Source organism: Meiothermus sp. QL-1, assembly GCF_003351145.1.
Lineage (GTDB): Bacteria > Deinococcota > Deinococci > Deinococcales > Thermaceae > Meiothermus.
In genome coordinates this window covers 1-55859 of record NZ_QQSV01000003.1, presented here as the reverse complement: position 1 = coordinate 55859, position 55859 = coordinate 1, and the positions used below count along the sequence as shown (strand labels likewise).

50 protein-coding genes, 5 tRNA genes and 1 CRISPR repeat array (1 of these 56 running past the window's edge) are annotated in these 55859 nt (G+C 67.6%); of the genes, 34 read left to right on the top strand and 21 right to left on the bottom strand.

Translation table 11 applies throughout. The annotated features are described in order from the left end of the window. Positions 1-1017: the 3' portion of a 4-aminobutyrate--2-oxoglutarate transaminase gene (gabT, locus tag DV704_RS05050; protein ID WP_114798485.1), read on the top strand. The gene continues 297 nt to the left of window position 1, outside the view; 1017 of the gene's 1314 nt are visible here — the last part of the coding sequence; its start codon lies beyond the left edge, outside the window; its stop codon occupies positions 1015-1017. A gap of 42 nt (positions 1018-1059) precedes the next feature. Then, complete coding sequence (locus DV704_RS05045) at positions 1060-2439, top strand: DUF4832 domain-containing protein (protein WP_158539604.1); 1380 nt, start codon at positions 1060-1062, stop codon at positions 2437-2439. Here DV704_RS05045 and DV704_RS05040 read toward each other — a convergent pair. Together DV704_RS05040 and prfA are read right to left on the bottom strand one after the other, a co-directional pair. Then, positions 2436-2903: an NUDIX hydrolase gene (locus tag DV704_RS05040; protein WP_114798659.1), complete on the bottom strand. Its 468-nt coding sequence runs from the start codon at positions 2901-2903 to the stop codon at positions 2436-2438. The two genes, DV704_RS05045 and DV704_RS05040, sit on opposite strands and share 4 nt — an antisense overlap. Positions 2904-2921: 18 nt before the next feature. Further along, the gene (gene prfA / locus DV704_RS05035) at positions 2922-3995 is read right to left on the bottom strand and encodes a peptide chain release factor 1 (RefSeq protein WP_114798483.1); all 1074 of its coding nucleotides are present in this window, start codon (positions 3993-3995) and stop codon (positions 2922-2924) included. A 185-nt stretch (positions 3996-4180) separates the two neighbouring features. Here prfA and DV704_RS05030 point away from each other — a divergent pair, with 185 nt between their 5' ends. Further along, positions 4181-4756, top strand: coding sequence for a hypothetical protein (locus DV704_RS05030; RefSeq protein WP_114798482.1), 576 nt, complete (start codon positions 4181-4183; stop codon positions 4754-4756). Here the strand turns inward: DV704_RS05030 and DV704_RS05025 are convergent. The 6 genes from DV704_RS05025 to DV704_RS05000 form a co-directional block, all read right to left on the bottom strand. Beyond that, positions 4753-6162 carry a DUF4832 domain-containing protein gene (locus DV704_RS05025; protein ID WP_114798481.1) on the bottom strand — a complete coding sequence of 470 codons (1410 nt, stop codon included), beginning with the start codon at positions 6160-6162 and terminating at the stop codon, positions 4753-4755. The two genes, DV704_RS05030 and DV704_RS05025, sit on opposite strands and share 4 nt — an antisense overlap. Positions 6163-6275: 113 nt before the next feature. After that, positions 6276-7562 (bottom strand): N-acetyl-alpha-D-glucosaminyl L-malate synthase BshA, encoded by a 1287-nt coding sequence (bshA, locus tag DV704_RS05020; RefSeq protein ID WP_114798480.1) that lies wholly within the window; start codon positions 7560-7562, stop codon positions 6276-6278. A gap of 164 nt (positions 7563-7726) precedes the next feature. Continuing rightward, positions 7727-9220, bottom strand: a complete 1494-nt coding sequence (locus DV704_RS05015) for a phosphodiester glycosidase family protein (protein WP_114798479.1) — start codon at positions 9218-9220, stop codon at positions 7727-7729. A gap of 386 nt (positions 9221-9606) precedes the next feature. Then, positions 9607-11130 carry a hypothetical protein gene (locus tag DV704_RS05010; RefSeq protein WP_147279586.1) on the bottom strand — a complete coding sequence of 508 codons (1524 nt, stop codon included), beginning with the start codon at positions 11128-11130 and terminating at the stop codon, positions 9607-9609. A gap of 43 nt (positions 11131-11173) precedes the next feature. After that, entirely contained in the window at positions 11174-12646 is a 1473-nt protein-coding gene (locus tag DV704_RS05005; RefSeq protein ID WP_158539603.1) for a S8 family serine peptidase, read from the bottom strand. Positions 12647-12700: 54 nt separating this feature from the next. Continuing rightward, the gene (locus DV704_RS05000; RefSeq protein WP_114798476.1) at positions 12701-13174 is read right to left on the bottom strand and encodes a hypothetical protein; all 474 of its coding nucleotides are present in this window, start codon (positions 13172-13174) and stop codon (positions 12701-12703) included. Between the two features lie 113 nt (positions 13175-13287). Between DV704_RS05000 and DV704_RS04995 the strand changes: the two genes are divergently transcribed. The 8 genes from DV704_RS04995 (at position 13288) to DV704_RS04960 (ending at position 22952) form a co-directional block, all read left to right on the top strand. Next, positions 13288-15852 carry a tetratricopeptide repeat protein gene (locus DV704_RS04995; RefSeq protein ID WP_114798475.1) on the top strand — a complete coding sequence of 855 codons (2565 nt, stop codon included), beginning with the start codon at positions 13288-13290 and terminating at the stop codon, positions 15850-15852. Positions 15853-15906: 54 nt separating this feature from the next. Next, a complete protein-coding gene (locus DV704_RS04990; RefSeq protein WP_114798474.1) occupies positions 15907-17052 on the top strand; it encodes an MFS transporter in 1146 nt (381 codons plus the stop codon). Between the two features lie 64 nt (positions 17053-17116). Further along, positions 17117-18343 carry an FAD-dependent oxidoreductase gene (locus tag DV704_RS04985; RefSeq protein WP_114798473.1) on the top strand — a complete coding sequence of 409 codons (1227 nt, stop codon included), beginning with the start codon at positions 17117-17119 and terminating at the stop codon, positions 18341-18343. 29 nt (positions 18344-18372) lie between these two features. After that, complete coding sequence (locus tag DV704_RS04980; protein ID WP_233498249.1) at positions 18373-18972, top strand: pyroglutamyl-peptidase I; 600 nt, start codon at positions 18373-18375, stop codon at positions 18970-18972. Next, complete coding sequence (locus DV704_RS04975) at positions 18969-20165, top strand: lipid-A-disaccharide synthase-related protein (protein ID WP_114798472.1); 1197 nt, start codon at positions 18969-18971, stop codon at positions 20163-20165. Before DV704_RS04980 ends, DV704_RS04975 begins: the two co-directional genes overlap by 4 nt. Before the next feature lie 7 nt (positions 20166-20172). Continuing rightward, the gene (locus tag DV704_RS04970) at positions 20173-21036 is read left to right on the top strand and encodes a glycosyltransferase (RefSeq protein WP_158539602.1); all 864 of its coding nucleotides are present in this window, start codon (positions 20173-20175) and stop codon (positions 21034-21036) included. 126 nt (positions 21037-21162) lie between these two features. After that, positions 21163-22335: an MFS transporter gene (locus DV704_RS04965; protein ID WP_114798470.1), complete on the top strand. Its 1173-nt coding sequence runs from the start codon at positions 21163-21165 to the stop codon at positions 22333-22335. 41 nt (positions 22336-22376) lie between these two features. Further along, positions 22377-22952 carry a hypothetical protein gene (locus tag DV704_RS04960; RefSeq protein ID WP_233498248.1) on the top strand — a complete coding sequence of 192 codons (576 nt, stop codon included), beginning with the start codon at positions 22377-22379 and terminating at the stop codon, positions 22950-22952. On the opposite strand, the gene DV704_RS04955 is transcribed toward DV704_RS04960, so the two are convergent. Then, entirely contained in the window at positions 22949-23626 is a 678-nt protein-coding gene (locus DV704_RS04955; protein ID WP_114798469.1) for a YkgJ family cysteine cluster protein, read from the bottom strand. The genes DV704_RS04960 and DV704_RS04955 overlap by 4 nt on opposite strands. Positions 23627-23686: 60 nt before the next feature. Here DV704_RS04955 and glgP point away from each other — a divergent pair, with 60 nt between their 5' ends. The 5 genes from glgP to DV704_RS04935 all read left to right on the top strand — a co-directional run bounded on the left by glgP (position 23687) and on the right by DV704_RS04935 (position 28473). Continuing rightward, entirely contained in the window at positions 23687-26203 is a 2517-nt protein-coding gene (gene glgP, locus DV704_RS04950) for an alpha-glucan family phosphorylase (protein ID WP_114798468.1), read from the top strand. A 3-nt stretch (positions 26204-26206) separates the two neighbouring features. Further along, positions 26207-26347, top strand: a complete 141-nt coding sequence (locus DV704_RS12145) for a hypothetical protein (RefSeq protein WP_158539601.1) — start codon at positions 26207-26209, stop codon at positions 26345-26347. A gap of 23 nt (positions 26348-26370) precedes the next feature. Continuing rightward, positions 26371-27351, top strand: coding sequence for an S-methyl-5-thioribose-1-phosphate isomerase (gene mtnA / locus DV704_RS04945; RefSeq protein ID WP_114798467.1), 981 nt, complete (start codon positions 26371-26373; stop codon positions 27349-27351). Beyond that, positions 27348-27965, top strand: a complete 618-nt coding sequence (locus DV704_RS04940) for a ComF family protein (protein WP_114798466.1) — start codon at positions 27348-27350, stop codon at positions 27963-27965. Before mtnA ends, DV704_RS04940 begins: the two co-directional genes overlap by 4 nt. 94 nt (positions 27966-28059) lie before the next feature. Further along, a complete protein-coding gene (locus DV704_RS04935) occupies positions 28060-28473 on the top strand; it encodes a DUF4258 domain-containing protein (protein WP_114798656.1) in 414 nt (137 codons plus the stop codon). Here DV704_RS04935 and ribF read toward each other — a convergent pair whose 3' ends face one another. Together ribF and DV704_RS04925 are read right to left on the bottom strand one after the other, a co-directional pair. After that, on the bottom strand, positions 28474-29361 hold the full coding sequence (gene ribF, locus DV704_RS04930) for a riboflavin biosynthesis protein RibF (protein ID WP_114798465.1): 888 nt from the start codon (positions 29359-29361) through the stop codon (positions 28474-28476). Between the two features lies 1 nt (position 29362). Continuing rightward, positions 29363-29860 carry an NUDIX domain-containing protein gene (locus DV704_RS04925; RefSeq protein WP_114798464.1) on the bottom strand — a complete coding sequence of 166 codons (498 nt, stop codon included), beginning with the start codon at positions 29858-29860 and terminating at the stop codon, positions 29363-29365. A 53-nt stretch (positions 29861-29913) separates the two neighbouring features. Between DV704_RS04925 and DV704_RS04920 the strand changes: the two genes are divergently transcribed. Further along, a complete protein-coding gene (locus DV704_RS04920; protein ID WP_114798463.1) occupies positions 29914-32562 on the top strand; it encodes a phosphoenolpyruvate carboxylase in 2649 nt (882 codons plus the stop codon). Positions 32563-33029: 467 nt separating this feature from the next. Then, positions 33030-33439: direct repeats of the CRISPR family, unit length 35 nt; unit sequence GTTGCAAACAAATAGCCCCGCAAGGGGATTGCAAC. A 101-nt stretch (positions 33440-33540) separates the two neighbouring features. On the opposite strand, the gene DV704_RS04915 is transcribed toward DV704_RS04920, so the two are convergent. Next, positions 33541-34722 (bottom strand): amidase family protein, encoded by a 1182-nt coding sequence (locus tag DV704_RS04915; RefSeq protein ID WP_114798462.1) that lies wholly within the window; start codon positions 34720-34722, stop codon positions 33541-33543. A 13-nt stretch (positions 34723-34735) separates the two neighbouring features. Further along, positions 34736-35668 (bottom strand): L-lactate dehydrogenase, encoded by a 933-nt coding sequence (locus tag DV704_RS04910; protein ID WP_114798461.1) that lies wholly within the window; start codon positions 35666-35668, stop codon positions 34736-34738. A gap of 79 nt (positions 35669-35747) precedes the next feature. On the opposite strand from DV704_RS04910, the gene DV704_RS04905 reads away from it, so the two are divergent. From DV704_RS04905 to DV704_RS04895, 3 genes are read left to right on the top strand one after another with little or no spacing between them, the layout of a single operon-like run. After that, entirely contained in the window at positions 35748-36707 is a 960-nt protein-coding gene (locus tag DV704_RS04905; RefSeq protein ID WP_114798460.1) for an alpha/beta hydrolase-fold protein, read from the top strand. Positions 36708-36720: 13 nt separating this feature from the next. Continuing rightward, positions 36721-37422 (top strand): hypothetical protein, encoded by a 702-nt coding sequence (locus DV704_RS04900; RefSeq protein ID WP_114798459.1) that lies wholly within the window; start codon positions 36721-36723, stop codon positions 37420-37422. Positions 37423-37425: 3 nt separating this feature from the next. Next, on the top strand, positions 37426-37986 hold the full coding sequence (locus DV704_RS04895; protein ID WP_114798458.1) for a bifunctional 2-polyprenyl-6-hydroxyphenol methylase/3-demethylubiquinol 3-O-methyltransferase UbiG: 561 nt from the start codon (positions 37426-37428) through the stop codon (positions 37984-37986). A gap of 15 nt (positions 37987-38001) precedes the next feature. Here DV704_RS04895 and DV704_RS04890 read toward each other — a convergent pair. Continuing rightward, positions 38002-38079 (bottom strand) — tRNA-Arg (locus tag DV704_RS04890). 76 nt (positions 38080-38155) lie between these two features. On the opposite strand from DV704_RS04890, the gene DV704_RS04885 reads away from it, so the two are divergent. Beyond that, positions 38156-39823: a glycerol-3-phosphate acyltransferase gene (locus tag DV704_RS04885; RefSeq protein WP_114798457.1), complete on the top strand. Its 1668-nt coding sequence runs from the start codon at positions 38156-38158 to the stop codon at positions 39821-39823. A gap of 6 nt (positions 39824-39829) precedes the next feature. Continuing rightward, complete coding sequence (mqnB, locus tag DV704_RS04880; protein ID WP_114798456.1) at positions 39830-40486, top strand: futalosine hydrolase; 657 nt, start codon at positions 39830-39832, stop codon at positions 40484-40486. 24 nt (positions 40487-40510) lie between these two features. Here mqnB and DV704_RS04875 read toward each other — a convergent pair whose 3' ends face one another. Then, entirely contained in the window at positions 40511-43087 is a 2577-nt protein-coding gene (locus tag DV704_RS04875; protein WP_233498247.1) for an outer membrane protein assembly factor, read from the bottom strand. A 100-nt stretch (positions 43088-43187) separates the two neighbouring features. On the opposite strand from DV704_RS04875, the gene DV704_RS04870 reads away from it, so the two are divergent. Further along, entirely contained in the window at positions 43188-44147 is a 960-nt protein-coding gene (locus DV704_RS04870; RefSeq protein ID WP_114798454.1) for a hypothetical protein, read from the top strand. Positions 44148-44201: 54 nt separating this feature from the next. Here the strand turns inward: DV704_RS04870 and DV704_RS04865 are convergent, their stop codons facing one another. Together DV704_RS04865 and DV704_RS04860 are read right to left on the bottom strand one after the other, a co-directional pair. Beyond that, the gene (locus tag DV704_RS04865) at positions 44202-44633 is read right to left on the bottom strand and encodes a Rieske 2Fe-2S domain-containing protein (RefSeq protein WP_114798453.1); all 432 of its coding nucleotides are present in this window, start codon (positions 44631-44633) and stop codon (positions 44202-44204) included. A gap of 44 nt (positions 44634-44677) precedes the next feature. Next, complete coding sequence (locus DV704_RS04860) at positions 44678-46636, bottom strand: PhoX family phosphatase (RefSeq protein ID WP_114798452.1); 1959 nt, start codon at positions 46634-46636, stop codon at positions 44678-44680. Positions 46637-46813: 177 nt separating this feature from the next. Between DV704_RS04860 and DV704_RS04855 the strand changes: the two genes are divergently transcribed. Both DV704_RS04855 and DV704_RS04850 read left to right on the top strand, forming a co-directional pair. Beyond that, positions 46814-48319: an alkaline phosphatase gene (locus tag DV704_RS04855; RefSeq protein WP_114798451.1), complete on the top strand. Its 1506-nt coding sequence runs from the start codon at positions 46814-46816 to the stop codon at positions 48317-48319. A 7-nt stretch (positions 48320-48326) separates the two neighbouring features. Next, positions 48327-48761, top strand: a complete 435-nt coding sequence (locus DV704_RS04850; protein WP_114798450.1) for a ubiquinol-cytochrome c reductase iron-sulfur subunit — start codon at positions 48327-48329, stop codon at positions 48759-48761. Here DV704_RS04850 and DV704_RS04845 read toward each other — a convergent pair. After that, positions 48758-49060, bottom strand: coding sequence for a DUF309 domain-containing protein (locus tag DV704_RS04845; RefSeq protein ID WP_114798449.1), 303 nt, complete (start codon positions 49058-49060; stop codon positions 48758-48760). The genes DV704_RS04850 and DV704_RS04845 overlap by 4 nt on opposite strands. Positions 49061-49149: 89 nt before the next feature. Here DV704_RS04845 and trxA point away from each other — a divergent pair, with 89 nt between their 5' ends. From trxA to DV704_RS04825, 4 genes are read left to right on the top strand one after another with little or no spacing between them, the layout of a single operon-like run. Continuing rightward, complete coding sequence (gene trxA, locus DV704_RS04840) at positions 49150-49482, top strand: thioredoxin (RefSeq protein ID WP_114798448.1); 333 nt, start codon at positions 49150-49152, stop codon at positions 49480-49482. A 35-nt stretch (positions 49483-49517) separates the two neighbouring features. Further along, positions 49518-50744: a cytochrome P450 gene (locus DV704_RS04835; protein ID WP_114798447.1), complete on the top strand. Its 1227-nt coding sequence runs from the start codon at positions 49518-49520 to the stop codon at positions 50742-50744. Between the two features lie 30 nt (positions 50745-50774). Beyond that, positions 50775-51767 carry a phosphate acyltransferase PlsX gene (gene plsX / locus DV704_RS04830; RefSeq protein ID WP_114798446.1) on the top strand — a complete coding sequence of 331 codons (993 nt, stop codon included), beginning with the start codon at positions 50775-50777 and terminating at the stop codon, positions 51765-51767. Positions 51768-51769: 2 nt separating this feature from the next. Continuing rightward, entirely contained in the window at positions 51770-52813 is a 1044-nt protein-coding gene (locus DV704_RS04825) for a mechanosensitive ion channel family protein (protein WP_233498246.1), read from the top strand. On the opposite strand, the gene DV704_RS04820 is transcribed toward DV704_RS04825, so the two are convergent. The 3 genes from DV704_RS04820 to DV704_RS04810 are packed head-to-tail and all read right to left on the bottom strand — an operon-like array spanning position 52810 to position 55075. Next, positions 52810-53808 carry an asparaginase gene (locus DV704_RS04820; protein WP_114798445.1) on the bottom strand — a complete coding sequence of 333 codons (999 nt, stop codon included), beginning with the start codon at positions 53806-53808 and terminating at the stop codon, positions 52810-52812. The two genes, DV704_RS04825 and DV704_RS04820, sit on opposite strands and share 4 nt — an antisense overlap. Positions 53809-53818: 10 nt before the next feature. Then, entirely contained in the window at positions 53819-54526 is a 708-nt protein-coding gene (locus tag DV704_RS04815; RefSeq protein ID WP_114798444.1) for a CHAD domain-containing protein, read from the bottom strand. 9 nt (positions 54527-54535) lie between these two features. Next, complete coding sequence (locus DV704_RS04810) at positions 54536-55075, bottom strand: DUF177 domain-containing protein (protein WP_114798443.1); 540 nt, start codon at positions 55073-55075, stop codon at positions 54536-54538. Positions 55076-55229: 154 nt separating this feature from the next. Here DV704_RS04810 and DV704_RS04805 point away from each other — a divergent pair. The 5 genes from DV704_RS04805 to DV704_RS04785 form a co-directional block, all read left to right on the top strand. Beyond that, a tRNA-Thr gene (locus DV704_RS04805) sits at positions 55230-55305 on the top strand. 5 nt (positions 55306-55310) lie between these two features. Then, positions 55311-55396, top strand: a tRNA-Tyr gene (locus tag DV704_RS04800). 53 nt (positions 55397-55449) lie between these two features. Further along, a tRNA-Gly gene (locus DV704_RS04795) sits at positions 55450-55525 on the top strand. A gap of 58 nt (positions 55526-55583) precedes the next feature. Next, a tRNA-Thr gene (locus DV704_RS04790) sits at positions 55584-55659 on the top strand. Positions 55660-55732: 73 nt separating this feature from the next. Further along, the coding region (locus tag DV704_RS04785; RefSeq protein ID WP_233498265.1) for a GTP-binding protein at positions 55733-55859 on the top strand (127 nt) is incomplete at its 3' end.

Below are 55859 nucleotides of genomic sequence, written 5' to 3'. Positions count from 1 at the left end.
ACCGCCCCTATAGAGGGGGAGAAGAAGGTCTTTTTGGTCAACACCGGGGTCGAGGCCACCGAGAACGCCATCAAGATCGCCCGCGCCTATACCAACCGGCCGGGGGTCATCGCCTTCCGGGGCAGCTTCCACGGTCGCACCCTGCTGGGCATGACCCTCACCGGCAGGTCGAGTTACCGGCAGAACTTTGGCCCCTTTGCCCCCGAGGTCTACCACGCCCCTTACCCCAGCGAGTACCACGGCATAGACACTAGGAAGGCCCTCGACGGCCTGCACGAGGTCTTCGAGACCCAGATTCAACCCGAGCGGGTGGCAGCCATCATCATCGAGCCCCAGCTCGGGGAGGGAGGGTTCATACCCGCGCCCAAGCCCTTCCTCAAGGCCTTGCGCAGCCTCACCCAGAAGTACGGTATTGTCTTCATCGACGACGAGGTGCAGACCGGGGTGGGGCGCACCGGGAAGTTCTGGGCCATCGAGCACGCCGGGGTGGAGCCCGACCTTCTCTGCTTTGCCAAGAGCATAGGGGGTGGCCTGCCGATTGGCGGGGTGCTGGGCAAGGCCCAGATTATGGACGCTCCGGCCCTGGGCGGCCTGGGCAGCACCTTTGGCGGCAACCCCCTGGCCTGTGCCGCGGCCCTGGCGGTGCTGGAGATTTTCGAGCAGGAGCGGCTGCTAGAAAAAGCGCAGAGGCTTGGGGAGCTTCTACACCAGGGCTTCCGCAAAATTCAAGCCCGCTTCCCCCAGGTGGTGGGCGATGTGCGCGGCCTGGGGCCCATGATTGCCATGGAACTGGTTAAGGACCCTGAGAGCAAAGCCCCTCACCCCCAGCTCACCCAGCGGCTGCTGGAGATTGCGCGCGAGAAGGGGCTGCTGCTCTTCAAGGCGGGGATGCACAGCAACGTGGTCCGCTGCCTGGTGCCCTTGGTGGTGAGCGAGGCGGAGGTAGAGCAGGGGCTGGCCATCCTGGAGGCCAGCCTCGAGCAGGCCCTGAGCGAGCCGGGCTTGAGGAACCCTTAAGGCTTCCCCAAGTCCATGGGCCAGGTAGGTAGACTGGCGGATGTGCTGGGGCGCCTGGGTCTTTTGCTTTTGGTTTTTCTCGCCGCCTGCAGCGAACCGGAAACGGGGGGGGGCAGCGTACCGGTGCTGCCCCCCATGGAAGGCCGGGTGGTCACCTATACCGCCAGCGACGAGAACTTCCTCAACCCCGAGCGGGGCCTCCACGTGGCCTTCCAGCTCCAGGAGGAAAACGACTACCGCTTGGTGCGCTCCGGGGGTTGGTTTGGCCTACAGGCCAGCGTGGTCTTCGCCTACGTGAGCCTCGACCAGTACCGCTACGGCGACATCCCCCAAAGCTACCTGAACCACCTGCGAGGCCGGCTGGAGAACGCCCGGCAGGGCGGGGTCAAGCTCATTCTGCGCCATTACTACGCCTTCCCGGGCAAGTCCAGCCGGCTTGAGGATGCCCCGCTCGAGCGCATGCTGCGCCACATCGAGCAGCTTAGACCCCTTTGGGCTGAGTACGAGGACATCATCTGGGCCATGCAGGCTGGGTTCATCGGCTATTGGGGGGAGTGGCACAGCTCGAGCCACGGCCTGGACCGGCCCGAAAGCAAGGACCGGCTGGTACGAGCCCTGCTCCAGGCCCTGCCCAAAAGCATCCCCTTGCAGCTTCGCTACCTGGAGGACATCGAGCGGCTCTTCCCCCAGCCCCTGCCCCCCGCCCAGGCCTTCAGCGGCGGCGACCAGGCCAGGGTGGGGCACCACAACGACTGCTTTCTGGCCGGCGAAAACGATGCCGGCACCTATAGCTGGAACCAGTGGGACCGGCAAAAGGCCTACCTGGAAAAAATCACCCGCTTCGTGCCGGTGGCGGGCGAGACCTGCGAGGTCAACCTGGGCCACCCCCGCCAGAGCTGCAGCGTGGCGTTGGCCGAGCTGCGGCGGTTCAACTGGCAGGTGCTGAGCGGCACCTGGCACCAGGAGGTGCTGGACCGCTGGAAGCGGGAGGGCTGCTACGACCAGATCGTCCGCCGGCTGGGCTACCGCTTCCGGCTGGTGCGGGCCATCCTGCCCGAAAGGCTCAGCCGGGGCAGCCGCTTCCGGGTGGGGCTGGAGATCGCCAACGACGGCTTTGCCAACCCCATCCGGCCCCGCCCGGTGCGGCTGGTGCTGCGGCATAGCCAAAGCGGCCAGACGCTTTTTTTCAACATCCCCTCCGACCCCCGCACCTGGGCGCCGGACGCCACCCAGGCGGTGCTGCTGGAGGCCACCCTACCCAGCAGCGCCCCGACCGGGGCGTACGAGGCCTTCCTGCACCTGCCCGACCCCGCGCCAGGCCTGGAGCGGCGCCCCGAGTACGCCATTCGGCTGGCCAACCAGGGGGTCTGGGAGGCCTCCACCGGCTACAACCGCCTTTTGCACACCATCCAGGTGCACTAGACCCGCACCCCCTCCCCCCCCCAGCCTGAGTAGGCGTAGTAGCGACCCCGCTCCCCCCGCAGGTAGTCCATCAGGGGCTCGAGCAGGGGGCGGTGCTCGTCCAGCTTGACCGCCACCTCCTCGGCGGTGAAGAAGCGGGCCTCCACGATGTGACCGTCGGGGTCCTTGGGGTTTAGAAGCCCCTCGTAGTCGGCGCGGAAAGCCACCGCCAGGGTGCGCTCGTGCTTGCGGGCATCCTCCACCTGTACCAAATAGGCCAGGTGCTGGATGGCCTTTACCCGCAGCCCCGTTTCCTCCCGCACCTCGCGCTCGACCGCCGCCAGCAGGGTCTCCCCTGCCTCCACCATGCCCCCGGGCAGGGTGTAGCGCACCCTGCCCCGCCGGCTCCAATCGTTGGCCACCAGCAGAACCCGTCCGTGGCGGTCCATCAGAATGGCCGCAACCACCAGCAAGTCGCGCCGCAGGCCCTGCATAGCCCTAATCTAGGCAGGCCGGTTTCCCGATAGGGCCTCGAGCTGCCGCTCCTGATCGGCCCTGCGCAAGGCCTCGTGCAGCTTGGAAAGGTCACCCGAGAGCACCCCTTCCAGGTCGTGCGTGGTGAAGCCGATGCGGTGGTCGGTGACGCGGGACTGGGGAAAGTTGTAGGTGCGGATCTTCTCGCTGCGCTCGCCCGCGCCGATCTGGGCCAGGCGGCTCTCCCGCCGCTTGGCCGCCTCCTCGGCCCGCTTCATCTCCAAAAGCCGGGAGCGCAGGATGGCCAGGGCCCTTTCCCGGTTCTTGATCTGGCTGCGCGACTCCATGCAAGAGACGATGATTCCGGTGGGCTTGTGCAGAACCTGCACCGCCGAGTCGGTGGTGTTGACCCCCTGCCCTCCTGGCCCCGAGGCCCGCGAGACGGTAATCTCCAGGTCGGCTGGGTCAAGGGCCACATCCACCTCCTCGGCCTCGGGCATCACCGCCACGGTGGCGGTGGAGGTGTGGATGCGGCCCTGGGTTTCGGTGGCCGGCACCCGCTGCACCCGGTGCACCCCGGCCTCGTACTTCAGGTAGCCGTAGGCCCCGGGGCCCTCCACCCCGAAGACCACCTTGGAGACCCCCCCCAGGTCGGTGAGGGAGCTCTCCAGCACCTCCACCCGGTAGCCTCCCCGCCGGGCGTATTCCATGAGCATATCCCGCAGCTCGGCAGCAAACAGCGCGGCCTCTTCCCCGCCGGTACCGGCCCGCACCTCCACGATGGCGTTCTTCTCGTCCAAAGGGTCTTTGGGCAGAAGCAGGAGCTCGAGCTCACCCTCCAAAGCCTGAATGCGCGGTTCCAGGGCCTCGAGGTCGGCTCGGGCCATCTCGGAAAGCTCCGGGTCGGAAAGCAGCTCGCGGGCCTGTTCCCGCTGGGAGAGGGCCTCCTTGTAGGCGCGAATGGTGGCCACCAGATGGCCCATCTCGGCGTAGCGCTTGCTCACGCGCTGGTACTGCGAAGGGTTGGCCAGCACCGCCGGGTCCGCTAGCTGCTGCTCTAGTGCCTGGTACTCCTTTTCCAAAGAATCGAGCTTCTCCAGCATACCCGGTCACTTCTACCAGGATACCGCCTCCCCGCCACGTAACGCCCGGCATAACCCGGCCTGCGCCCACCAGAAGCCCTGTTCTGACACCGCATCTACCCCCCCGACCGTTCTTCACCTAAACGTAATGGCCAGGGTAACTACCTTTTCATGCAGCCCGAGCGGCCTTGTTCTATAAGGCAGGTATGCGAAGCCTTATATGGCTAATCCCAGCCGCGCTGCTGGCTGGCTGCAGCCAGACGGCGGTGCTGGCTGCCTGGTCGGAGGAAGTACGGCCCCCCGCCCTCACCGCCACCCTCGACGCTGGCAACAGCGGGCTGGCCGCTTACTACTGCCGGCGGGCCTTCTGCGCCGGCGACGACGCCCAGAACCAGCCGGTGCGGGCCTTCGTCGCCTTCGAGCTCAAGGACCTTCCCCCCAACCCGCGGGCCACCCTGCGCTTGTACCAGGGAGAGGCCAGCACAACCTACGACCAGCTCGGGCACCTGCTCGTCGAGCGCATCCGGGTGGATAACCTGCAAGACCCCGCGGCCTTCGACGCCCCAGCCCTCTTCCAGCTAGAAAACCGGACCGGAGGGGAGGGGTGGCTCGAGTTCGACCTCACCCCTGCCCTCCGGGCTGCCCGGGCCGAGGGGGCGACCACCCTCCAGCTCCGGCTGCGCTTCCAGCGGCCCACCAACTTCAACCATCGGGGCGACCTGGCCCTCTACAGCCTGGCCCCAGGCTACGCCCCCGAGCTCGTCCTGCGGCCAGGGGACTAGGGCACGCGGATGGTCTGGTTGAGCCGGTTGTAGCCGGTGGAGGCCTCCCAGACCCCCTGGTTGGCCAGCCGGATGGCGTACTCGGGGCGCCGCTCTAGGCTTGGCGCGGGGTCGGGCAGGTGCAGCAGAAGCTCGTAGCTGCCCGCGGGTACCCCCGAAAGGGGCTGGTCTATCTGCAGGGTCTGGGTGGTGCCCGCATACCAGCGGCGCACATCAGCCTCCAGGTTCAGGCTGTAGACCTGCCCCCCCTGGGTGTTCCTCAGCACCAGCCGCACCGGGCGGGGGTTGAAGGGCGCAGCCCAGCCCTCGTTGCGAAGGGTGATGCGCGCCCTGAGCCGCCGGCCCTCGGCCACCTCGGGCACCACCGACTCCACCAGGGCAAGCCGGTAGCCTAGCCGGCTCTCGATGGTGCCGTAGATGCCCCACTGCCGCCAACGGTCGATGTTGCCGAAGTCGTTGGCGATGAAGCTCCAGTTGAAGCGGGCCAGCTCGGCGAGCTGCCCCTGGGGGCTGCGGCGGTCGTAGGGGTCGTAGCCGGCCTCGGGCACGTCCCCGCACATCTCCCCGCCCACCGGCATGTAGCGGGTCATGGACTGGAGGTAGTTGCGGTCGATGTCCCGCTGGGGGTTGTCCCAGGCGTAGGTCCCGGCGTCCGACTGGTTCACCATGAAGCAGTCGTTGTGGTGCCCCAGGCGGGAGGCGATGTGGTTCGGGTCGAAGGCCTGGGCCTCGCTAAAGCCCTGGGGCACGAAGAGGCGCAGGGTGTGGACATAGCGCAGCTGGATTTTGCGGTTCTGCGGCAAAACCTCGGCCAGCCGGTAGACGATGGCCCTGAGGTCGTCGTTGGAGAGGTTGGCATAGTCGTGCCACTCGCCCCAGGGGCCTACAAAACCGGCCTGAAAAGCCGCAATCACGTCGGCATTCTTCCTGAGAAGCGGAGCAAGCTGCTCGATGTGGCGGAAGATGCGGCTCCGGTCCGCGGTGGTGGTGCCGCCCCAGGTGTACCAGAAACGGGGGGTAACCTTCAACCCGGCGTTTCGCACCCGCTCGAAGCGGCGGTCGAGTTCATCGAGGTACCAGCCCGGGATGTCCGAGTGCTGGTAGTTCTGCAAGGAGATGTAGCCCTGGAACAGGGTGTAGCCCTGCGCGCGCATCCCCTCGATATCGATCCCGGCCATACTGGTAGAGCCGATGCTCTGCCCCATCTGCCGCCCGGGCCGGAAGCCCCGCTCGGGGTTTGGGAAGATTTCGTTGCTCGGGGTATAGGTGACCGTCCTACCGCTCAAAGGCGAGGGGCTCGAGCCGGCAGAGGGGCCGGTTTCTTCCTGGGTCTGGGTACCGCAAGCCGCCAACAGCGCCAAAAGAGGTAGAAGCAACCGAAGGGAGACAGCTGCAAACCTGCTCACGCCGAGAGCCTACCTGCGTGACTCAGGTCGTTTCGTTAGTTAGAAGTTAAGTAACCTTAAGACCTGGCAGGAAGCCCTCGCTGGCGGATTAAGCCTTCTTTATCGAATTTTCATCAAAAGCCCCCAGGCCCTACAGACGTAACGCCCGAGGTTAGCTCCAGGGTCCTCTCATAGACCTCCAGGTACTTAGGCAGCACCACCTCGGGGCGGAAGTGGCTCACCGCCCGCTCGCGGGCCAGCTCGCCCATGCTCCGCCGCCGGGTACGGCTGGTGAGGATCTCCAGGCTGGCCTCGAGCATGCCCTGGATATCCCCCACCGGTCGCAAAAAGCCGGTGCGGCCCTCCTCCACCAGCTCCGGCAGCCCCCCTACCCGGCTGGCCACCACCGGCACCCCGCTGGCCATGGCCTCCAGCGCCACCAGGCCAAAGGACTCCTGCTCCGAAGGCAGAAGCAGCAGGTCGGCCACGCTCATGAAGCGCTCGACGTAGGGGGTGAACTCCAGGAACTGCACCCGCCCGGCAATCTCGAGCTCGTGCGCCAGCTCGATGGCCTCCTGACGCAAGGGTCCCTCGCCAATCATCAACATGCGGGCGGGCATCCGCTCGGCTATACCGGCGAAGACCCGCAGGGCATCCAGGGGCCGCTTGACCGAGCGGAAGTTGGAAACATGGAGCACAATCGCCTCCTCGGGCTGGGCGAAGCGGGCCCGATAGGCTGGGTCGCGGTTGGGCTTGAAGCGCTCGGGGTCAACCCAGTTGTAGATCACCTCGATCTCGCGCTCCACCCCCAGCTTGGTCCGGGCGTCCTGGGCTAGGGCCTGAGAGACCGCGGTGACCGCATCAGAGCTGCGCACCGCGTGCTGGGTGGTCTTGGCAAAGGCCGGCTCCAGGCCCACCAAGGTTACGTCGGTGCCGTGCAGGGTGGTGACCACCTTGATGGGGTGGCCCATCTCCCGCACCAGTATGGCGCTGGTGGCGTGGGGGATGGCGTAGTGGGCGTGCACCAGCTCGATTTGATGCCGCTCGATGAGCTCGGCCAGGGAGTTGGCTGCGGTAATGGGGGTAAGCGGCTCGCGGAAAAGGGGATAGTCGGCCGAGAGCACCTGGTGAAAATGCAGCGAACCAGCGCGGAGGGGCTTTTTCAGCAGACCCAGCCAGCGGGCCACACTATCCTTAGAAGCCCGGAAAATGCGGCCCAACCCCCCCACGGGGCTTTGACCGGTGGAGAGCAGGTTGCTCTCTAGGCCCATCTGGCTCAGCCTTTCGTCGGTAAGCCGGAACGGCCGCTCGGTGGCCACCACGTGCACCGTGTGCCCCAGTCCAGCTAGGGCCAGAGCGAGCTCGGTGGCCACCACCCCCGAGCCTCCGGCGCTGGCGTGGCAGAGAATGGCAATCTTCATCGGACCTCCTTTCCCCCACAATGCCCCCATGATGCGGGTAGCTGTTCAGCACAGCTTCAGCCTGGGCATCGTCGGGGATGAGTGTAAGCTACAAGCAGGAGATGAGAAATCCGGTAAGCCTACCTTTAACCTAGCCCGCCCGGCCCGGGTATACGCGGTAAAAATTAGGGCCTGGAGAACAAGGCCAGCCCGCTCACCACCGGGCGCGGCCCCAAAAGGCCCCGGTTCTTCAGCTCGCCCCGCACCCAGAGCTGGGCCGACCCCCCCCCGTCCATGCGGATGGCTCCCCAGAAGCCCCTTTCTTTCAGGGCCCGGGCCAGTCCCTCGGGGCGCATGGGCTCGGTCACGATGAGCCAGAGCCCTCCCTCCACCGTCCAGGCCACCGCGGCCTGGGCCGCCACTGCCTCCACCGGGGCGCGGTCGCGGAAGGGCTCGGCGCTGGGACTAAAGACGTTCACCCCGCCCTGCAAGAGCAGCGGGCCCGCCTCCAGGGCAAAGCGCACGGGGGGCTCGAGCTGCACCCCAAGCCTCAGGGCATCCCCGGTGCGCACCAGGGGGGCCTCGGAGGGGAAGCTCAGGGCCCAAAGGCCCTCGGGCAGCTCGGCCGGGGCGGGCAGGGTGGCCACCACCCGGTCCCCCTGGACCAGGTGGACACCCTCCCCCACCTGGCCCACCCGGCCCGGCAGGGTGTGGGCGGTGTAGCGGGCCCGGGCCAGGTTGAGCCCCACCCGCACCCTTCGCCCGTCGGGAAGCTCCACCCAGGCCGAGAAGCTCGGGCGGCCAGCGAAAACGTTGTTCTCCTCCCAGAAAAGCGCGCTCCGCCCATAGGGCAGGCTGAGGGGCACCCCGTCCCGCACCCAGAGGCCTATGGGGGTGGCGGTGCGCCCGTCGAAGTAGCCCCCGTTCAGAAGGGCCAGCGCCCCGGGGGCCATCTCGGGCAGCAGCCGGCGCTCGCCAGGGCGGCCCACCGGCTCCAGGCGCCAGCGCCCCGGCGCGGCCTCGAGCCAGTACATCCGCACCGGCTCCGGCGTCCAGGCCCACAGCTCGCGGTAGCGGAAGCCCGGCTGCACCTCCTCCTCCCGTTCGGGCTCGAGGTAGTACAGGTCCAGCACATAGCGGCTGGGATTGGACAGCAGGAAGCTGCGATAGCGGTAGAAACGGCCCGGCGGGGCCTCCAGCACCAGGCGGGTCCCCTGCGGCTCGTAACGGGCCCAAAGACCCACCCCCCCCGCCCGCACCGCCTCCAGCCCCGGCAGAAAGTAGGGCAGCTCCAGGGCCAGGCGGCCCGGGTAGGGGCTGAGCTCCGCGGTGGGCAGGGCCGGGGCCTCCCCGGGTAGGTCGAGCACCAGCCGCAGCCGGCGCTCGTCGGCCGAGTAGCGCACCGGGGCCTCGGGCACCATCACCAGCCCCACCGCCCGCACCACCTCTAGAGGCAGCCGGTCCTCGTCGGGAGGAGGTAGGCCCGCCTCCAGCGGCGGGGCCCAGCCCAGGCCCGCCACATAGGTGAAGCGCAGCCCGTCCTTGCGAAAGGTGAGCGCCTCCCCTTCCCGCAGCACCTCGAGGCCAAACCTCTCCGCCGGCAGGTAGCGGACCGGCCCCCCCACCTGGGCACAGGCCACCAGAAGGGCAAAGGCAACCCCTAGCAAAACGCGCTCCATGCGACCATCTCACCCGGCCGCGGGCCTTTTTGGATGAGAGCTTCAGGGCACCACCGCGCAGGCCCGGGCCGGAGTGGGAACCGCCCTGGGGGTACGAGGCTCTCCGGCGGGGCGACCCCTTCCAGCCAGCACCCCTCTGCCTGGACTCACCAAAGGACTGCCCACCGGGGGGGCGGCAGGCGCAGGTCTGGCCCCCCGGACAGGTTTCGGCCTTGCCCCCGTAGCGAACCTCCACCTGGCCACCCCCTCCACCCGCAGGCTCAGCCCCCGAGGGGCACCCGTACCGCAGGCTACAAGACCCAGAAGAAAAAACAGGAGAACCCTCGTTTTCCCCACGCTTCCTTCCAAAACACCCGGCGGGCCCCAAGGGCCCGCTGGGCTCCACTTCAGAGGCTACAGGAAGTGTTTAGCAGGTCAACCTGCCCATAAAGAGTGCTCGCATCGCCGTAATTGGTGCCGTTCCCGACAGGAGGGAATCCAAAGCGTACCGCGCCGCTGGAGGGGCAGTAGACCGTGCCCGATGCGTCCAGGGCCAGGAAGTAGTACTGCATAGAAGGGCTCACCGCCGGGACCAAGATGCGGTAGCGCCCGTCTCCATCGGCGATGGCGATGTTGAAGGCCAGAATGTTGTCCCGGTCCAGCACCGCCAGCACCAGGGCGTTGGGTTCGGTCTGGCCATAGAGGTGGTACATGTCGTCGGCCAGGATGGCCCCGCCCCCGTAGTTCAGGTCGCTGTCGCCCAGGGTGCTCAGGGGCTGGTTGGGGTTGATGGCGGCCTCCAGGTGGAAGGTGGGGAAGAGGGGGAAGCCCAGCTTGGTGAGGTCGAAAAGCCCCACGTCGGTCATCAAGGAAAGCACGTTCTGGACGTTCTGGCCCTTCTTCTTGGCGGTCTGCACCAGGTAGCGCCCCACGCCCTCCCCACTCGCCGTGGTGTAGTCCAGGGTGCCCAGACCCAAAAGGTCGGCGGTGGCGTTCTCCAGGTTGTTGGGGTTGCTCACCTCTATGGTGAGCCCCAGGGCGTACTGGTACATGAACTGCTGGGCCCCATCGGGGTTGTAGCCTCCCACAGCGCCGCTGGCCTGCAGGCCCGGGATGTCCCACTGGAAGGTGGCCTGCACCTTGGGCCGCGCGGTGTTGGCCGCATCCCCGCAGTTGTCCACCGGGTTGATCACCCCGTCGTTGTCGCTGTCGGTTTTGAACTGGTTCTGGGTACCGGCGTCGGTCTTGAGGGCCGAGCCCGCCTGGACCTGGCTCTGGGCCGAGGCATTGTTCCCGGTGTCCTCGCTTGCGCTAAAGAGCCCTACCTTCTGCGCCGCAGCCAGGCGGGCGCCGCCGGCCTGGGCAGAAAAGTTGAAGAGGGCCAGCTTGTTGTCGGTGGAATTCGCGCTGGTCTTGCTGCCCTTCTGCCCGCCGCTGGCCGTGGCAGGGGTGGGGTCCACCTCCAAGGGGCTTTCGCAGATGGTCGAGCCCCCCTCCTCATCCGCCACCACCAGCAGCACGGTCTGGCCGGCGGGCACCTCCCCCTCGAAGTTGCCCTGGGCGTCCACCTCCATCTGGGCCACGGTCTTGCCGTCCTTGTCCACAGCCAGGACCTTTTTCTCGTCGGTGTTGAAGAGGGCTTTCTTGTCCGCCTGGGCGGCCAGGGCCTCCGAGAGCACCAAGGCGTTCAGGCCGCGGATGGGGTCCTCTGCCAGCCCAAGCCGCTGCCGCAAAAGCTGGTTAACCCCCTGCACCCCCAGGGCCTGCAGCATCTGCAAACCCTGGGGGGCCTGCTGCAGGCTGTACTTGGTACCCCCGTTCAGCGAACCCTGGACGCGGACCCCCCCGCCCCCGCCGCCGCTGCAGGCCGCCAGGAGGAGCCCACCCAACAAAACCAACCCAACCTTCTGTGCCTTCTCCACGGTTTTCACCTCCGCCTCCACCCTATCCCCCACCCCCTTACAAAACCCTTAACTACGGCCGCAGGGCCTCCGCTGCATCCAGCAGGCGCATTGAGCAGGCGTGGGGGGCACAGCTTTGGGGGGGTAGGGCCTGGGCCCGCTGGCGCAGGTGGTGGGCCAACGCCTCGGGCTCCATCCCAGACCGCTGGGTCCGGAGCAGGGCTGCCACCCCGCTCACCAGCGGGGCGGCAAACGAGGTGCCCTGGGCATAGGTGTACCCGTACCTGCCTCCAGAAAAGCCCAGGCTCAGGAGCCCGTCGGGCTGGCCGTCCTGGTCCTCGTCCCGGCCCAGCACCCCCCCGGGGGCATAGAGGTCCACCCGGGGGCCGTAGTTGGAGTAGGGGGCGCGCCGGTTTAGGGCATCTGTAGCCCCCACCGCGATAACCCCGGGGCAGGAGGCGGGCTCGAAGCCCTCGGCCGGCCGGTTCTGGTTGCCAGCCGCCGCCACCAGCACCACCCCCTGGCGCAGGACCCGCTGGGTGGCCTCGTACCAGGGTGAGCCCGGTGGGCAGGTTCCCTCGCCGCCAAAGGAGAGGTTGATCACCCGCGCCGGGTAGGGGTTGGGCGGCACGCCGGGCACCGGCAGCCCAGCAAGCCAGAGCAGGGCCTCGATGGCGTCGGCCTCCTCCCCCTCCACCCCGCCGAAGGCCCGGGCCATGAGCCCCATCGCCCCCCAGTGCACCCCGGCTATGCCCCGCCGGTTGTTGCTCTGGGCCAGCATCAGGCCCATGACCTGGGTGCCGTGGAAGCCGGTGACCTCCCCCTTGTGCAGGGGCTCGGTGGGGTCGGGGTCGCGCCCGTCGCAGTCGCCCGCTGCCTGGGGGTCGCTCACAAAGTCGTAGCCTTCGATCCGCCCCAGGTCGGGGTGGGGAAGTATCCCCGAGTCCACCGCCCCCACCCAAAGGGGCTTGTCCTGGCCGGTCTCGATGGCCCAGGCCGCCTGCATTCTGATGGTGTGCAGGTACCACTGCTGGGGATAGAGGGGGTCGTTGGGTTCGCGGAAGAGGCGTAGCCTCCGGTTGGGCCTGAGGTTTGGAGGAGCTGCTCCCTCGCGCAGGCGGTAGAGGGCGAAGCCCGGAAGGGCCAGGGGGCGGAGCAGCTCGAGCTGGGGCGGCACGGGTTCCCCCTGCCGGAGGAGGTAGGTGGGGCCGCTGGGGGTGGAGCAGGCCTGCACCACCCGCAGGGCAAAGCCCAAGCGCAGCTCCTTATGCCCGGCGCGCACCCGAAGGGCGGGGCTGTACTCGCCCTGGGGCACCGTGGGGGCAAGCCGCAAGGACAGGTCGAGGGCCACGGGATAGGCCAGCTCCACCCACGCCCGGTCCAGGCTGAGGCCCTCCGGGGGGCCCTCCACGACCAGCTCCGCGCGGAGGGAGACCCCCGGCGGTGGGCGCAGGAAGAGCCGCAGGCCGGCCGTGCCCCCCGCATCGGCCACGAGCCTGGGGGGCTCGAGCCAGCCCTCGAGCCCCCTCTCCTGGGCACACCCCACAAGGCCAAGGATCAGCCCCCACCAAAGGCGCGCCCACCCCATTCCGACCCCGCCTCAGGGATAGATGCGCAGCCCTGCCCTCAGGTTCATGGAAAACGTGGTCTGGTTCCCGCCGAACCCCACGGCGGGCCGAACGGAAAAGAGCAGGGAGAGGTCGCGATCCCGACCCAGCTCGTACTCAATCCCCACCAGGGCCCCTACCCTGAAATTGGTCTGGTTCCCACCGAAATTGGCCTCAATGCCCAACCCTGCTTCGGGGATCAGGCCAGATGTACCAAAGCTGAAGAGCGCGCCCGCCTCCAGGTTGAAGCTGGCCGTGCCCTGTTGTACTTCAATCCCCGCGCCCCCTTGCACCCCAAAGGGCCCGGCCAGCCTCTTGACCCCCCCGTTGACCCTCAGGTCCATGTTGAACTGCGTGGGGGTGGTGAACACCAGCCCCAGGTTGGAGGTCACCGCCTCCACGAAGGGCCGCCCCTGCGCCAGGGCCGAGAGCGCCAGCAAAAATCCCATCCAAACAAGCTTCTTCATAGCTACCTCCAAGACGAGGGGCACGTTAGCAAAAAGGGGCTTACAAAAACCTTAACCGAGGACGCTGCAAAATAACCGGGGGCCTCGAGTCCAGCGGCTACAATGAGTCCGGCATGGCCCTAAGCTGGAGCTCCCCGGCCTTTTTGGTGCGCGAGCGGCTGCTGACCCTGCTCCCGACCGAGGTGGGCTACGCTATCTGGCTGCAGGCCCCCGCGGGATTCGGCAAGAGCGTCCTGGCCGGGCAGCTCGCAGCCCGGCTAGGTTGGCGCACGCTTTGGGCCTCGAGCCTGCTGGGCGAACCCAAAGCGCTGGTGGCCCGGGCCCTGGACCTGCCCCTCGAAGTCCCCTGGGGCCCAATCGTCGAGGCCCTGGCCCAGGAGCCCACCCTTTTGGTGCTGGAGGACCTGCAGGGCCACGAGGCCCTCTCCCCCCTGCTGCGCACCCTGCCCGCTTTGGTGCTTCTAGCCAGCCGGGAACCCCTCCCCTACCCCGAACTCCCCAAGCTCCGGGCCGAGGGACGGCTGGTGCAGCTTGGGGCCGTGGAGCTGGCCTTCACCCCGGAGGAGGCCCGGCTCCTCTTCGCCGGCCGGCCCGGCTGGGCAGAGGCCCACCAGATGACCGGGGGCTGGCCGCTGCCCCTCTACCTTTCGGCCTTTACCCAGGAACCGCCAGACCCCCAGGCCCTCCTGCGGGGCTTGCGCGACAGCCTGTCGCCCCTGGCCTTTCGGGAAGGGCTTCTTCTGAGCGCGATCCCTTACCTGCCCGAGGCGCTGGCCACCGAGGCTACCTTTGAGCTCTTCCACAAGGGCCTGGCGCGCCGCACCCCTCAGGGCTACCAGCTCCACGAGCTGCTGAAGCGCATGGCCCAGCAAACCCTGCGCAAGGAGGTGCAGACCGTGGTGGAGGGCGAGCAGCACCGGCTTCCCCCCACCCTCCGGGCCGAGGCCCTCTGGCAGGCCGGGCTGCACCAGGCCTTGCTGGCCCTTCTGGAGGAGCCCCACGAGCTAGACCTGATCGATAAGCTGCCGGCCTGGCGGGGGCTGCTGGAACAAGGCGGACCCCGGGCCCGGCTGCGCCTGGGCGAGGCGCTGCTCCAGAGCGGGGACCGGAGCGGCTTTGCCCTGCTCGAGCCCCTCTGCGAGCACCCCGACCCCCCCCTGGCCCTTACTGCGCTGGGTCACCTGGCCTTCTACAGCGCCGACCTTTCGCTGGGAAAGGACCTAAAGCGAGCCCTGGGCTACCTGGAGCGGGGCCTGGCGCTGGTCCCCCAGGTCAGCCCCGAGCTGGCCGGCCGGTTCCTGAACGACGCGGCCCGGGTGTACTACGAGCTGGGCCGGCTGGAAGAGGCGGAGCAGCTCCTGGTGCGGGCCCTGGAACTCCTGCCCCCTGCCAGCCGCTTCCGCGTAGCCCCCCAGGACAACCTCTCCCTGCTTCGCTTCGAGCTGAAGGGCGACCTAGTCCAGCGCATCCGCAGCCTGGAGGCAGGCCTAGAACATCTGAAAGGGGGGCTGGCCTACAACCTTCCGGGCCACCTGCGCGACCTGGGGCGGCTTTACCTGCTTGTGGGCCAGCGCGAACGGGCCCTGGACTACCTCGGCCGGGCCGCCGAGGCCCCGGGCGACCCCCTGGCCAGCCTGGAGGCCCAGATGCTCCGGGCTTTCCTGCGAGGGGAGGGGGAGGCCCTGGAGCAGCTGGTGGCCAGGGCCGAGCAGTGGGAAAGCGCCTACCTGGTCGAACGGGGCCGGGCCCTCCTGGCCCTGCTACACAAAGACCTCCGCTGGGTGGAAGGACACCAAGGCTTCCTAGTCAGCCTGGTCCGGGCTGAGCTCACCCGCGACCCGGTCCACCTGCCGCCCTATCCCCAGAACCGGGAGGAGCGCCTGCACTGGCACGCTGTGCGCTACCGCATCACCCGTGAGGCCGCTGAACTGGAAGCCCTGCTCAACCTAACCCTCCAGCCCGAGCGCATCCTGCCCGGCCTGCTAAGGCTGGAGGAGCTCCCCCGCGACCGGCCCGAGCTGGCCCGGGGCTACCCGCTAGGGGAGGTGCTGGCCTCCGGCTGGCTGGAGGCAATCCGGCTACGCCAGGCCGAGATTCCCACCCTCAAAATCCGGGTCCTAGGGCGCTTCACCGTGCACGGACCGCTAGGGGAGGTGGGCCTAGAGGGGCGGCGGCGGGAGGTGCTGGCCCTGCTCCTCCTGGGCTACACCCGCAGCGAGATTGCCTTCCAGCTCTGGCCCGACCTGGACGAGGAGGCCGCGCGCAACAATCTTTCGGTCTGGCTCAACCGGCTGCGCAAGGCCCTGGAGCCCTGGGGGCTCCCCACCTACCTGCAGGGCGAAGGGCTGGTGCGGGTGGAGAGCGACCTGGCCCAGCTCGAGGCCGCCTTGGAGGCCAAGGATGCCCCGCGGGTGCTCGAGCTCTACCACGAACCCCTGATGCCCGGGGTCTACCTGAACGCGCTGGAGGAGCGCCGCCACGAGCTGCGCACCCGGGTGCGCCACCTCTTCCTGCAGCAAAAAGACCCCGCCTACCCCAAGCGGCTGCTGGAGCTGGACCCTCTGGACGAGGCGGCGCTGGGGCGCCTTCTGGAGCTGCTCGAGGCCAGGGGCGAGCGCGAGCAGGCTCTGGCCCTGAAGAAAACCTGGAGCAAGCGCTTGCGCGAGGAGCTGGGCTAGAAGATCCGGCCCTCGGATATAGCGCCCAAAGCCTGCAGGGCTTATGCTCTTGGGGTGCTGCCTTTGCTGCTCTCCTGGCTGCACGCCACCAACGACCTCTTCGGCGCCTTCCTGACCCCCCTTCTGCCCAAGCTCCAGGCCGCTTTTGGCGTAAGCTACGGGGCAGTCTCGCTGCTGGTAGCCCTGCAATCCCTCACCGGCAGCCTGCTGCAACCCCTGGCCGGCCTGATCGCCGACCGCTACGACCGTCGGGTGCTGGCCGCCCTGGGCCCCCTGCTGATGGCCCTGGGCGGGGGCCTCCTGGGCTTCTTCCCCAACCTCTGGGTGGCGGGGGCGATGCTGGCCCTCTCGGGCCTGGGCTCGGCGCTTTTTCACTCGGCCGGGGCCGCGCTGGTAGGGCAGTACGCCGATCCAGCCCGCCGCGGCTTCTGGATGAGCTTTTTCGGAACCGGGGGGTATCTGGGCCTGGCGCTGGGCCCCATCGTGGCCCTGGGCACGGTCAACCAAGGGGGGCTGGAGGCGCTGGCCTGGTTCATCCCCCTGGCCTTGGTGCCGGCCCTCCTGCTGCTCAAGCAGGCCCCTCCTGCCCGGCTCCAGACCCGCCCCTCCTCCTTCCGCGACCTAAAGCGGGTTTTCCGGGGACAGGTGGCCCGGCTCTGGGCGGTATCCACCCTGCGCAGCCTGGTCTTCATGAGCTTCTCCACCACCATCCCCTTCTGGTTCCACACCCGCGGCATCCCCGACAGCCAGGTAGCCCTGGCCCTCTCGGCCTACAGCCTTTCCGCCACTGTGGGGGCCTTTTTGGGGGGCACGCTCTCCGACCACCTGGGCCGGCGCAACGTGCTGGTGGGCACCATGCTCCTGGCCATCCCGCTCTACCTGGCCCTGCTTCTGCTCCCACCAGAAAACGCCGCCTATATAGCCCTTTTGTCCCTTACCGGGGCGCTGATGAACGCCGGGGTCCCGGTGGCGGTGGCCCTGGCCCAGGAACACGAGCCCGCCCAGATGGCCACCGTCTCGGGGCTCCTGATGGGCTTCACCTGGGGTTTTGCCGGGCTTTTTTACGCGGTGGTGGGGCCCATGGTGGAGCGCTTTGGTGTGATAGAAAGCCTGAGCGTCCTGGGGCTTTTGCTGATTCCTGCCCTCAGCCTATCGCTGGCTGTGCGGGAGGTAGGCAGCGCCCGAAGCGCCCCTAGGTGACAAACCGCGCAGGGCGGTATTGGGATACGGACAACAGCAAAAACCAGATTGGAGGTGAGCCGGCATGAAGCGGCGGGAGTTCATCAGGTTCCTGTCTGGGATGGCTGCCCTGGGCCTGGCACTACCCCGGAGCAGGGCCCAAGCCCAGGCCCGGGTGGTGGTGGTGGGGGCCGGCTGGGGCGGCTTGGGCGCGGTGCGGGCCCTGGGGGGCAGGGTCCACCTGACCGTGGTGGAACCGAACCCCAGGTTCATGTCCTGCCCCCTGAGCATCCACTACATCGTGGGGAGTGAGCCCGTGGAAACCTTCCAGCGGGGCTACGACCTCTTCGCCCGACTCGGGGTGAACTGGGTGCGCGAGCGGGTGAGCGCCATCGACCGCGAACGCCGGGTGGTGGTGGCCGGCGGCGAGCGCATCCCCTACGACTACCTGGTGCTCTCCCCCGGGGTGGAGTACATGGAGGAGGCCATCCCAGGCTACGGCGAGGCACGCGAGCTCCTGCCCGTGGGCTTCCGGGCCTTTGAGCAGACCGCGGTCAAGGAGCGCTTTGAGGCCTTTTTGGAACGGGGCGGGGAGTTCGTGGTGAGCGTGCCCACCCCACCCTACCGCTGCCCGCCCGCCCCCTACGAGCGGGCCATGCTCTTCGCCGAGCGGATGCGGGCCCGAAGGGTTCGGGGCAGGATCATCCTTATCGACGCCAACCCTGAGCCGGTCCCAGCCCCCCTCTCGGCCCCGGTGCGCCGTCTTCTCACCGAGCGCTACGCTCAGGAGATCGAGTATCTGCCCGGGGCCACCATCGAGCGGATTGACGCGGCCAGCCGCCGCATCCAGACCAGCCTGGGCGAGGTGCCCTTCACCGGGGGCAACCTGGTGCTCCCCATGCGGGCCCCGGCCCTCATACGCCAGGCCGGGCTAGGGGAGCGCTGGGCCGCGGTGCGGCTCCCCGACTTCCAGAGCCAGGCGGACGAGCGCATCTTCATCGTAGGGGACGCCGCTGGGGTGCCGGTGCCCAAGGCGGGCCACTTCGCCTTTGGCGCCGGGGTGCAGGTAGGCCAGACCATCCTGGCCCGCCTGGAGGGCCGGGCCACCCCCGCCGGGCCCCAGGAGCTCCCTGGGGCCATCTGCTGGATGGCTGCCAGCAGCAAGGAGAGCATCCGCATCAACGTGACCAACAGCTTTGTGCCCGGCGAGGGGGTGCGCCAGCGGATTGAGGTGGAGCCCACCCCCAGCGAGGCCTCCGGGCGTGCCGCCTTTGAGTGGGGCCGCTCCATGTGGAGCGCCATGCTGGGCTAAGCCCCCGCACCCTGGGTATACTCAACCGCGTGAGGGTGCTCGTCACCGGCTTTGAGCCCTTTGCCGGGCTTCCCCACAACCCAAGCCAGGCGGTGCTGGAACGCCTGCCCGCGCTAAAGGGCATAGAGCTGGTCCGCGCCACCCTACCGGTGGACACCCAGCGGGTGGGGGGGGTGCTGAAGGAACTGTACCGGCTCCACCAGCCCGCGCTGGCCCTGCACCTGGGGCTGGCCATGGGCCGGGCGCTCATCAGCCTCGAGCGCCTGGCGGTAAACCTGCTCGACTTCGACCTCCCCGACAACGCCGGGGCACGCCCGCAGGAGGTGCCCATCCTGCCCGAAGGCCCCCTGGCGCGGCTGAGCCGGCTGCCCCTGCGGGCCATCCAGGCCCGGTGGGCCCAGGCCGGCATCCCCAGCCAGATCAGCAACAGCGCCGGGCTTTACCTCTGCAACCAGGTGATGTACCTGGCCCTTTCCTGGCTGCCCGAGGGGGTCCCCGCAGGCTTCATCCACCTGCCCCCCGACGAGACCCTGGCCCTCGCCCGGCCCGGGGCCTACGTACCCCTGGCGGTGCAGGCCCGGGCGGTGGGGCTGGCCCTGGAGGTGAGCCTCGAGTCCCTGCGCCCATGACCGACGTGCTCATCATCTCTGGCGGCAACGCCGAGGACCTGATCGGGGCCACCCTGGCCCAGCACCTCGCAGGCCTCCGGCTGGCCGCCCTGCCCCTGGTGGGGGCTGGCCGCCGCTACGAGGGCCACGTCGAGCGCATCCTGGGCCCCCGCCGCGAGATGCCCTCCGGGGGCTTCCCCTTCAACAGCCTGGAGAACCTACTGGCCGATCTGAAGGCTGGGTTTTTGCTCGAGGTCGCCCAGCAGATCCGGGCCGCCCAACAGGCCAGGCGCGAGGTGCGGGCCGTGGCCGCGGTGGGCGACGCCTACGCCCTGGCCATCGGCGTGCTGGCCTCGGACTGGGGGCGGCGGCCCCTATTCCACCTCCAGCCGCAGGTCTCGCACTACTACTGGGGCGGGCGCAGCGTCTGGGAAAGGCTTAGGCAGCCCAACCAGTTCGCCGCCGAGGACTACATGTTCTACGAGCGCTTCATGCACCGCTATGTGCGCGCCGTCTACGTGCGCGATAAGCCGAGCGAGGCGCGCGCACGGGCGCTCGGCATGCACAAGGCCCGCTTCGTGGGGGGCATGGCCATGGACACCCTGGGCCCCCCGGAGCGCAGCCTGGAGGGGCTGCTGGATGGCCGGAAGGTTTTGGTGTTGCTGCCGGGCACCCGGGCCGACGTGCGCTTTAGCCTGCCCCTGATGCTGGAGGCGGCAGCCCTCCTGCCCGAGCTGCAGGGCCTGGTGGCCTGGGCCCATAACTTCGACCGGGTGCCCCTGCCGGAGGGGTGGCGGCTGGAGCCCCAGGACGAAACCACCGCGGTGGCCCGAAGGGGCGAGCAGCGGGTCTGGCTGCTGCGCGGGGCCTTCTCGGCCATTTTGCACGTGGGCTACGTGGCCATCGGTACCGCTGGAACCGCCAACGAGCAGGCCGCGGGCATGGGCCTCCCGGTGGTGGCCTTTCCCACCCCGGGCCCCCAGTACATCTACCCCAACGCCCTGCGGCAAAGCCGCCTCCTGGGCAAGGCCCTGCGGCTGGTGGAGGCGCACCCCGAGCGCGTGGCGGAGGCAGTGCGGGTCTTCCTGGCCGATGAAGCGGCCAGGGAGGAAGCCCGCCGGGAGGGCTTCGAGCGCAACGGCCCCCGGGGGGCCCTGCCGCGGATCGCCGAGGAAATCCGGGCCGCGCTTGGGACCAAGGAGCCCACAGTATGATGACCAGGTGCGAGTCTGGGCCGTTGTCCCAACCCATAACCGCCCTTCTCTCCTGCGCGAGTGCTTGGAAGCGCTGCAAAAACAGACCTACCCCATCGAGCGGATCCTGGTGGTGCTAAACGCCTCCCCGCCCGAGGTGAAGAGCCTGCTGGCCGAGTTCCCAGAAGTAGAGCGGCTCGAGCTGGAGCAAAACGAGGGCTCCGCTGGTGGTTTCTACCACGGCATGCGGCGAGCCCTCGAGCAGGGCGCAGACTGGGTGTGGCTGATGGACGACGACGGCATCCCCCACTCCAACGCGCTGGAAAAGCTGCTCGAGGCCGAACAGGTCACCCGCCCCTGGCGGGGGCCAGCGGACCTCCTGCTCTGCCGGGTGGTGTGGGTGGACGGCCAGATTCACCCCATGAACTTCCCCCTACCAGACTGGAGAAGGCCTGGCCTCCTGTGGAAGGCCGTGCGGTACGGCTACCTGGCCGTTCGCTCGGGTGCCTGGACGGGCATGCTCGTGCGAAGCCAGAGCATCCTCCAGCACGGGCTTCCCAACCCGGCATACTTCGTTTGGTGCGAGGACCTGGAGTTTAGCGGACGGGTGCTGCGCCGAGGCCTGGGATACTGGGTACACGACAGCGTCGTGGTCCACAAAACCAGCCAGCCCACAGCGGCCGTGGGCGACTACGGCGAGCGCTTTTTCTTCGAGGCCCGAAACCGCGTCTGGCTGCTTCGCTCCAAAGCCTTTGGCGGCGTAGGTAAATTCTACTGGCTGCTGCACTTCATGGGCGAGATTGTCGCCTACCTCTGGCAAACCCGGCTTGCAGGCTGGAGAACCCTGGCGAGGGGGCTTTGGGCCGGTCTTACGCAGTCGCCGAAGAAATAGGTCCTTGTAAAATGGGCGCGGTTGTGTCCATACCAGATTGACTTTCGAGTCCCCCGCGTACTCTATGGAGCGCTTGCGCAGACAAGCCACACCCCACCTTAGCCCGGCTGGAGCGGGGCACCTACTATGAAACTCCTAGAAAAACTCCCCTGGCGGCGAAGAAACCTGCCCCAGCTAGCCGGCATGCTCACCACCCTGGGCCTCATCGAGCTAAGCCGCTCAGCATTTTTCTGGGTGCACCTTCCCTTCTCCGCCAGGGAGCTGGGTCTGAGCCTCAGCCTAATCGGCCTGGCCTGGGTGGTGCACTCCCTTGCCGAGGCATTCAGCCGAGGGCTCGGCGGATACCTGGTTCAGCGGCTCGGCTTCGGGCTGGTCGCAGCCCTAGCCGGGCTGGTCGGCCTGCTTACCGTAATCGGGACCATCCTGTACCCCAACACCTGGCTGTTTTTGTCCACTGCCCTGGTCTGGGGAATCGCCATCTCTGCCTTGCAACCCGGCTACCTGACCTACTCCAGCCGGGTGGCAGTGGTAGGACGGGAAGGGCGAGCGATGGCCTACGCCCACTTCCTGCTGATGCCGTGGGTGGGCCTGGGTTGGGTGCTGGGCACGTTCTTTACCCGCAACCTGCCCGAAGGCAGCATCCACATGCTCGAGCTGGCGTTGGGGCTCGCCACCCTCCTCGGACTGGCCAACCTCAGGGTTCGCGAACCCATTCCCAAACAAGGTATAGACCTGCGCCGGCTTCTGCCCATCCTGGCAGTTGTCCCGGTCGCCTTTGCCCAAACCTTCCTGCAAACCCTCTTCAACCTGGTGATTCTCAAGTTCACCTTCACCGAGCTGCTGCTCACGGAGTGGCAGCTTTACCTGGCCATCGGGCTGGCCGCCTCCGTGGCCTTCGTTGGGGCGGGCTTTTTCGGGCGCCTCCCCGACCGCAAGGGCCCTCTGCTGCCCATGGTGGGCAGTCTGGTTCTGCTGGCGCTGGTATTTACCCTGATCGCCCAGAAGCCCAGCTACGCCCAGTTTCTGGGGCTGTGCCTGCTGGGGGGGGTGGCCTTCGCCACCTTCGTGCCGAGCTGGAACGCCCTCCTCGTGCGCCTCCTCCCCTCCGACCACCGCGCCACCATCTGGGGCTCGCTGATGGTGGTGGAAGGGCTGGGCGCGGCCACGGGCCCGGCGGTGGGGGGGTTTCTCTGGGACTGGCTGGGGCCCAGCGGGCCCTTCTGGGGCGGGGCGGCGATCTGCCTGGCGCTGGTGGTCTTCTACCTTTTCCTCTGGTGGTCGCAGGCCCGCCGGCCCTAAGTGTTTCTCAGGCAACGCTGGGTTAACCTTGGAGCGGGAATATGCTTCGCTACCTCTGGCTTCTCTGCTTCCTGCTCCCCTGGGGTCTTGGGCAGGCTGCGCGGGTGGCCGAACAGCGCCTGGGCCCGGAGGGCGGAACGCTGCAAATTCCGGGCATTCGGGTCCTGGTACCCCCAGGTGCCCTCCTCACCTCGGTGCGCTTCCGCCTGGAGCGCCTCCAGGCCGTGCCCACCTCACCGCCGCAGAACGAGGTTTTCTTCATCCAGACCCTGCCCGACCGCGAGGTGGTGGGCATCTACCGCCTCTCCTCCGGGGCCACCAGCTTCCTCAAGCCCATCGAGATCGAACTCCGGGTCAACCCCCCCTACCGGCCGGGGGGGCGGGTGATCAAGAGCGTGGTCTATGCCTGGAATGGCCGGGGGTACGTGAGTTTTCAGGTACCCAGCAGCCGGGAAACCTTCCACCTCTCGCGGCTCGAGCTGGGGGTGGGGGCCGGGGCCGGGGGCTATCCTGCCGGGCTGGTGCTGGCGGTCATACGGGCCCCGGAGGAGAACCTGCGGCAGGAGTGCCAGGCCCAGGGAGGGCGCTGGACTGGCGCGAGCTGCGAGCGCCGCTAGCCCACCCAAAAGCCCCACCGCCCCCCCAAGAGGCCCCGCTCGGCAAGCCAGCGCCGAACCGCCCTCTTGCCCAGGGCCAGCGCCCTTTGAAAAGCCGGCTTTCCTGCCAGGTAAAGCAGGCCCACCAGCTCCCCCACCACAGTGAAACCCCGTATCTGCTGTTCGGCGGCCCAAATCTGCCGGGCCAGCCGCTCGGCCGCCTGCCAGGGCCTCCTCAGGTAGTGCTCGGGTCCGTGCCGGGGCCCAAGCTGCCGCAGGTACTCGAGCCGGGCCCTCCCCCGCAAGGCCGGCACCACCCCAGGAGCGCAGTAACGCGCGTCCAGGTCGGTGAGCACCCCCCGGCAGGCCAGGGGCCGGTGGGGATAAACCCCGCAGGCCCCCTCAGCGGTGAGCAGGGGGCAGGGGCGGGCCTCCAGGAAGTGCCGGGTGGGCAACCGGGGGTGCCCTTTCTGCCGGACCAGCCGCTCCAAACGAACCGGCCCCTCGGCCTCTACGCGCAAGCGCAGGTGCGGTGGAAGCTGCGTCCACAAGTATTCGGCCTCGGCCAGGCCCACCACCACCCAGGCCAGGCAGCAAAAAGCGCAGCCCTTCCGGCAGCTCGCCCTCACCCCCTCGGTGTGGCGCTCCATCCGGCGATGGGCCTCCAGCACGGCCCCTCTTAAGGCAGAATGCATCAGCTCATCATAAGGCCTGACCCACCCCTCCCGGCCAGGTGCTAGAATCCTAGCTTAGTTATGAGTCCCCTAGGCCGCCTTACCGTGATGCCCAGCCTGCCCGAGCCCCTCCGGGGCCTGCGCGAGCTGGCCTACAACCTGTGGTGGAGCTGGAACCCTGAGGCCCAACAGCTATTCGAGACCATTAACCCCTCGCACTGGAAGCGCTTCCGAGCCAACCCTGTGCGGGCCCTGCTCGAGGCCGACCCGGCCCGCCTGGCCGCGCTGGCCGAGAACGCCGCCTATGTGGGGGCGGTGCAGGCCACGGTGGCCCGCTTCCAGCAATATTGCAGCAGCCGCTCCAAACGCCCCCCCCGGGTGGCCTACTTCTCCATGGAGTACGGCTTCCACGAGTCGCTGCCCATTTATTCCGGAGGGCTGGGCATCCTGGCTGGTGACCACATCAAGTCGGCCTCCGACCTGGGGCTCGACCTAATCGGGGTGGGGCTCTTCTACCACGAGGGCTACTTCCGACAAGAGCTCACCCCCGAGGGCCAGCAGCGCGAGGTCTACGAGGAGTTGCGGGCCGAGGAGCTCCCCCTTCAGCCGGTGCTCAAGGACGGCAAACCCATAAAGGTTGGGGTGGAGTTCCCCGAGCGCATGGTTTACATAACCGCCTATCGGCTCGAGGTGGGCACCATCCCGGTCTACCTGATGAGCACCCGCCTGCCGGAGAACCGGCCCGAGGACCAGGCCCTCACCGCGAGGCTCTATGCCCCTGGCCAGGAGATGCGCATCGAGCAGGAGATGATCCTGGGCATCGGAGGGGTAAGGCTTTTGAGGGCTTTGGGAATAGAACCCGAGGTCTGGCATATGAACGAGGGCCACGCCGCCTTCTTGGGCCTAGAGCGCATCCGCGAAAAGGTGGCGGCCGGCTACTCCTTCGCCGAGGCCCTGGAGGCCACCGCCGCTGGGGCCCTCTTCACCACCCACACCCCGGTGCCCGCAGGACACGATACCTTCCCCTTCGAGCTGGTGGAGCGCTACCTGGGGGGCTGGTGGGAAAAACTCGGCATCAGCAAGGAGGCCTTCCTGGCCCTAGGGCGGGAGGAAAAAAGCTACGGCCCGGTCTACAGCATGTCCAACCTGGCCCTGCACACCTCCCGAGCGGCCGGAGGGGTCTCGGCCCTGCACGGCCAGGTCTCGCGGGCCATGTTCCAGCATCTCTGGAAGGGCCTGGAGCCTGAGGAGGTCCCCATTGGCCACATCACCAACGGTGTCCACACCCTCACCTTTCTGCACCCCGAGATGCATGCCCTCTACGCCCGGGCCTTCCCCAAGACCTGGGCTGCCCGGCTCCACGACCCCGCCGAGTGGACGGTGGAAAGGCTGGAAGAGGACGAGCTCTGGCGCGTTCGCAACAGGCTGAGGGCACGCCTGATCGAGGAGGTGCGCGAGCGGCTGGCCGAGCAGCGCCGCCGCAACGGGGAGCTTCCGGCCCGGGTCCGCGCCGCCGCCAAGGTGCTCGACCCCTCGGTCCTCACCATCGGCTTCGCCCGCCGCTTTGCCACCTACAAGCGGGCTATCCTGATGTTTGCCGACCCCGAGCGGCTGGTCTCCATTATGAACGGCCCCCTGCCGGTGCAGTTCGTCTTCGCCGGGAAAGCCCACCCCAAGGACGAGCCAGGCAAGGAGTTCATCAAGAAGCTGGCGGAGAAGATTCGCAGCCTGGGCCTCGAGGACAGGATGATTCTCCTGGAGAACTACGACATTGGCCTAGCCCGGGCCCTGGTGCAGGGGGTGGATGTCTGGCTCAACACCCCCCGCCGCCCCATGGAGGCCTCCGGCACCTCGGGAATGAAGGCGGCCCTGAACGGCGCCCTCAACTTCTCTGTGCTGGACGGCTGGTGGGCTGAGGCCTTTAACACCACCAACGGCTGGGCCATCGGGGATGAGCGCAGCTACGAGAGCGAGGAGGCCCAGGACCACGCCGATGCCCAGAGCTTCTACGACACCCTGCAATACGAGGTGATCCCGCTCTTCTACGCCCGGGGGGCTGTGGGCACCCCTTCGGGCTGGCTGGCCATGGTGCGGGACAGCATCCGCACCTGCGGCCCCATCTATTCGGCCCAGCGCATGGTGAGCGAGTACCACCAGAAGTTCTACACCCCCCTGGCCCAGCGGTCGGCCCGCCTGATGGGGGAAGAGGGCCGGCTTTTGAAGGCAATCGCTTCCTGGAAGACCCAGGTGCAGCAGCACTGGGAGGGGGTCCGGATCTGGGTGGAAAACCCCAACCCAGGCCCCCCCTTGAAGGTCCGGGCCTGGGTGCAGGCCCACGGTATTCCCCTCGAGACCCTGCGGGTGGAGCTGGTGGTGCGGCGCCACAGCGGGGAGCTCGAGGTGGTTCTCCTGCAGCCCAGCGGCCAGAATGGCGAGGCCTGGCTTTACAGCGGCAGCTACCAACCAGCCCGGCCCGGCAGCTACACCTACGGGGTGCGGGTGGTGGCAGCCCACCCCGAGCTTTCCAGCCCCCGCGAGGTGGCTTTTGTAAAGTGGGCCGGCACCGTGGTCGAGGAGCCTGCTGGGACCACTGGGTAATCGATGGACCGGCAGCGCGTAGCCTACAAGGGGGTGCTCAACCCGACCACCCGGCTCACCGCCGAGGATGGCGACGGTGCTGCGTCCCGACGCCCAGCCACCCGGCTAAACGAAGACCGATTCTTTTTGATGGCAGCCGCTTGAGCACCTTGAAGTAGACTGGCCGCATGCGCGCGCTGCCCTTTCGCTTCGAGCAAAACACCTTTTGGCTTCTGGACCAGCGCAAGCTCCCCTTTGAAGAGGTCTGGGTGCCCTGCCGAAGCGCCCAGGAAACTGCCCAGGCCATCAAGGCAATGGTGGTGCGCGGGGCTCCGGCCATTGGGGTTACGGCCGCCTATGGCATGGTGCTGGCCCACCTTGCCGGCGAAGACCCTGCAGAAGCCGACCGCGTGCTGCGCCGGAGCCGCCCCACCGCGGTCAACCTGTTTTACGCCCTGGACCGCATGAAGCCCCACTGGGGCAGTCTAGAGGCCTCGCTAAGGGAAGCCCGGGCCATCTGGGCCGAGGTGGAGGAAACCGAGCAAGCTATTGCCCAACACGGCGCCAGGGTGCTCAGAGGCCAGGTGCTCACCCACTGCAACACCGGGCCGCTGGCCACCGGGGGTTATGGCACCGCGCTGGGCGCGATTATCGAGGCCTACCGCCAGGGCCGGGTGAGCCACGTATGGGTGGACGAGACCCGCCCCTACCTGCAAGGGGCCCGCCTGACCGCCTACGAGCTGCAAAAAGCGGGCGTGCCCGCCACCCTAATCTGCGACAACATGGCCGCCCATCTGATGGCCCAGAAGAAGGTGGACGCGGTGGTGGTGGGCACCGACCGAATGGCAATGAACGGGGACTTCGCCAACAAAATCGGCACCTACGCCCTGGCCATCCTGGCCCGCCACCACGGGATTCCCTTCTACCCGGCGCTTCCCTTATCCTCGGTCGACCCCAGGCTGGAAAGCGGGGCCCAGATTCCAATCGAGGAACGCTCGGCCGAAGAGGTTACCACCCTCCGCGGCCAGCCCATCGCTCCGCCGGGCTTCCCTGCCGCCCACCCGGCCTTCGACCTCACCCCCCACACCCTTATCACCGGCATCATCACCGAGAAAGGGGTGCTCTATCCCCCTTTCGACGAGGCCCTGCGGGCAGCCCTGGGGGTATGAGGGGCTTTTGGGAGCGGCTCACCGGGGCCACCTGCCCTGGCTGTGGCCAGCCCCTGAAGGAGCCGCTCCTCTGCCCGGCCTGCCAGGCCCTCCTGGTCCCCCGTCATCTCCCTTTCCTGGTCTATTTGGGCGACTACCGGCAGGTGGGCCGGCTGCCCAGGGCCCTCAAGTACAGGGGGCAGCGGGCCCTGGCCGAGCTCCTGGGCTCGCGGCTGGCCCTGGGGGTCCAGCAGGCCGGCTGGGGCCTGGCCGGGGTGACGGCGGTGCCCAGCACCTGGCCCCGCCTGCTCGCACGGGGCTACAACCAGGCCGAGCTTCTGGCCCAGGCCGCTGCCCGGGCTCTGGGGCTTCCTTACCTGCGGGTCTTGAGGCGGCGCGGCCTGGGGCCCTCCCAGACCCAAAAGACCCAGCTCGAGCGCACCGCTCTGCCCCAAAACCTCTTCTACCCCACCCGTTCTATAGGGGGCCACTGGCTTTTGGTGGACGACGTGATGACCAGCGGCACCACCTTCTTGCGGGCCCGCAAGGCGCTTTTAGAGGCGGGGGCCCGCCGGGTTTACGGGGCGGTGATTGCGGTCAAAAGCCCACACCGGCTGGCCCGGTATTTTCTATAATCGAGCCGGGAACCCCGGCCGCCCTCGGGGTTCTGCCCGAAGGCTCACCAGACCCCACCCAGCCTTGGTGGGGCTCCTTTTTAGGGAGGAAAAGATGCTGAGACATCCCCGCATCCGCAGGCTGGAAGAACTCCTCCCCCACCTGCGCGAGGGCCGCTACCGCCTCGGCCCCCACGTGGCCAAGCATATGCTGCAGGAGGGCTTTATCGAGGCCGATGTGCTGGAGGCGGTGGAGTGGGGTCGCGAGCTGGCCATCTACCCCGAGGATGCCAGGATGCTGGTGCTGGGCTACATGGTCTTCCCCCCTCGGCTCCGGCTGCCCTTGCACGTGGTGCTGGAGTACCGCGAGCCCCGCTGGGTGGACATCGTGACCGCCTTCATTCCCAAAAAGCCCCACCAGGTGTACTCGAGGGCCCGCCTGGCCGCCATCCTGCGCTTCGACGGTACCTTTGAAGAGGTGCGCTGGGTGCGGCCCAAAACCCTGAACCCGGAGGACATCCCCCGCTAGCTAAAGCCCAAGCAGCCGCCGGGCCGCCTCGGCGTCCTGAGCGAGCTGGGCCTTCAGGGCCTCCAGGCTTTCAAAGCGCTTCTCGCCCCGCAGCCGGGCCCAGAATTCCACCAGCAGCTCCTGCCCGTAGAGGTCGCCGGAAAAGCCGAACAGATGCACCTCAAAGCGCAGGCCCTGGCCTCCTACGGTGGGGCGGTGGCCCACGTTGGCCACCCCCCCACAGCGCCCCCCTGGCGTCTCCACCCAGACCGCGAAGACCCCGGGCGGGAGGATCTTGAGCGGGGCCACCTCCAAATTGGCGGTGGGAAACCCCAGCCGCCGACCCAGCCGGTCACCCTCCCCCACGATGCCCCGGGCGGTGTAGGGCCGGCCCAGCAAGCCCCGAGCCTCCTCCACCTGGCCTGCGCGCAGGAGCTCCCGGATGCGGCTCGACTTGACCGGAAGCCCGCCCAGCTCCAAAAGCGGGAGGGTGTGGGTGGGGGCCACCCGCTCCAAATCGGCCACCCCCCCGGCCCGCCCCCGACCAAAGCGGAAGTCGGCCCCCACGAAGATGCGCTGGGCTTCTAGCCGGCGCAGGTCGTCCAAAAACTCCTCCTTGCTGCGCCGGGCGAAAGCCTCGGTAAAGGGCACCACCAGGGCTATCTCCACCCCGAGCCGGCGCAAGAGCTCGACCTTTTCGCCCAAATCGGTGAGAAAACCCTCTCCCCGGGTGAAGACCTTGCTGGGCGGGTCGAAGGTGTAGACCAGCAGGGGCCAGTGCTGCTTGTGGGCCTCGGCCTGGGCCTGGCGGAGCAGGTGCTGGTGGCCCAGGTGCAGCCCATCGAAGCTGCCGATGGCCACAGCCTTGGGGCCTGCGGGGGCGTCCTGGGGGTCGTTGATTAGGAGCATACTATAGCGGAATCGAGGCCACCTCGAGCAGGTAGAAGAGAATCCCCGCCAAAGCCGGCGCAGAAATCTGCACCTCCCCAGCCCGGGCCGCGCGGTAGACCGCCAAAGGCTCGTGCCACTCCACCGCAATCTCTTCGTCCGGATCGGGCAACCCCGAGGCCGGCCTTAGGTTGCGGGCCCGGAAAAGGTAGACCTTCTCATCGCAAAAACCGGGCGAGACGTAGAAGCTGTTCAAAAACTCCAGCTCCCCGCCCATCTGCGCCTCCTCGGCCAGCTCGCGCTGGGCGGCCTCGAGGGGGGTCTCCCCCCGGTGGATGAGGCCGGCCGGAATCTCCAGGGTGCTCGTCCCCACCGCCGGGCGGTGCTGCCGCACGAAGAGGAGCCTGCCCTCCCGCTCGGCCAGCACCGCCACCGCGGGGTCGTGCTCGACGATCTCGAAGTTGCCTTCCAGCGCCAGGTTGAGGATGCGACCCCGATAAAGGTAGCGGCGCGCCTGCATGAGCCCAAGCTAACGGTTGGGCTGGCCCGCGTCAAACGGTAGACTTATGCGGGATGGAAGAGGCCCTTTTCGAGGAGCTCAAGCGGGAAGTGGACCTGCTCGGCAGGGCTTTAGGCCGGGCCATCCGCACCCTGTCGGGCCAGCGGATATTCGATTTGGAGGAAAAAATCCGCGAGCATACCAAAGCGCTGCGGCAAAGCCACCGCGAGCAAACCCGAGAAGAGCTCCTTACGCTCATCAAGGGCCTCTCCCTTTTCGAGGCCGAGGCGGTGGTGCGGGCCTTCTCCACCTACTTCCACCTGGTCAACCTGGCCGAGGAGCGCCAGCGGGTACGGGTCAACCGGGAGCGCGAACGGCGCAGCACCCCAGGGGCTCCGAGGAGTGAGTCCTTCCTGGCCCTGGTGGGGGCCCTCAAGGCCCAGGGCCTCAGCTACGAGAAGACGGTGGAGCTCCTCTCTCGCCTGCGGCTGCACCTGACCTTTACCGCCCATCCCACCGAGACCCGCCGCCGCACCCAGCGCCACCACATCGCCGAAATTGGCCGGCTACTGGAGGAAGGGGCTGCAGACGAACGCCTGGAGGCCCGGGTGGCCCTGCTTTGGGGCACCACAGAGCTGCGCAAAACCCGCCCCACCGTGGAGGACGAGGTCAAGGGGGGGCTCTTCTACACCACCGCCACCCTCTGGCAGACAATTCCCAGGCTGGTGGAGGGGCTGGAGCGGGCAGTGGAGGCCCACTACGGCAGGCGCCCCCAGCTTCCCCCTCCGGTCGCCTTCCGAAGCTGGATTGGCGGCGACCGCGACGGCAACCCCAACGTCACCCCCGAGGTGACCGCCTGGGCCCAGCAGTACGCCCGTGAGCTGGCCCTGCGCCAGTTCGTGGCCGATGTGGACGGCCTCATCCGCGACCTCTCCCTCACCGACGACCGCGTGGCCATAAGCCGCGAGCTGCGGCTAGCCCTGGAGGAAACCCGCCACCTACCGCTGCCCGAGCGTTTCCAGGGCGAGCCCTACCGACGTTTTGGCATGGGGCTGCGCTACAAGCTGCGCGCCTTGCTGGGCGAGCAGCCCGGCCCCGGCTACAGCAGCACCCAGGAGTTCGTCCAGGACCTGCGCAAGATGGAGGCCAGCCTGGAGCAGCTCGAGCTGGGCGGGGTGGCCCAGGCCTTCGTGCGGCCCTTGCGGCTCAACGCCCTGGCTTTCGGGCTCGAGCTGGTGGCCCTCGACCTCCGGGAGGAGTCCCGGGTCCTCTCCGAGGCCGTGGCTGAACTCCTGAAAACCGCAGGGGTGCACGAACACTACCTGGCCCTGGCCCCAGAGGCCCGCGAGGCGCTGCTCACCCAGGAGCTCCAGACCGCCCGGCCGCTGGCCCCGGTGGGCTACCGTCCGCAGGGCCGGGCCCTGCAGACCGCTTTGGAGGCCCTGCGCCACTGGAAGGCCCGGGGGGCCCACGTGGTCTCCATGACCCACCACCCAAGCGATTTGCTCGAGGTCTTCCTCCTGGCCCGCGAGGTGGGCCTCTACCGCCCAGGCAAGGCCCTCCCCTTCGACGTGGTGCCGCTTTTTGAGACCCTGGCCGACCTGGAACGGGCTCCGCAGGTGGTAGCCCGGCTTCTGGACAACCCCATCTTCCGAACCCATGTCCAGGGGCGGGGGGGGCTGGAGGTGATGATTGGCTACTCCGACTCCAACAAGGACGCGGGCTACCTGGCGGCCAACTGGGCGCTTTACAAAGCCCAGGAGGCCATCAGCGCGGAGGGGCGGCGGCGGGGCGTGGAGGTCTACTACTTCCACGGCCGCGGCACCTCCACCGCCCGGGGTGGGGGCACTGCTGGACGGGCCATCGCCAGCCTGCCCCCCGGCACCGTGGGCAGCCGCATGCGCCTGACCGAACAGGGCGAGGCCCTGGCCGACCGCTACGCCCACCCCGAGCTGGCCTACCGCAACCTGGAACAGATGCTCTACCACCTGGCTCTGGCCTCAGCCCGCGACCTCTTCGGCCAGACCAGCCCCCTAAAGGATGAGTGGCGCGAAGCCATGGAAAAGGCCGCCCAGCGCTCCACCGAGGCCTACCGCGCACTGCTGGAGCAGCCAGGGTTTTTCGAGTTCTACGAACAGCTCACCCCTATCCGCGAGATTGGGGCTCTCAACATCGCCAGCCGCCCGGTGTACCGTTCGGGGCGGGTGCGGGAGATCAAGGACCTCAGGGCCATCCCCTGGGTGATGTCCTGGACCCAGGTGCGCCTTTTGCTCCCGGGCTGGTACGGCCTGGCCGAGGGGTTGCTGGAGATTCCCCTCGAAGAGCGGCGGGCCATGTTCCAGGGCTGGCCCTTCTTCGCCAGCACCCTCGATGGCGCGGCCATTGCCCTGGCCAAGGCCGACCTGGGCATCGCCCAGGAATACCTGCGCCTGGTTGAGCCCAGCCTGGCCGAGCGCTTCTTCCCTAGCATCGCCCGGGCTTTCACAGAAACCCGGCGCCTGCTGGAGGAAACCTTCCAGAGCCCTCTCCTCTTCAACCATCCGGTTCTGGCCCGCCAAACTGAGCTGCGCAACCCCTACGTGGACCCCATCTCGCTGGTGCAGGTGGAGCTCCTGCACCGCTACCGCAAAACGCCCCTGGAATCGCCCGAGCGGAAAGGGATAGAGCGGGCCCTGATGCTCTCCATCCTGGGAATTGCAGCCGGCCTGCGAAACGCTGGATGAACCCAGCAAGCACGGCGAGCTTTAGGCTCCCGCGCTCTGCGCTCCTGTCTCTGGTCGGCAACCCAGGAAACCGCGAAGCTGCTAGGGAATGCCCGTTACGCCCAACGTTACCTCGCTTTCATGGGTCAAAAATGCGATGGCAAAGGCACGCGCTTTTCTAAAAAATGCCCCGAAGATGCCGTTCCAAAGGCCATGGAAGCGCTTTTTTAGAGTGAACCATTATGTTTTGCGCAAAGTGCTATACTGTAGTCGCCGGGGGCTCCCGGTGAGTTCCTTGAAAACAAGTTTTTCCGATTCTCATCGCAACATGCGAATACGAAAAATCCAAAGGTGCGACTTTGTAAGCATCCATCGCAAAAAACCGCACTTTTGGGAGGGTTATCCACAGGTTGCCTGTGGATAACCGGCAGTTCTCATAAAACCCCCCTCTGGGGGTGCTGTACAGAACGGCATTTAACGGGGTATGCTGTTGCAAACAAATAGCCCCGCAAGGGGATTGCAACCGTCCGCCGGGCGCTCCAAAATGACCCCCCGGGCCCCCTGTTGCAAACAAATAGCCCCGCAAGGGGATTGCAACGATGAGGCCCACCCGTTTGCCCTCCCTGGCCGCCAAAAGTTGCAAACAAATAGCCCCGCAAGGGGATTGCAACGCGGTGATGATGGTGCCGTAACTGTCAGGTACACGGTCGTGTTGCAAACAAATAGCCCCGCAAGGGGATTGCAACTATTTTCAAGGGCCCGTCGGATCTGTTCGTGTTTCATCTGTTGCAAACAAATAGCCCCGCAAGGGGATTGCAACCTTCTTATTGACGAGTCCGGGAGCATGGGGGCGTCGGTGCCCAGTTGCAAACAAATAGCCCCGCAAGGGGATTGCAGCGCCAGGGCCAACACCAGGGTGGGCCCTGGCTCAGTGCAGAACACAGCGGTATTCCGGGAGCCGGCTATCAGCTTGTGTTATGTTTTACTGCTGGCGGCACATCAACCCAGAGGCCCCAAACCAAAAGCCCTCTGCGCAAGGTGTAGCAAACCCACATCGCTACCCCAAGGCCCCACAAGCTGCACCCCAATGGGCTTTTCACCTGGAAGTTCGGCGGGCAGCGAGACCACCGGCGTGCCCAGCACACTGGCGTAACAGGTGAGGCTAAGGGCGCGCCAACGAAAGGCCAGAGCCGCTTCTGCTTCTTGCAATTCGCTCACCAATGGGGCTGAACCAGGGGTTGCGGGCAGCAGTACAAGCGTACCGGGCAAAAACCAGGCACCCATCTCGGCTCTTAGGCGCACCTGCTCGCCCAGCGCCCGCCCAATCTCGCCTGGGGTAAACCTCGAGGCCATCTCGAAAAGTCTGCGCACATCCTCGCCCAGGCGGGGCTGCGCCGTCTCGAGCCACTCCTGGTGAAAGCCCCAGGCCTGGGCACCCTGCAACACCCGTTGAACCTCCCGCGCCTCTTCTAGCAGGCCAAGGGACCTCTCTTCAAGCTCCAGGCCTGAGGACTCCAGCCGCAGGGCCACCCGCTCTACGGCAGCCTGGGCCTCTGGCGTGCAGAGCTCGAGGGCATCGCGCAGGATAATCGCACGCTCAAATGAAACCCCCGGCAAGGCCTCGGAGAGCAAGACCCTTGCGCAGCGCTCCATCACCCCAGGCTCGGCAGCCAGCAGGCCTACCGTGTCGTAGCTCGGTGCCAGGGGAACCACCCCTTGGGTAGGTATGGCCCCATGGGTGGGCCTGTAGGCGAAGACGCCGCACAAAGAAGCGGGAATCCGCACCGAGCCGGCCGTATCGGTACCCAGCGCAACCGGTACCAACCCTGCCGCCACCGCTACCGCCGACCCCGAAGAGGAGCCCCCGGGGATTCCCCCAGGCACCCTGGGGTTCTGGGGGGTGCCGAAGTGGGGGTTGAGGCCGGTGACCCCATAGGCCAGTTCATGGGTGTGGGTTTTGGCCACAAGCCGAGCCCCCGCTTGCCGGAGCCGCGCCACTGCCCAGGCATCCCGCTGGGGCACCCCCCAGCGCCGGCCAAAGTCGGGGTTGCCCGCCTGGGTGGGCAGCCCCGCCACATCGAAGACATCCTTGACCGCGAAGTCCAGCCCGGCCAGCGCGCCGCACGAGGGTTCCGAGGGCGGCTCCAACCAGGCCAACACCGCTCCGCAGGAATTGGCCATGGGGCCATACTACTCAAAACCCCAGTTCTTGCGCCGCTCGCTTGAGCAGCTCCGCGCTTTGGCGCAGGGCCCTATGTTCCTCCGGGTCCAGCGTAGGGGTCAGGGTGTGCACCACCCCACCCCAGCCCAGCACCCGCGGCAGCGAGAGGGCCACCTGGGGCACCCCCTCCACCTCGGGGTTCAGGATGGAAAGCGTGAAGACCGCCCGCTCGTCGGCCAAAATGGCCTGGCACAACCGGGCCAGCCCGGCCCCAATCCCGTAGTAGGTGGCCCCCTTGCCCTCGATGATGCGGTAGGCTGCCCGGCGCACCCCATCGTCGATGCGGGCCCGCACCTCAGGGCCCAGCGGGCGGCCCACCTGCTGGGCAAACTCCGCCAGGCCCACTCCGCCCACCCGGGCCTCCGACCAGACCAGCACCTCGGAGTCGCCGTGCTCGCCCAGAACGTAGGCATGAACCGAAAAAGGCGAGATGCCCAGATGCTCGCCTAAGAGGGCTTTGAAGCGAGCTGTGTCGAGGATGGTACCCGAGCCAATTACCCGCTCAGGCGGCAGACCCGAAAGGCGCTGGGCCACCTGGGTCATGATGTCCACCGGGTTGGTGGCGATGAGCAGCACGGCCTCGGGGGCAGCGGCCACGGTCTTGGGGATTACGTCCTCAAAGACCCTCGCATTCCGCCCCAGGAGCTCGAGCCGGGTCTCCCCCGGCTGCTGGTTGACCCCCGCGGCAATCACCACGATGGCCGCCCCCACCAGGTCCTCGTAGTGCCCTGCCCGCACCCGGAGGGCGTGGGCAAAGGGGGTGGCGTGCAGGAGGTCCTCGGCCTGGGCTTGGGCCAGCCGGGCGTTCAGGTCCACCAGCACCAGCTCGCTCCCCACCCCGGCCATGACCATGGCATAGGCCGCGCTCGAGCCCACCGCTCCTGTACCCACAATCCCGACCTTCACGGGTCCAGAATACCCAAGGCGAGTAAGAAAAATGCCCCGGCTAGGAAAACCCACCGCCGGCCCGTAGGCTGGATGGGGTATGGTCGAGGTACACGGCCGCAACGTCACCTTCTACCCACCGCCCAAAGCCCGCTATTTGGTGGGCGACTTCACCGACTGGGAGAAAAGGCCCATCCCCCTTCCCGGGCCCATCACCCTCGAGTTTCCCCCCGGGGCCTACATCGAATACGCCTTCCTGGACGAACAAAAAGAGCCCTTCCCCGACCCCGACAACCCTCATAGGGCCCAAAACCCCTGGTGGAGCTACCCTAGGGCCATCGAGCTGCCGGGGTTCGACCCCACCCCGCCACCCAACCCTACCCGCCCGGTGGAGGTCCAGCGGCACCGGCTCCATTCCAAGGCTTTCGGCGCCCTGCGGCGCTACTACGTCTACAACCCGCCAGAACCCGCCCGGGCCACCCTCTACGTGCACGACGGGGTGGCCTACTACCGCACCGCCAAGCTGGCCGAAGTGGCCCAGGCCCTGCTAGAGCTCGGCCAGATTCACCCCATCCGCATCGTGTTCCTGGAACCCGAGGACCGCCGCAGCGAGTACTGGTTCAACCCGCGTTACGAGACCTTCGTGCTGGAGGAGGCCGTGCCCGCAGTGGAGGCTGCCTACGGCCCCACCCCGGAAAAAGCCCTGCTGGGCGCCAGCCTGGGTGGGCTGGTCTCGGCCTGGCTGGCCTGGCGGCACCCGGGGGTCTTCCCCAAGCTGGCCACCCAGTCGGCCTGCCTCACCGCCTCGCCCGCAGGGGGCGATTCCTACACCGACCCCGAGTGGCTCACCCAGCAGTACCAACAAAGCCCCACCCTGCCCCTGCGCTTTTACTGCGAGACGGGACAGCTCGAGTGGCTCCTGGCCCCCAACCGCCGCTTTGCCGCCATGCTGGCCGACAAGGGCTACCCCCACCTCTACACCGAGCGTCCCTCCGGCCACAACTGGATGACCTGGCGGCAGGGATTGGCCCCGGCCCTCAGGTACCTCTTCGGGAGGTGATAGGCTTAGGCGTATGGAGTTTGGAGCCGCTATTGCCGCCATCCTGATTATCGTGGCCCTCGAGGCCGTGCTCTCGGTGGACAACGCCATGGTGCTGGCAGTCATGGTGCGCCCTCTGCCGGAGCACCTGCGCTCCAGGGCCCTGCTTTATGGCATCATCGGGGCCTACATCCTGCGAGGGCTGGCCCTCCTTTTCGCCACGGTCATCATCAAAATCTGGTGGATTCAGCTCCTGGGCGGGCTCTATCTGGTCTACCTGGCCGCTAACCACCTCCTCCGCCGCAAGCCGCAAAGCGGCGAGGAGCACCTGAAGCTCCAGCAAGCCGCCGCAGCCAGTTTCTGGCGGATTGTGGCCATGATCAACCTGGTGGACCTGGCCTTTGCGGTGGACTCGGTGCTGGTGGTCATCGCCTTCAGCCGGGAGTTTTGGGTGATCTTCACCGGGGTGGCCATCGGAATCCTCCTCATCCGGCTGGCAGCAGGCATCATGGTCACGATTATCGAGCGCTACCCGCGGCTCGAGACCGTGGCCTACGCGGTGGTGGGCTGGGCCGGGCTCAAGCTCACCCTAGAGGGCTGGGGCCACGGGAGCGAGGTCTGGCTGCACCGCCCCGAGCTGGCGCTTCACCTGCCGCAAGCCTTCTTCCTGAGCGTAACTTTTGCCATTATTGCGCTGGGAAGCCTCTGGGCTCTTCGCCGCACCCCCGAGAGCTGAACCATGCCCAAGGACTGGGACGCCCACTACCTCATGGCTTCCCCATTGGTCCAACCCGCCTTCGTGGTGGCGGCCTACGCCCCTTTGCTGCCCCCAGGACCGGTGCTCGACCTGGCAGGGGGCATGGGGCGCAACGCCCTGTTCCTGGCCGGGCGAGGGCATCCGGTGTTGCTGCTGGAGCGAAGCCGGGTGGCGCTGGAGTTCGTCCGGTCTAGGGCCAAGGAGCAGGGCCTGCCCCTCTGGGCCCTCGAGGCCGACCTGGAAGCCCCCCACCCCCCCCTGCCACCCGGGCCCTTTGCCGGCATCGTGAAGACCTACTTCCTCCACCGGCCCCTGCTGGGGGTCTTCTCCGAACGGCTGGCCCCCGGCGGACTGGTCCTCCTGGAGGGCTTCACCCAGCAGGAAGCGGCCCGGCGGGGCAGCCAGGCCGGTCACTACTGGCAGGAGGGCGAGCTGCTCCACCCCCCACCGGGCCTTCGCCTCCGGGCCTGGGGGGAGGGGTGGATGGAGGGGCACCACCGCACCTGGGCGGTGTGGGAAAAACCCGAAGGCCAGGGCCCATAGGCCCCGGCCTTTTGCTGGTGCGCCCGGCAGGACTCGAACCTGCGACCTAAGGTTTAGGAAACCTTCGCTCTATCCATGCTGAGCTACGAGCGCCCGCCCAGCAGGCACCCCGATTCTAGCACCTGGGCCCCCTGGCTTCCATAGGTGACCATCTGGTAAGGTTGGGCCGATGATAGCGATGCTGGCCCTTCTGGCCTACCTGCTGGGCGCGCTGCCCCTGGGCTACTGGGCGGCCCAGCGGCTGAGCGGAAAGGACCCCAGGCTGGCCTCCAGCTATAACCTGGGCCTGGAGAACGCCCTCAGGCGGCTGGGCAGCGGCCCTGCGCTGCTGGCCTTTGGTCTTGACCTTCTCAAGGGGTTCCTAGCCAGCGCCCTGGGGGGGCTATCCGGCCTGGCCTGGGGGGTGGTCTTCGCTTTTTTGGTGTACGCAGGCCACCTCTACCCCCTCTTCAACCCCCAAAACAGGCCCCTCCGGGGCCGGGGGGCAGGGGTGCTCCTGGGCATCGTCCTGGGCCTTTACTATGGCGGCCTGCCCTATCTCCTCGCCGTGGGGGTGCTGAGCCTGGCCGCCCTGACCCTGCTCCTGAGCCGCCACGCCTCGCTCGCCGCCCTGAGCCTGCCGCTGGGGCTGGCCGTGGGCCTCAGCCTCGAGCCCCTCCCGGGGTGGGCCAAGCTGGCGGCCTGGGGGCTTCTGGCTCTGGCCCTTTGGCGCTATAAGGAAAACATCGGGCGGATGCTCGAGGGGACCGAGCCCCGCCTGGGCGAACCCCCACCGCTTCCCTCGGAGAAGCAGGTGGTCTGCGGCTTCATGATTCACCCCCTCACCTTAGAAGACCTCTTCCAAAGCCCTCGTTTCCGCTGGGCCAGGCCCCTGATTGCCCGGGGGCTCATCCCGCAAAGCTGGGTCGAGCGCATCGCCCTGGCCTTCCGTCCCATGAAGGTGGGCGAGCTGCGGGGGGTCAGGACCACCGACGGGCGCGAGATTCGCTGCCACCTTATCTCCGCACCCCTCCTGCCCCATCAGATCGTGTCCAAACCCGAACTCGCCACCATGCGGGCCATCCAGGGGGCCCGGCTGGCCCGGGAGCTGGGCTGCACGGTGGTGGGCCTGGGGGCTTTCTGGAGCGTGGTGGGCGAGAAGGGAAAAAAGGTGCAGGAAGCCGTGCCTGAGATTGAGGTCACCAACGGCGGGGCCTACACAGCAGGCACCGTCAAGGCCGCCATTCCAGGTATCCTGGCCCACTTCGAGGAAAGCGGCCGCAGGCTCAAGGAGGCCACCGCGGCGGTGGTGGGGGCCAACGGGGTGGTAGCCTTCGGCATCGCCCGGCAGATCGCACCGCTGGTGGGCAGGTTAATTCTGGTGGGGCGCAACCTCGAGCGCCTGGAGAAAAGCGCCGCCACCCTCCGGCAAAACCTGGAGCGCAAGGGCCAGCCGGTGCCCGAGCTTATTACCACCCTAGATATTTCGGCCATTAAGGAGGCCGACCTGGTCTTCACCGCCACCTCCGACCCCAGGCCGGTCATCTTCCCCGAGCATGTGAAACCCGGCGCCTGGATTTACGACGAGGGGGTACCCCCCGACGTGGACGAGTCGGTCAAGCGGGTGCCAGGGGTGCGGGTAATTCCCGGGGGGGTGGTGCGGCCCCCCGGGGCCATGCGCGGCAACCTCGACCTGCACTTTGGCGAAGGGGCCGTACCGGCCTGCCTGGCCGAGACCATGATCCTGGCTGCTGAGGGCGCCTACGAGCGCAAGAGCCTGGGCGGGGAGACCAAAAGCGAGAACATCCAGTTCTTCGTGGAGCGGGCCGAGGCTTTGGGGTTCAGGGTGGTGGACTAGCGGCCCATGCTCCTCCTTCTGAGCCCCACCCACCTCGAGGCCGCCTTCCTGAGGGGCCGGCGCTTCGACTTCTATGGGCGCAGGGGGCTTTGGGGCGAGGGCTGGGTCTGGCTCGAAAGCGGCATCGGCAAGGTCAACACCGCCGCCACCCTGGCCGCCTTCGCCCAGCGCCACCCCCTCGAGCGGGCCCTGCTTTTCGGGATTGCCGGGGTGTACCCGGGGGCAGCGCTGCAAATAGGCGACGCGGCGCTGGCCGAGGAGGAGGTCCAGGCCGACCTGGGGCTGAGGGAGGGCGGAATGCAGGCCGTGGGCTTTCCTGTCCTGGAGAAAGGGCGCGCCCCCTATTACAATCGCTTCCCGCTGGACCGGGCCTTCACCCACGAACTCAAGGCCAGGCTGGGCCTGCCCGGCAAGACCTTCCTCACCCGCGACCTGCTCTCGGAAACCCCAGCCGAGGCGCAGGAGCTTTCACAACGGTGGCGGGCCGAGCTAGAGAACATGGAGGGGGCCGCCTTTGCCCAGACCTGCTTGTGGCTGGGGCTGAAGGGGGCGGAGCTGCGGGCGGTCTCGAACATTGCCGGAGTACGCGACAAGGCCCAGTGGCACATCAAGCAGGCGGTGGAGAGCCTCGAGCACCACCTCCTGCGCATCATTGGGCTGTGATTGCTGCTCCGGTACGGGCAGGCGCTAGAAATTCACCCCCAGCCGCAGGGCGAAGCGGCCCGTGGGGTTGCGCTGGCTAAAACCGTAGTCCAGCCGGATGGGCGGCAGAACCGCCCCCAGCAGGTCGAGGTTGAGCTGCAGCCCCACGCCAGCCCCCAGAAAGAAGGCGTCCAGGTCGCCTGTTGCCGGCCACAACCGGCCAAAGTCGGCAAACACAAAGCCGTAAAGATTGGTGCCGCCGGTGGGCGAAAGACCGAAGTCGTAGCCGTACTCGATGGTGCCATTCAGCACCGTAGTGCCTTTGTCGAGGAAGCGGGGGTCGTAGCCCCGGAGGGTGGTGATGTCGCTGCTGTTGCCTCCCAGGCTGAACTTCTGGCTGTCCTGGGCCGTCCCCAAAATGGTACCGAAGGAGACCCTCAGGCCCAAAGCCTGGCGGGCGGCCTGGTCGAGCTGGAAGTACTGCCGCGCGGTGAGGACCACGGGCACGAACTGCGCGGGGTCGCCGCCCTTGGGGAAGGTAATCCCGTACCCAGTGCTGAGGTTGACCGAGAAGCCCTGGGTGGGGAAGCTGGGGCTGTTCAGGGTGCTGTAGGTGGCCCCCAGGGTAAGGGTGATGGCCTGGTACTCCCGCACGCTCTGCTCAAAGCGGTTGAGGGCATCCTGCAAAAGCGCGTTGCTGCAGGCGGTATCCTCGGCCACCGAGGGGTTGGCGGTGTTGGCCCCATCGTTTGCCCGTACCAAGCAGCGGGGGCGGTTGGGGTCGTTGACCTCCAGGGTGGGAATGCTCCACTCCCAGCCCAGCGCTGCCGAAAGCCTGAGGTTGGGGAAGTCCTTGCTCAGCGGGCGGGCAATGGAAAAGCTCAGACCGGTCTTGCGCTCGGTGTACTGCCAGTTGGCGGTGGTGTCGTTGCTATCGATGACCCCGTCGCCGTTGAGATCGGGGACCGAACCGTTGTAGAGCTGCTGCAGGGGGAAGTTGATGTTGGCCTGGGGCTGGCTGTAGAAGCTGACGCTGAAGGAGGTGCGCACCTCTTTGAAATCAGCAAAATCGATGTAAATCCAGGGAATGCGGTAAGAAGCGCTGAAGGTGATGAACTGTCCGGCATCGTTGGGGTTGATCCCCAAGGAGATGTTGTATTGATGGGCCAAGCCCCAGAGGTTGGTGTCGCCAATGCTGATGCTGCCCTCCCAGCCCGTCAGGCTGCTCCAGGCGATGGCCGGCACCAGGCTCCCGGTCTGAGCCTCGCGGAAGCTCAGCACCAGCACCACATCCTCGGGCTTATCCCCCTGCTGGGGCCGCACGCTGGGCGGCTCGCGCAGCAAGCCGGTGCGCAGCACGTTGGTGATGCCCTGGCGCAGCGCGGCCACCGAGAAGAGGCTGCCCACCGGGGGCAGCTCCCGCAGGAAAACGCTGGGGTCGGTGCGGGTCAAGGGCGGGTCTATGCGGTAGCCGGCAATGCGCAGCTCGCGCAGCCGCTGCACGTACACCCCGTCGCGAAAGCTGAACTCGGGCTGGGGCACCAGGTCGTAACCGGCCTCGCGGTACTCCCGCAGCAGCCGGGCAAAGTCCTCGTTGGCCAGGGCGGGGTTGTACTCATCGCCAGGCTTGAGGCGCACGCGGGCCAGAAGCTGCTCGGTGGGCAGGGCGGTGTTTCCCTCGAGGCGCACCTCCCGGATGGTGCCGAAGCGCTGCTCGCCGAGCTGAAAGGTAAGCCGCACCCCATCCTGGCCCACCCGCTCGGGCCGGAACTCGACCACCCGCCCCAGGCTGCGGGAGAGCGCGTTTACCCCGTCTAAGACCCGGTCAAGGTTGAAGGGGTCGCCCACCCTGAGCCCCAGCGGGGCCACGTCCACCCCCTGGGCGTTGATCTCGGCTATCTTGAGCTCGCTGAAGGCCACCCGCAGGACACCGTCCGACAAAGCGGTGCGGGCCAGGTCTACCCCGCTGCCCCGGAAGCCCGCCGCCGCGTAGGTTTCGGCAACACGACCCACGGCTTCGCGGTAACGCTCAAAGGAAAAGCGGCCGTCCTCAATCACCCCCTGGAAAAGGGGCTCCAGGCGCTCCTTGGGCACGTAGGTAGCGGCCCCCAGCTCCACCGACTTGAGCTCGGGACTCTCCTCGATGCGGAAGGTAAGCTCGACCCCCTCGGGCACGTCCTTGGCCTCAGGGGTGACGCGGGGCTCGAAGGGAAAGCCCTCGTTGCGGTAGATGCGGGCCAAGGCCTGCGCCGCCTCGGTGGCCCTTTTGGGGTTGAAGATTGAACCCGCCCCAATGGCGTGCTCGGTCTCGAGGTAGCGCAGCACGCTGCTTTCCGGAAAAACGCGGGAGGTGGCCGCCACCTTGGCGATGCTGGGGTTGGGGGTTACCTCCACCACCAGCCGGTTGCCCACCAGGCTGACCCGCGCGTTGCGGAAGTAGCCGGTGTTGAGCACTGCGGCCCGGGCCTGCTCGAGGTCCCCCGGCTCGTCCCCCGCCCCAAAAGGCAGGGCCACCCGCACCAAGGCGGCCAGCACCGGGTCGGCCCCCCGGATCTCCACCTCCTCGATGGGGGCCGCGAGGGCTAGGCCCAGCAGTACTGCGAAGGGCAGGCATCGCTTCATGCTGCCAACCATATGCGAAGCGTGTGAAGCGTGAGTGAGAGCTAACCCAGCCCTGGGTTGACTTCGGGCCGCCCACCGGGGCGTATGCTGGGTAGGGGCCATGAAGCATCCCAAGCTGCTGCAAGGGGCCAAAGACCTCCTGGGCCGTCTGGGATGGCGGCCCAAAAGGTCTCCTACCTCTACCGATACCGAGGCCCCCAGGCCCTCCGGGGTCCCCCGGCCGCTCGAGCTCTCCCCGGGCTGCACCGCCAATCTGGGGGCGCGCTGGGGCCACCCTCTGCTCCAGGGCCTCCTGCTTCTGGGCACCCCCGAGGGGGCCCGGCTGCAGCAGCTACCTGAAGGCCTTGCCCTGCGAGCGCCGGAAGCTTTGGGGGTGGGGGACATCCTCCCCTGGGATGAGGTGGCCTGGGTGTACCACCAGGCCAGGCCCCTGCTGGGGCTGGCCGTGGTCCCCCCCCGCCAGGCCACCCCTGCCCGCTGGGGCAAGGCCTTCTGCGCCCTCGATGGGCACCTGATCAGCCTCGAGCTGGGCGGGCTGAAACCCTTCGACCTAGGACGCAGGCTCAACCTTCCCGTATTGCACAACCTCTGCCTCGCATTGGGCCGGGGTGGGCTGCGCCTTTTGGGGCAGCCCGCCACCATCGCACTGCATGTCGAAGGGGCCCCCATCGCCCGCCAGGGTCTGGTGCCCTTTGGGCAGGCCATACAGCTCATGGCCGGGCAAAAACCCTTGGGCGAGCTGCTCTTCCTGGCCTTTGAGGGGGTGCCCGAACCCCGCGCGCGGCTCGACTACCTGGGCTCGAGCCCTGAGTCCCGCCGCCAGCATCTGGTGCTCATGCAGCCGGTGGACCTCGGCCAGGCCGACCCGGCTCTGGAACGCCTATGCCTGGCCCCCGAGCCCGGCGGCGTCCGCCTTCTGCACTCGCCGGGCCACCTCCTTATCTACGGCCTCGGAGGGGCACGGCCCTGCGGTGCGCTTGCCGCCATTGGCGAGACCCTGCTGCTGGTGGAGATGAGCAGCAGGGCCTGCCTGGGGGTGCTGGAGGTGCTCGAACCCTGACGAGGCCGGGTGCACGAGGGCCGGGGGGGTGGGCGGCTCGTGATGGTGCTCGACTTAGGCAGGGTTTGCCAGACCTACCACCACAACATCTTCGCCCTCGAGCTCCAGCCGCAGGCCCGGCAGGTCCTCGCCGGCAACCCCTGCCTCCAAACGCCCATCGGCCCGGCGGAACAGACTTCCGTGGCAGTAACAGACCAAAAGGGTGCTCGCTGAAGGGTGAAAGCGCACCTCACAGCCGTTGTGGGGGCACTCGCGCAGGTAGCCCGACAGGTATACATCCGGCCCGGCCTGCAGGTATTGCGGGGTGATGTGGGGTGGCTTTGCTACCCGAATAACCGTGGCCGGTCTGTTCAGATAGCTGAAGTTGACGTAGCTCCCCACCTCAGGAAACTGGCTTACCGCAGCGACCCTCACCCGTGGCTGCTGCGCCGCGCCCGGGCCCGCCCAAAGCCCCAGCAGCCCCTTGAGGAGCAGGCGCCGTTTCATAAACAGAACCCCTTCCCCGATCGGGGAAGGGTCCGAAGGGGTGGTTAGCCGCCGATGATGCCCCCGTCCAGCTTGCGCACCGCCACCACCGAGGGCCTGGGCACGTTGGTGCCATCGGGCCAGGTGCTCACCGGCTTCTCCAAAGTGCCCCCCTCGCCCGGGTGCTGGATGCCGGCGAAGAAGTTCTTGTTGTCGGGGGTAAAGATGGGGCCGCAGACCTCCGCTCCCACCGGGGCCGACATGAACTGCCGCACATAGCCGCGCTCGGGACCCTGGGTGGGCACGGCAAAGACCCCGTCGTTCTTGCGCAGCGAGCTGTCCTGCCCGTCGGTGGCAATCCACATGTTGCCGGCTTGGTCGAAGGTGATGTTGTCCGGGCAGGAGAAGGTCGAGACCTTGTCCTTGGGGAAGCCAGCAAAGTAGGTGCTGGGGTCGGAGGGCTCGCCCGCTACCAGGAAAAGGGCCCAGCGGAAGGTGGTGGAGGTAGGGTCGTTGCCAGCCTCCAGAATCTCGATGATGTGCCCGTGGCGGTTGTCGGGGCGGGGGTTGGCGGCGTCTACCTGGGCCGGGGTGCGGCGGCTGTTGTTGGTCATCACCGCGTAGACCGCACCCGTGACGGGGTTGCGCTCCACATCCTCGGGCCGGTCCATCTTGGTGGCACCCAGCAGGTCGGCGGCCAGGCGGGTGTGGATAAGTACGTCGGCCTGGCTGTTGAAGCCGTTGGCCGCGGTCAGGGGACCGTTGCCGTGCACCAGGGGCAGCCAGACCCCGGTGCCGTCGGCGTTGAAGCGGGCCACGTAGAGCGTACCCTCGTCCAGAAGGTTCATGTTGGCCTTGCGGTCGCTGGGGTTGAAGCGGCCCTTGGTGACAAACTTGTACAGGTAGTCAAAGCGCTCATCATCGCCCATGTAGAGCACCACCTGACCGCTGGGGGCCACGGTGGCCTCGGCCCCCTCGTGCTTGAAGCGGCCCAGGGCGGTGCGCTTCTTGGGGGTGGAGGTGGGGTCGTAGGGGTCAATCTCCACGATCCAGCCGTGCCGGAAAGGCTCGTTGGGCTCCTTGGTCAGGTCAAAGCGCTCGTAGAAGAGCTCCCAGCGCCGGCTGCTGTTGCCCCCCGGCAGCCCGTAACGGGCATGGCTGCGCTTGACCAGCCCGTCGGGCAGGGCGTTGAGGCCGGCGAAGTACTGGTTGAAGTTCTCCTCGGCAGTCAGGATGGTGCCCCAGGGAGTGGTTCCACCGGCGCAGTTGTTGAGCATGCCCAGCACCCGGCGCCCGGTGGGGTCGGCCTTGGTCTGCAGCAGGGGGTGGCCGGCGGCAGGACCGGTGAGCTCCATGGGGGTGGTGGCGGTGATGCGGCGGTTGTAGACCGAAACCGGCAGGTAGTAGATGCTGCCGTCGCTAGCCCGGCGCACCTCTACCGCCGTTCCCCCGTGGGCCGCCAGCTCGATGTCCACCTGCTCCTTGGTGGGGCTGCCTTGCTTGTAGCCGGGGAACATCAGCTCGGGGTTGGTGTACTCGTGGTTGGCCCAGAGGATGGCCCGGGCCGAGTTGCCCGAGGCATAGCCCGGCAGGGGCAGCCAGGAGATGTAGTCGCAGTTGTAGCCAAAGGCCTGCTCCTGCGAGCGGGCGTCCCAGTCGTTGACGTTGAAACGCCGGGCCCCCCGCCCAATGGGGTCGCCCCAGCGGATCACCACGTTGGTGGTGTAGCCCTCGGGCACAATGACCCGGTCCTCGGTGGAAAGGCCAATGGGCTTGAACCTGAGGCTGCTGCCCTGGGCCCGGGCCAGGTTGGAGACCCCCGCCAGGATGAAAAGCCCACCCAGGCTCGCCGCCAGGAACCCCCGGCGGGACAGAGCCTCCTCCACCACATCGCGCAGGTAGGTGTTCTCGCTTTGGTTCAGGATGGGCTGAGCACAAGCATCGCCGCACTTCCAGTGGCAGGTCGCGGGGGAGCGTCCACCCACATGGTTCTCCGGACGGTACTCCTTCTCGAGCTCGATCATAAGCCTCCTTTGGGGATAGCTTTAGGCCGTTTCCTGGGAATGGTTGCTATTCCCAGGACTGAATCTAGGTAAGCAAGGTCAGGAGAAGGTCAAGGCACCCCCAGTCCGCCCTGGTCTTTGAGAGCGTGACAGCGAGCTGACCCTAGCGGCCTACCTTGAAATGGGAGGTGATGCAGCGTGAAACGCAGAGACTTGCTCAAAGCTGGCGTAGCCGCCGGGGCCCTGGCGGCCCTCTCGGCCCAGGCTCAAAGCGCCCAGGCCAATCAGCCCGGCATCCTAGTCCGCGCGCGCAACCTGATTTTCTTTGCCTATGACGGAATGGGCTGGGAGGACTACGCCATCGCCCAGTTCTACGCCCGGCGGGTGCTAGGCCGCCCACTGGCCCTGGAGCGCTTCCTGGCCACCGGGGTTAGCGGTCTGCAAAACACCCACAGCCTCACCAGCTTCGTCACCGAGTCGAGCGCGGCCTCCAACGCCTGGAGCACCGGGGTCAAGACAGTAAACGGCGGCCTGGCCATCCACATCGATGGGCGCCCGCTCACCCCCATCTTCGCCCTGGCCAAGCAGCAGGGTAAGGCCGTGGGGGTGGTCACCACCGCCACCGTGACCCATGCCACCCCGGCGGGCTTCCTGGTCACCAACCCCGACCGCAACGCCGAGGAACAGATTGCGGAGCAGTACCTGGAGTTCGGGGCCCAGGTCTACTTGGGGGGCGGGCAGCGCTTCTTCGACCCCGCGGTGCGGCGCGACAAAAAGGACATGTACGCGGCCTACGCGGCCAAGGGCTACGGGGTGGTCCGGACCCTGGCCGAACTGCAGGCCTCCAACGCCTCCAAGCTGCTCGGGGTGTTCAGCAGCAGCCACGTGCCCTACGAAATCGACCGCCGCTTCCAGGGCGTAGCGGTGCCCAGCCTGGCCGAGATGACCCGCGCCGCCCTGCCCCGGTTGGCCGCGCACAGCAAGGGCTTCGTGCTGCAAGTGGAGGCGGCCCGCATCGACCACGCCAACCACCTCAACGATGCCGCCACCACCCTCTGGGACATCCTGGCCGCCGATGAGGCCCTGGAGGTGGTGATGAACTTCGTGGACCAGAACCCCGACACCCTCCTCATCATAGGTTCTGACCACGGCTGCGGCGCACCGGCTTTGTATGGGACCGGGCCCTCGTACCGCCTGAGCAGCGAGGGAATCGACCTCCTCAAGAACGAGAAGGCCTCCTTCGAGTTCATGCAGGCCCGGCTGGGCAACCAGCCCACCCCTGAGGCCATCGCCGAGCTCTTCCGCACCCTGAAAGGGGTGGCCCTCACCCCGGAGCAGGCCCAGGCCGCAGCGGCTGCTGTCACCCAGCGGACCTACCTGCCCGATGCGGTGCGCTACGGTATCCAGCCCGCCAACACCTTCTCCTGGGTCATGCGCCAGACCGAAGCCAACCGGGTCAACCGGGCCAACATCGGCTGGAACTCGGGCCAGCACACCGCCACCCCCACCCTCTTCGGCGTCTATGGGCGCGGCGTGCACACCGCCCGCGTTGGGCTCATCGACAACACCTACAACTTCACCCTGATGACCCGGGCCCTGGGCATCCGCTTCCAGAACCCGGTGATGAGCGAGCAGGAGGCCCTGGAAGTGCTCAAGACCCGCGCCCAGGCCCCCATCCTGCACCCCGAAGACGTGCTGGCCTGACCCTCATATGAACCGCCGCAGCACCTGCCGAGCCTTGCTGGCCGCGGCCTTGGCCTGGGGCCTGGGCTCTCCAGCCCGGGCCCAGCCCCGGCCGGTGCGGGTAGTGGAGCTGGGCCGGCTGGAGCGGGTGGGAGCAGAGGCCAGCTTCACCTTCGCCGGGGAGCCGGCCTACCTGCTGCGGGTTGCCCCCCCAGAAAGACCCAGCTCCCGCGTACAACGATTGGGCGAGATCTTCCTGGTGGCCTTTAGCCGCACCTGCACCCACCAGGGCTGCACCGTACCCCTGCCCGACCAGCGGGGCATCATGGAGTGCAACTGCCACGGCAGTCAGTTCCGGGCCGACGGCACCCTGCTGAGGGGGCCCGCCTCCACCGACCTGCGGGCGATAAGGCTCGAGCTGCGCCAGGGCGAGGTCTGGGCGGTGGGCTGGCTGGAGGGCTAGGGGTTCTCCAGCGCCCTCCGCGCCTCCTCTACCAGGGCTGCCACCGGGATTCCCTCGTACTCCGCAGGCAGTCCCTCTAAACGAGCCAGAGCCTTGCTGAAGTTGCGCCAACCCCCCCGGGGGTTGGTTTTGGCCTTATGCAGGGCGGCCGCCAGGAGGATAAGGCCCTGGACCAGCTCGCGGCCTGGCCCCGCAAGCCGCTGCCAGAGGGGCTCGAGCACCTCGTGCACCTCCCAAAACTGCCCCTTTCGCCACAAAGCCAGGGCCGCTTGAACCTCCGGGGTGTCCGCCAAACGCACTATGAAAAGTGTACTGGCATTCCCTGCGACCCGCCAGGGGTGCTAAAGTGTAGAGCTAATCGGCCACCTGGCCGAGGAGAGGTACACCCATGGCCAAACCCATCGAAGTGAACGATGCCAATTTTGAGAGCGTGCTCAAGGAAAACCAGTTCGTGCTGGTGGACTTCTGGGCCGAGTGGTGCGGGCCCTGCCGCATGGTGGCCCCGGTAATGGAGGAGCTGGCCAAGGAGTATGCGGGCCGGGTTACCGTGGCCAAACTGGATGTGGACGAGAACCCCCAGACGGCCATGAAGTACCGGGTGATGAGCATTCCCACCATCATCCTCTTCAAAAACGGGCAGCCGGTGGAGGTCATGGTGGGGGCTGCTCCCAAGAGCAACTTTGTGGCCCGCCTGAACAAACACGTCCCCGTAAGCGCCTAGCAGCGCACCCCCGGCCCTCCCGCCTACCCCAGGCCGTGCAAACCCACCACCTCAACATCAACGACCCGGCCTTCGTCTACGACCCCTACCCCACCCTGCGCACGCTGCGGGAGGAGCTTCCGGTCTTCTTTGACCCGGTCTGGAACAAGATTTTTTTCCTGCGCTACGACGACATCGCCAACCTGCTGCGCGAGCGGCGGCTGGGGCGCTCAATCACCCACATTCTCTCCCGCGACGAGCTGGGCTGGCCCCCGCCCAACCCCCTGACCCGGGACTTCGACCACTTCCAGGAAAACCACATGCTCGACAACGAGCCCCCCAAGCACACCCGCCTCAAGGGGCTCTTCATGAAGGTCTTCACGCCAGCCCGGGTAGAGGGTCTGCGGGGCAGGGTCGAGCGCATCGTGCACCAGCTCCTCGACCGGGCCGAGGACCAGGGGCAGATGGACCTGCTCAAGGACTACGCCGAGCCCCTGCCGGTAACGGTGATTGCCGAGCTTTTGGGTGTTCCAGAAGAAGACCGCCATCTCTTGCGCCCCTGGTCAGCCAAAATCGTGAAGCTCTACGAGCTCGGCTACACCGAAGAGCAAGCGCGGGAGGCCAATCAGGCCGTGGTGGAGTTTTCCCAGTACATCCGCGCTCTGGCCGAGGAGCGCCGCCGGCGGCCCAGGGATGACCTCATAAGTGCTCTGGTGGAGGTGGAGGAACAGGGGGAAAAGCTCACCCCCGACGAGCTGGTGGCCAACAGCATCCTGCTGCTGAACGCCGGCCACGAGGCCACCGTCAACGGCACCACCGCCGGGTTCCTGGCCCTATCCCGCAACCCAGAGGCCCTGGAGGAGGTGCGGGAAGCCGCAGCCAAGAACCGCTCCGAGTTCTTCAAGCTGGCGGTAGAGGAGCTCTTGCGCTACGACACCCCCCTGCCCATGTTCGAGCGCTGGGTGCTGGAGGACATGGAGTACAGGGGCCTCCAGCTAAAGCGAGGGCAGGAGGTGGCCCTCATGTACGCCTCGGGCAACCGGGACCCACGCAAATTCCCCGACCCCGACCGGCTCTGGCTCACCCGGCCGGAGAACCCCCACCTCACCTTTGGCCTTGGCATCCACTACTGCCTGGGGGCCCCCCTGGCGCGGCTCGAGCTGCAGGTCTCCTTCCAAACCCTATTCAGGCGGCTTCCTGGCATCCACCTGGCCACCGACCGAATAGAGTACACGGGCGGCTTCGTCATCCGGGGGCACAAGGCCATGCCGGTGGCCTGGTAGAGCTTTCCTAGGGGCCTTAGGCTATAGCCCATGAAACCCATCGCCCTGGATGCCATGGGGGGAGACCGGGCCCCCCAGGTCACGGTAGAAGGCGCCCTGAAGGCGCAGCGGGAAGGTATCCCGGTGGTGCTGGTGGGCCAGCGCGCGGCGCTGGAGGAAGAACTCCGCCGGCAAGGAGGGGAGCTTCCCATTGTGGAGGCCCCGGAGTACATCACCATGCGCGACCCCGCCACCGAGGTGCGAAAAAAGCGGCAGGCCTCCATCAACATCTGCATGGAGCTTTTGAAGCGAGGAGAAGCCTCGGCCGTGGTGGCCATGGGCCACACCGGGGCCACGCTGGCCGCGGCCCTCTTCACCCTGGGCCGTATCCCCGGGGTGGACCGGCCCACGCTGCTCATCGAGCTGCCCAGCGAGCGGGGCCGCACCTACCTGGTCGACGGGGGGGCCAACGTGGACTGCAAGCCGGAGTGGCTGGTGCAGTTCGCAGCGATGGCCGCCGCCTACGCCCGGGCCCAGGGGGTGGAGAACCCCCAGGTGGGGCTGCTCTCGATTGGCGAGGAGGAGGAGAAGGGCAACGAGCTGACCCTGAAGACCCTTCCCCGCCTGAAGGCCGCGCCGGGGCTCCGGTTTTACGGCAACGTGGAGGGGCGGGACATCTTCCGGGGCACCACCGAGGTGGTGGTCACCGATGGCTACACCGGGAACGTGGTGCTCAAGCTGGCCGAGGGCGAGGCCCAGACCCTCTTCCGCTGGATTCGCGAGGCCCTCGCGGGCGGCTCCTGGCTAACCCGGCTGGGGGCCTGGCTGGTGCGGCCCGCCCTGGGGAAGCTGCGGAGCAAGATGGACCCCGCGGAGTACGGGGCCATGCCCCTTTTGGGGGTGGAGGGGGCGGTCTTCATCGGGCACGGCTCGGCGGACGCGAGGGCGGTGCTGAGCGCGCTGCGCAAGGCCCATGCCAGTGTGAGGGCCGGTCTGGTGGAGCGGGTGCGGGAGGGCATCGCCCGGCTAAAGGAGGTGGGCTAGCAGTGGAAAACCTCTGGCTGCGGGGGGTCTTCAGCCTGGGCCTGCTCCTTCTGGGCTACTGGCTTGGCCGCGCAGGGGCCGGCCTGGCGGCCTGGCTGGGCCGGCTCACCCCCGATACGCGCGACGACCGCTACTGGCGTTGGGCAGGGCGGCTTTGGTGGGGCCTGGTGGGGCTGGCCCTGCTCTCGCTCCTGGCCCACCTCTGGCAGATAGACGGACCCCTGCAGGCCTGGGGGGAGACCCTGCTGGGCTGGCTGGGGGAACGGGGGCTGGCCATCCTGCTCATCCTGGGGTCCACCTCGCTGGCCTGGCGGCTGATACCCCGGCTGCTGCAACGGGTGCCGGTGGGCTCGGGGGAGTTCAGCCGGGAGCAGGTGCGGGCGCAGACCCTAAAGAGCGTGCTCGAGTCGGTCCTGCAGGTGCTCATCGTGGTGCTGGGAACCCTGCTGGTCCTCTCCAACCTGGGCCTCAACGTGACCGCCCTGCTGGCCGGGGCGGGGGTGGTGGGGCTTGGCATCTCGCTGGCCGCACAAAACCTCATCCGCGATGTCCTAAATGGGTTTTTCATCCTGCTGGAGGACCAGTACGGGGTGGGGGACGTGATCACCGTGGGGCAGCTTTCGGGCACGGTGGAGCGTTTCAACCTGCGCCTCACGGTGCTGCGCGACCTGGAGGGCCGGGTGCACTTCATCCCTAACTCCACCATCCAGCAGGTTACGGTGATGAGCCGGGACTGGGCCCGGGCCGTGGTGGATGTCTCGGTGGCCTACGAATCGCCGGTCGACCGGGCCCTGGAGGTGGTGCGGGAAGAGGCCCTGGCCTTCTACCACGACCCCGACTGGCGCCCCCGGTTCACCGACCAGCCCCCGGAGATGCTGGGCATCCAGCAGCTCGGGGAGTCGGGGATTGTAATTCGGGTCATGTTCACCACCAAGCCCAAGGAGCAGTGGGCCGTGGGGCGGGAGTTCCGCCGCCGGATCAAGCTGCGGCTGGACGCTGAGGGCATCGGCATCCCCTACCCCACCCGCCGCATCGTGCAGGGCTAGCGCACCCAGTTGAGCTCGAGCCGGGCCTCGAGGTGCCCCACCGGCACCCAGCGCACATTGCGCAGCACGGGCCGGCGCCAGGGCAGCTCTACCTCAGGCGAAAGCAGCCCCAGGACCTCCAAAAGCCGCACCACCATCGGCTCACGGGCCTCGCTGGAGCCGCTTTCCACCTTGAGGGCCACCCCAACGGGCCCCAGACGGCTCTCGCGCAGGGCCAGGCCGTAGTAGCCGTCGGCCCCCCGTTTGGCTAGGAGCCCTGGCACCCGCCGCATGAGCACGGTATCGATGCTGTGGGGCCCCGCCACCAGCTCAGGGTGCTGCCGCATGGCCGAGAACACCCCTTCCAGTCCCTCCTGGTACCGTGCCGGCGCTGCCTCCGGTGCCGCCAGGAGGGCAAACATCCGGGCCACCGGGGCTAGGGGCAGGGCAAAGGTGGGCACGCTGCAGCCGTCCACCGCGTGGGGGATGTGAGCATGCCCCGATAGCTCGCGCAGAATTTGCAGAATAAGCTGCTGCACTGGATGCGCCGCCTCGTGGTAGCCCTCGGGGGAAACCCCCAGGGCCAAAGCTGTGGCCAGCATCCCGGCATGCTTGCCCGAACAGTTGTTGTGCAGCACGCCGGGCGCTTTGCCGGCCCGCTGCAGGGCCTCGCGGGCCTCGGGGTCGAAGGGTGGGTGGGCTCCACACACCAGGTGCTCGGGGCCGAGCCCCAGCTTCTCCAGGTAGCGGGCTACCAGGGCCACGTGCTCCGGCCGGCCATCGTGGGAAGCGCAGGACAGGGCCACCTCGGCCGGGGTAAGGTCGAAGCGCCGAACGGCCCCGCTCAGGTAGAGGGCCAGGGCCTGGAAGGGTTTGGCGGTGGAGCGCAAGGGGGCGACCAGTTCGGGGTTGCCGCTGTAGGCTAGCAAAGCCCCCCGCGGCCCGACGATGGCTATGGAGACCCGGTGGCGGTTTTCCAGGAGGCTGCCCCGGTAGGCATAGGTGTAGGCGCTCATCGGCGCTAGCCTACCGCAAAGCCCGGCTTCCCCACCGCAGCCAGGCCGCCCGGGCCTCCTCCATGGCCGCCGCCAGCTCCACCTCCTTGCGCCCAAGGTAGCCCCGGGGCAGGCCTCCCCCCTCGGCCTCAAAGCGCTGCAAATAGCCCAGGGTGAAGTGCAGGTCCCCTGCCCGCCCGAAAACCTCCTGCAGGGCCTTGACCTCTCGGGCATCCTCGCCCAGCCACTCCCGCGCATAGCGCAGCCGGCGCAGGGCCCGCCGCAGGGCGTGCATGGGTTCAAAGCCCCCCTCCTGCATCCACCGGGCCGCCCGCCGCTCCACCTGGGCCGAAAAGCGGGCCAGCCGGAGCCTGGCCGAACCGGGCTCCAGGGGGGGCAAAAGCGAAAGGGCCTGCAACAACCCCGCAAGCCGAGGGGAGTCCAGCACAGGCCGCAGCTCGAGCCGGGCTTCCTGCAAAAGGCCCCGGACCCATTTGAGGAAGGCCTCGGGCAGCTTCATCCCGAGCAACACCTCCAGGTCGCGCACCCGGCCAGCCGAACGCACCAGCCAGGCCAGGTCGTCGTCCAGCACGCGCATACCCGCCAAACGAAGCCAGACCCGCAGGCGCCGCCCCGCCACCCGCACCTGGTGCACCCCCTCGGGGTCCTCGCCCGTGCGGGCCAGGGGCAGGTGCTTTTCTAGATGCCGCAGCCAGGAATCCGGGGGCACCCCTCGCACGCCTCTAGCCTACTCCTGCAACAGCCGCGCGAGCGCCTCGGCCAGGCGGGTCCGACCCTCCCTGTGGCCGCAGTCCACCTCGTTGCGGTTGGCCCCGCAGACCGGACAGAGCCCCTTGCAATCCTCCCGGCAAAGCACCGTGTAGGGCAGCTCGAGGGCAAAGGCCTCGCTCAAAAACAGGCTCAGGTCGAGGTTAGGATGCCCAAAAAGGAGGACGTCCTCCTCATCCTCCTCCACCACCACAGGGTGGGCCAGACCGGCCACGTAGCGCAGGAGGTACTGAAAATGAGCCCGCACCGGGGTTGGGGTTGGGGCAAGACAGCGGCGGCACTCCATCAGGGCATACCCGGCCACCTCCCCCGAGAGCCAGAAGGCCTGGCCCTGCTCTCTCTCCAGCCGGGTCACGCTTACCCGCCACCGGGCCGGGGTGTGGAGGGGTATCCGCTCCTGTTCTACCAGGATGGCCTCTGTAATCTCGCCCTGGGCCGAAGCGGTGCCCCCCTCGCGCAGAAGGCGGGACAGGTTGATACTGGGAAAGTGTGGAACCATCGCAAAATCCCCTCACTCTAACAAATCAGACCTGTAAAAACAAGCATACCCCACCCCCACACCGACTTGACAGCCCTTTTGGTGTGATGTAGTCTTGCTTCTTGGACGAGGTTCGACCCCAAGTCCAAAGGCGCCCCATCGGAACGCAAGCCGGGCCACCCTAGCTCAACTGGTAGAGCACCCGACTTGTAATCGGAAGGTTGTCGGTTCGATTCCGATGGGTGGCTCCAAACAAGGGCAGGTGGCCGAGTGGTTAAAGGCGACAGACTGTAAATCTGTTCTCTTCGGAGTTCGGAGGTTCGAATCCTCCCCTGCCCACCAAGGTCCGTGGGCGCGCTAATGCGACAGGCGCCGCGATGGCGCGAGGCGCCCGTGCGGGAATAGCTCAGTTGGTAGAGCATCGGCTTCCCAAGCCGAGGGTCGCGGGTTCGAGTCCCGTTTCCCGCTCCAAGCGCTTACGGCGAAGGGCTGGGGCTCCCCCCAGCCAGCGCCTTTGCGAAAGCGCTCCGCTCGGGTAGCTCAGCTGGTAGAGCACACCCTTGGTAAGGGTGAGGTCGTCGGTTCAAGCCCGATCCCGAGCTCCAAACCCACACCGCCCGTCGACCGCTGCGGGCGGTGTGTTCCTGAAAAAAGCAGCGGAAGCCAAAGGAGGCAAGGATGGCCAAGGGCGTGTTTGAGCGGACGAAGCCCCACGTGAACGTGGGGACGATTGGGCACGTGGACCACGGGAAGACGACGCTGACGGCGGCGATTACGTACGTAGCGGCGGCGGCGAACCCGAACG

Bases quoted from the DNA above. Each gene is read 5' to 3' on its own strand.
- DV704_RS04965 (WP_114798470.1), top strand. From the start codon at position 21,163: ATGAAACTCCTAGAAAAACTCCCCTGGCGGCGAAGAAACCTGCCCCAG.
- DV704_RS05015 (WP_114798479.1), bottom strand. From the start codon at position 9,220: ATGGAGCGCGTTTTGCTAGGGGTTGCCTTTGCCCTTCTGGTGGCCTGT.
- DV704_RS04960 (WP_233498248.1), top strand. From the start codon at position 22,377: ATGCTTCGCTACCTCTGGCTTCTCTGCTTCCTGCTCCCCTGGGGTCTT.
- DV704_RS05030 (WP_114798482.1), top strand. From the start codon at position 4,181: ATGCGAAGCCTTATATGGCTAATCCCAGCCGCGCTGCTGGCTGGCTGC.
- bshA (WP_114798480.1), bottom strand. From the start codon at position 7,562: ATGAAGATTGCCATTCTCTGCCACGCCAGCGCCGGAGGCTCGGGGGTG.
- DV704_RS04885 (WP_114798457.1), top strand. From the start codon at position 38,156: ATGATAGCGATGCTGGCCCTTCTGGCCTACCTGCTGGGCGCGCTGCCC.
- DV704_RS04935 (WP_114798656.1), top strand. From the start codon at position 28,060: ATGCTGAGACATCCCCGCATCCGCAGGCTGGAAGAACTCCTCCCCCAC.
- trxA (WP_114798448.1), top strand. From the start codon at position 49,150: ATGGCCAAACCCATCGAAGTGAACGATGCCAATTTTGAGAGCGTGCTC.
- DV704_RS04915 (WP_114798462.1), bottom strand. From the start codon at position 34,722: ATGGCCAATTCCTGCGGAGCGGTGTTGGCCTGGTTGGAGCCGCCCTCG.
- DV704_RS04865 (WP_114798453.1), bottom strand. From the start codon at position 44,633: ATGAAACGGCGCCTGCTCCTCAAGGGGCTGCTGGGGCTTTGGGCGGGC.
- mqnB (WP_114798456.1), top strand. From the start codon at position 39,830: ATGCTCCTCCTTCTGAGCCCCACCCACCTCGAGGCCGCCTTCCTGAGG.
- DV704_RS04955 (WP_114798469.1), bottom strand. From the start codon at position 23,626: ATGCATTCTGCCTTAAGAGGGGCCGTGCTGGAGGCCCATCGCCGGATG.
- DV704_RS04925 (WP_114798464.1), bottom strand. From the start codon at position 29,860: ATGCAGGCGCGCCGCTACCTTTATCGGGGTCGCATCCTCAACCTGGCG.
- DV704_RS04940 (WP_114798466.1), top strand. From the start codon at position 27,348: ATGAGGGGCTTTTGGGAGCGGCTCACCGGGGCCACCTGCCCTGGCTGT.
- DV704_RS04900 (WP_114798459.1), top strand. From the start codon at position 36,721: ATGGAGTTTGGAGCCGCTATTGCCGCCATCCTGATTATCGTGGCCCTC.
- DV704_RS04905 (WP_114798460.1), top strand. From the start codon at position 35,748: ATGGTCGAGGTACACGGCCGCAACGTCACCTTCTACCCACCGCCCAAA.
- ribF (WP_114798465.1), bottom strand. From the start codon at position 29,361: ATGCTCCTAATCAACGACCCCCAGGACGCCCCCGCAGGCCCCAAGGCT.
- DV704_RS04860 (WP_114798452.1), bottom strand. From the start codon at position 46,636: ATGATCGAGCTCGAGAAGGAGTACCGTCCGGAGAACCATGTGGGTGGA.
- DV704_RS04975 (WP_114798472.1), top strand. From the start codon at position 18,969: ATGACCGACGTGCTCATCATCTCTGGCGGCAACGCCGAGGACCTGATC.
- glgP (WP_114798468.1), top strand. From the start codon at position 23,687: ATGAGTCCCCTAGGCCGCCTTACCGTGATGCCCAGCCTGCCCGAGCCC.
- DV704_RS04995 (WP_114798475.1), top strand. From the start codon at position 13,288: ATGGCCCTAAGCTGGAGCTCCCCGGCCTTTTTGGTGCGCGAGCGGCTG.
- DV704_RS04920 (WP_114798463.1), top strand. From the start codon at position 29,914: ATGGAAGAGGCCCTTTTCGAGGAGCTCAAGCGGGAAGTGGACCTGCTC.
- DV704_RS04810 (WP_114798443.1), bottom strand. From the start codon at position 55,075: ATGGTTCCACACTTTCCCAGTATCAACCTGTCCCGCCTTCTGCGCGAG.
- DV704_RS04820 (WP_114798445.1), bottom strand. From the start codon at position 53,808: ATGAGCGCCTACACCTATGCCTACCGGGGCAGCCTCCTGGAAAACCGC.
- prfA (WP_114798483.1), bottom strand. From the start codon at position 3,995: ATGCTGGAGAAGCTCGATTCTTTGGAAAAGGAGTACCAGGCACTAGAG.
- DV704_RS04850 (WP_114798450.1), top strand. From the start codon at position 48,327: ATGAACCGCCGCAGCACCTGCCGAGCCTTGCTGGCCGCGGCCTTGGCC.
- DV704_RS04985 (WP_114798473.1), top strand. From the start codon at position 17,117: ATGAAGCGGCGGGAGTTCATCAGGTTCCTGTCTGGGATGGCTGCCCTG.
- plsX (WP_114798446.1), top strand. From the start codon at position 50,775: ATGAAACCCATCGCCCTGGATGCCATGGGGGGAGACCGGGCCCCCCAG.
- DV704_RS05000 (WP_114798476.1), bottom strand. From the start codon at position 13,174: ATGAAGAAGCTTGTTTGGATGGGATTTTTGCTGGCGCTCTCGGCCCTG.
- DV704_RS04870 (WP_114798454.1), top strand. From the start codon at position 43,188: ATGAAGCATCCCAAGCTGCTGCAAGGGGCCAAAGACCTCCTGGGCCGT.
- DV704_RS04895 (WP_114798458.1), top strand. From the start codon at position 37,426: ATGCCCAAGGACTGGGACGCCCACTACCTCATGGCTTCCCCATTGGTC.
- DV704_RS12145 (WP_158539601.1), top strand. From the start codon at position 26,207: ATGGACCGGCAGCGCGTAGCCTACAAGGGGGTGCTCAACCCGACCACC.
- mtnA (WP_114798467.1), top strand. From the start codon at position 26,371: ATGCGCGCGCTGCCCTTTCGCTTCGAGCAAAACACCTTTTGGCTTCTG.
- DV704_RS04875 (WP_233498247.1), bottom strand. From the start codon at position 43,087: ATGAAGCGATGCCTGCCCTTCGCAGTACTGCTGGGCCTAGCCCTCGCG.